Source organism: Streptomyces parvus (genome assembly GCF_032121415.1).
Classification (GTDB): Bacteria; Actinomycetota; Actinomycetes; order Streptomycetales; family Streptomycetaceae; genus Streptomyces; species Streptomyces globisporus_A.
Map to the genome: position 1 here is coordinate 57,672 of NZ_CP135078.1, position 57,671 is coordinate 115,342.

The 57,671-nt window shown below is 67.4% G+C and carries 38 protein-coding genes and 10 pseudogenes (2 of these 48 cut by a window edge); 18 read left to right on the forward strand and 30 right to left on the reverse strand.

The window, feature by feature from the left end; genetic code table 11:
• The gene (locus tag RNL97_RS00255; protein WP_374115206.1) for an IS5 family transposase occupies positions 1 to 320 on the reverse strand; it reaches 477 nt to the left of the window's first position. Within the gene, positions 1 to 320 belong to an annotated coding region that runs on past the window's edge; the region does not span the whole gene.
• A 56-nt stretch (positions 321 to 376) separates the two neighbouring features.
• A protein-coding gene (locus RNL97_RS00260; RefSeq protein WP_243316453.1) for an IS5 family transposase occupies positions 377 to 1,194 on the reverse strand; the annotation gives its coding sequence in 2 pieces (ribosomal slippage) (positions 377 to 852 and positions 852 to 1,194; 819 coding nt in all).
• A 221-nt stretch (positions 1,195 to 1,415) separates the two neighbouring features.
• On the opposite strand from RNL97_RS00260, the gene RNL97_RS00265 reads away from it, so the two are divergent.
• Both RNL97_RS00265 and RNL97_RS00270 read left to right on the forward strand, forming a co-directional pair.
• Positions 1,416 to 2,156, forward strand: a complete 741-nt coding sequence (locus tag RNL97_RS00265; protein ID WP_032766896.1) for a Type 1 glutamine amidotransferase-like domain-containing protein — start codon at positions 1,416 to 1,418, stop codon at positions 2,154 to 2,156.
• Positions 2,157 to 2,780: 624 nt separating this feature from the next.
• Positions 2,781 to 3,089: a hypothetical protein gene (locus RNL97_RS00270; RefSeq protein ID WP_234313559.1), complete on the forward strand. Its 309-nt coding sequence runs from the start codon at positions 2,781 to 2,783 to the stop codon at positions 3,087 to 3,089.
• Positions 3,090 to 3,323: 234 nt separating this feature from the next.
• Here RNL97_RS00270 and RNL97_RS00275 read toward each other — a convergent pair whose 3' ends face one another.
• From RNL97_RS00275 to RNL97_RS00300, 6 genes are all read right to left on the reverse strand, one after another.
• The gene (locus RNL97_RS00275) at positions 3,324 to 3,779 is read right to left on the reverse strand and encodes a hypothetical protein (RefSeq protein ID WP_243316585.1); all 456 of its coding nucleotides are present in this window, start codon (positions 3,777 to 3,779) and stop codon (positions 3,324 to 3,326) included.
• Positions 3,780 to 3,880: 101 nt separating this feature from the next.
• On the reverse strand, positions 3,881 to 6,289 hold the full coding sequence (locus RNL97_RS00280; protein ID WP_313750244.1) for a site-specific integrase: 2,409 nt from the start codon (positions 6,287 to 6,289) through the stop codon (positions 3,881 to 3,883).
• A complete protein-coding gene (locus RNL97_RS00285) occupies positions 6,286 to 6,780 on the reverse strand; it encodes a site-specific integrase (RefSeq protein ID WP_313750245.1) in 495 nt (164 codons plus the stop codon). Before RNL97_RS00285 ends, RNL97_RS00280 begins: the two co-directional genes overlap by 4 nt.
• A 112-nt stretch (positions 6,781 to 6,892) precedes the next feature.
• Positions 6,893 to 7,540, reverse strand: a complete 648-nt coding sequence (locus RNL97_RS00290; RefSeq protein WP_313750246.1) for a hypothetical protein — start codon at positions 7,538 to 7,540, stop codon at positions 6,893 to 6,895.
• Positions 7,541 to 7,650: 110 nt separating this feature from the next.
• The gene (locus RNL97_RS00295) at positions 7,651 to 9,876 is read right to left on the reverse strand and encodes a tyrosine-type recombinase/integrase (protein WP_313750247.1); all 2,226 of its coding nucleotides are present in this window, start codon (positions 9,874 to 9,876) and stop codon (positions 7,651 to 7,653) included.
• Between the two features lie 13 nt (positions 9,877 to 9,889).
• Complete coding sequence (locus RNL97_RS00300) at positions 9,890 to 11,035, reverse strand: tyrosine-type recombinase/integrase (RefSeq protein ID WP_313750248.1); 1,146 nt, start codon at positions 11,033 to 11,035, stop codon at positions 9,890 to 9,892.
• Positions 11,036 to 11,421: 386 nt separating this feature from the next.
• On the opposite strand from RNL97_RS00300, the gene RNL97_RS00305 reads away from it, so the two are divergent.
• A complete protein-coding gene (locus tag RNL97_RS00305) occupies positions 11,422 to 12,318 on the forward strand; it encodes a polysaccharide deacetylase family protein (RefSeq protein ID WP_030593671.1) in 897 nt (298 codons plus the stop codon).
• A 138-nt stretch (positions 12,319 to 12,456) separates the two neighbouring features.
• Here the strand turns inward: RNL97_RS00305 and RNL97_RS00310 are convergent, their stop codons facing one another.
• The gene (locus tag RNL97_RS00310) at positions 12,457 to 13,563 is read right to left on the reverse strand and encodes an alkene reductase (protein ID WP_313750249.1); all 1,107 of its coding nucleotides are present in this window, start codon (positions 13,561 to 13,563) and stop codon (positions 12,457 to 12,459) included.
• Between the two features lie 61 nt (positions 13,564 to 13,624).
• On the opposite strand from RNL97_RS00310, the gene RNL97_RS00315 reads away from it, so the two are divergent.
• Positions 13,625 to 14,050, forward strand: coding sequence for a MerR family transcriptional regulator (locus tag RNL97_RS00315; protein ID WP_243316589.1), 426 nt, complete (start codon positions 13,625 to 13,627; stop codon positions 14,048 to 14,050).
• 245 nt (positions 14,051 to 14,295) lie between these two features.
• Here the strand turns inward: RNL97_RS00315 and RNL97_RS00320 are convergent.
• Positions 14,296 to 15,023, reverse strand: a pseudogene (locus tag RNL97_RS00320) (IS5 family transposase); the annotation flags it as partial.
• Between the two features lie 54 nt (positions 15,024 to 15,077).
• Between RNL97_RS00320 and RNL97_RS00325 the strand changes: the two are divergent.
• Both RNL97_RS00325 and RNL97_RS00330 read left to right on the forward strand, forming a co-directional pair.
• On the forward strand, positions 15,078 to 15,329 hold the full coding sequence (locus RNL97_RS00325) for a nucleotidyl cyclase domain-containing protein (protein ID WP_308381919.1): 252 nt from the start codon (positions 15,078 to 15,080) through the stop codon (positions 15,327 to 15,329).
• The gene (locus RNL97_RS00330) at positions 15,326 to 15,769 is read left to right on the forward strand and encodes an ASCH domain-containing protein (RefSeq protein WP_243316590.1); all 444 of its coding nucleotides are present in this window, start codon (positions 15,326 to 15,328) and stop codon (positions 15,767 to 15,769) included. Before RNL97_RS00325 ends, RNL97_RS00330 begins: the two co-directional genes overlap by 4 nt.
• A 461-nt stretch (positions 15,770 to 16,230) precedes the next feature.
• On the opposite strand, the gene RNL97_RS00335 is transcribed toward RNL97_RS00330, so the two are convergent.
• The 3 genes and pseudogenes from RNL97_RS00335 to RNL97_RS00345 all read right to left on the reverse strand — a co-directional run bounded on the left by RNL97_RS00335 (position 16,231) and on the right by RNL97_RS00345 (position 18,124).
• On the reverse strand, positions 16,231 to 16,896 hold the full coding sequence (locus RNL97_RS00335; RefSeq protein ID WP_243316591.1) for an NAD-dependent epimerase/dehydratase family protein: 666 nt from the start codon (positions 16,894 to 16,896) through the stop codon (positions 16,231 to 16,233).
• A 71-nt stretch (positions 16,897 to 16,967) separates the two neighbouring features.
• A pseudogene (locus RNL97_RS00340) lies at positions 16,968 to 17,108 on the reverse strand (aldo/keto reductase); the annotation flags it as partial.
• Between the two features lie 89 nt (positions 17,109 to 17,197).
• Positions 17,198 to 18,124: an alpha/beta hydrolase gene (locus RNL97_RS00345; protein WP_313750250.1), complete on the reverse strand. Its 927-nt coding sequence runs from the start codon at positions 18,122 to 18,124 to the stop codon at positions 17,198 to 17,200.
• 130 nt (positions 18,125 to 18,254) lie between these two features.
• Here RNL97_RS00345 and RNL97_RS00350 point away from each other — a divergent pair, with 130 nt between their 5' ends.
• Positions 18,255 to 19,133: a helix-turn-helix domain-containing protein gene (locus RNL97_RS00350; RefSeq protein ID WP_243316593.1), complete on the forward strand. Its 879-nt coding sequence runs from the start codon at positions 18,255 to 18,257 to the stop codon at positions 19,131 to 19,133.
• Between the two features lie 198 nt (positions 19,134 to 19,331).
• Here RNL97_RS00350 and RNL97_RS00355 read toward each other — a convergent pair.
• The 3 genes and pseudogenes from RNL97_RS00355 to RNL97_RS00365 form a co-directional block, all read right to left on the reverse strand.
• A pseudogene (locus RNL97_RS00355) lies at positions 19,332 to 19,697 on the reverse strand (transposase family protein); the annotation flags it as partial.
• On the reverse strand, positions 19,697 to 20,110 hold the full coding sequence (locus RNL97_RS00360) for a hypothetical protein (protein ID WP_050500247.1): 414 nt from the start codon (positions 20,108 to 20,110) through the stop codon (positions 19,697 to 19,699). The gene RNL97_RS00360 and the pseudogene RNL97_RS00355, both read right to left, overlap by 1 nt.
• Positions 20,111 to 20,169: 59 nt before the next feature.
• Positions 20,170 to 20,904, reverse strand: coding sequence for a hypothetical protein (locus RNL97_RS00365; RefSeq protein ID WP_030593165.1), 735 nt, complete (start codon positions 20,902 to 20,904; stop codon positions 20,170 to 20,172).
• On the opposite strand from RNL97_RS00365, the pseudogene RNL97_RS33175 reads away from it, so the two are divergent.
• From RNL97_RS33175 to RNL97_RS00385, 4 genes and pseudogenes are all read left to right on the forward strand, one after another.
• Positions 20,903 to 21,553: pseudogene (locus RNL97_RS33175) on the forward strand (recombinase family protein); the annotation flags it as partial. The gene RNL97_RS00365 and the pseudogene RNL97_RS33175 sit on opposite strands and share 2 nt — an antisense overlap.
• A gap of 406 nt (positions 21,554 to 21,959) precedes the next feature.
• On the forward strand, positions 21,960 to 22,547 hold the full coding sequence (locus RNL97_RS00375) for a hypothetical protein (RefSeq protein ID WP_234313542.1): 588 nt from the start codon (positions 21,960 to 21,962) through the stop codon (positions 22,545 to 22,547).
• Positions 22,444 to 23,289, forward strand: a pseudogene (locus RNL97_RS00380) (Mu transposase domain-containing protein); the annotation flags it as partial. The gene RNL97_RS00375 and the pseudogene RNL97_RS00380, both read left to right, overlap by 104 nt.
• A complete protein-coding gene (locus tag RNL97_RS00385; RefSeq protein ID WP_313750251.1) occupies positions 23,286 to 24,119 on the forward strand; it encodes an ATP-binding protein in 834 nt (277 codons plus the stop codon). The pseudogene RNL97_RS00380 and the gene RNL97_RS00385, both read left to right, overlap by 4 nt.
• A gap of 167 nt (positions 24,120 to 24,286) precedes the next feature.
• Here the strand turns inward: RNL97_RS00385 and RNL97_RS00390 are convergent.
• The 4 genes and pseudogenes from RNL97_RS00390 to RNL97_RS00405 all read right to left on the reverse strand — a co-directional run bounded on the left by RNL97_RS00390 (position 24,287) and on the right by RNL97_RS00405 (position 27,302).
• Positions 24,287 to 25,274: pseudogene (locus tag RNL97_RS00390) on the reverse strand (tyrosine-type recombinase/integrase).
• Positions 25,271 to 26,209, reverse strand: coding sequence for a tyrosine-type recombinase/integrase (locus RNL97_RS00395; protein ID WP_030593155.1), 939 nt, complete (start codon positions 26,207 to 26,209; stop codon positions 25,271 to 25,273). The pseudogene RNL97_RS00390 and the gene RNL97_RS00395 overlap by 4 nt, the downstream one beginning before the upstream one ends.
• A complete protein-coding gene (locus tag RNL97_RS00400; RefSeq protein ID WP_106978485.1) occupies positions 26,206 to 26,679 on the reverse strand; it encodes a tyrosine-type recombinase/integrase in 474 nt (157 codons plus the stop codon). Before RNL97_RS00400 ends, RNL97_RS00395 begins: the two co-directional genes overlap by 4 nt.
• Positions 26,679 to 27,302 carry a site-specific integrase gene (locus tag RNL97_RS00405; RefSeq protein WP_158709185.1) on the reverse strand — a complete coding sequence of 208 codons (624 nt, stop codon included), beginning with the start codon at positions 27,300 to 27,302 and terminating at the stop codon, positions 26,679 to 26,681. Before RNL97_RS00405 ends, RNL97_RS00400 begins: the two co-directional genes overlap by 1 nt.
• A 278-nt stretch (positions 27,303 to 27,580) precedes the next feature.
• On the opposite strand from RNL97_RS00405, the pseudogene RNL97_RS00410 reads away from it, so the two are divergent.
• Positions 27,581 to 27,847 (forward strand): annotated as a pseudogene (locus RNL97_RS00410) (ATP-binding protein); the annotation flags it as partial.
• 878 nt (positions 27,848 to 28,725) lie between these two features.
• Here the strand turns inward: RNL97_RS00410 and RNL97_RS00415 are convergent.
• From RNL97_RS00415 to RNL97_RS00435, 5 genes are all read right to left on the reverse strand, one after another.
• On the reverse strand, positions 28,726 to 29,160 hold the full coding sequence (locus RNL97_RS00415; protein ID WP_030593146.1) for a hypothetical protein: 435 nt from the start codon (positions 29,158 to 29,160) through the stop codon (positions 28,726 to 28,728).
• A gap of 58 nt (positions 29,161 to 29,218) precedes the next feature.
• Positions 29,219 to 30,814, reverse strand: coding sequence for an ISL3 family transposase (locus RNL97_RS00420; protein WP_313750252.1), 1,596 nt, complete (start codon positions 30,812 to 30,814; stop codon positions 29,219 to 29,221).
• Between the two features lie 382 nt (positions 30,815 to 31,196).
• Positions 31,197 to 31,607: an SCO4402 family protein gene (locus RNL97_RS00425; RefSeq protein WP_415923329.1), complete on the reverse strand. Its 411-nt coding sequence runs from the start codon at positions 31,605 to 31,607 to the stop codon at positions 31,197 to 31,199.
• Positions 31,608 to 31,610: 3 nt separating this feature from the next.
• Positions 31,611 to 38,273 (reverse strand): RHS repeat-associated core domain-containing protein, encoded by a 6,663-nt coding sequence (locus tag RNL97_RS00430; protein WP_243316599.1) that lies wholly within the window; start codon positions 38,271 to 38,273, stop codon positions 31,611 to 31,613.
• A gap of 133 nt (positions 38,274 to 38,406) precedes the next feature.
• Positions 38,407 to 41,961, reverse strand: a complete 3,555-nt coding sequence (locus RNL97_RS00435; RefSeq protein ID WP_313750253.1) for a laminin G domain-containing protein — start codon at positions 41,959 to 41,961, stop codon at positions 38,407 to 38,409.
• 977 nt (positions 41,962 to 42,938) lie between these two features.
• Between RNL97_RS00435 and RNL97_RS00440 the strand changes: the two genes are divergently transcribed.
• The 3 genes from RNL97_RS00440 (at position 42,939) to RNL97_RS00450 (ending at position 47,418) form a co-directional block, all read left to right on the forward strand.
• On the forward strand, positions 42,939 to 44,021 hold the full coding sequence (locus RNL97_RS00440) for a barstar family protein (protein WP_313750254.1): 1,083 nt from the start codon (positions 42,939 to 42,941) through the stop codon (positions 44,019 to 44,021).
• A 613-nt stretch (positions 44,022 to 44,634) separates the two neighbouring features.
• Positions 44,635 to 47,076, forward strand: a complete 2,442-nt coding sequence (locus tag RNL97_RS00445; RefSeq protein ID WP_234313537.1) for a DNRLRE domain-containing protein — start codon at positions 44,635 to 44,637, stop codon at positions 47,074 to 47,076.
• Positions 47,077 to 47,085: 9 nt separating this feature from the next.
• On the forward strand, positions 47,086 to 47,418 hold the full coding sequence (locus tag RNL97_RS00450) for a hypothetical protein (protein ID WP_030593127.1): 333 nt from the start codon (positions 47,086 to 47,088) through the stop codon (positions 47,416 to 47,418).
• A 291-nt stretch (positions 47,419 to 47,709) separates the two neighbouring features.
• On the opposite strand, the gene RNL97_RS00455 is transcribed toward RNL97_RS00450, so the two are convergent.
• The 3 genes from RNL97_RS00455 to RNL97_RS00465 form a co-directional block, all read right to left on the reverse strand.
• Entirely contained in the window at positions 47,710 to 47,979 is a 270-nt protein-coding gene (locus RNL97_RS00455; protein WP_313750255.1) for a hypothetical protein, read from the reverse strand.
• 344 nt (positions 47,980 to 48,323) lie between these two features.
• Positions 48,324 to 48,533, reverse strand: a complete 210-nt coding sequence (locus RNL97_RS00460) for a hypothetical protein (RefSeq protein ID WP_313750256.1) — start codon at positions 48,531 to 48,533, stop codon at positions 48,324 to 48,326.
• Positions 48,534 to 48,915: 382 nt separating this feature from the next.
• Positions 48,916 to 49,335 (reverse strand): hypothetical protein, encoded by a 420-nt coding sequence (locus tag RNL97_RS00465; protein WP_313750257.1) that lies wholly within the window; start codon positions 49,333 to 49,335, stop codon positions 48,916 to 48,918.
• A gap of 1,107 nt (positions 49,336 to 50,442) precedes the next feature.
• On the opposite strand from RNL97_RS00465, the gene RNL97_RS00470 reads away from it, so the two are divergent.
• From RNL97_RS00470 to RNL97_RS33015, 3 genes and pseudogenes are all read left to right on the forward strand, one after another.
• On the forward strand, positions 50,443 to 51,687 hold the full coding sequence (locus RNL97_RS00470; protein WP_030593120.1) for a ParA family protein: 1,245 nt from the start codon (positions 50,443 to 50,445) through the stop codon (positions 51,685 to 51,687).
• Positions 51,684 to 52,796, forward strand: a complete 1,113-nt coding sequence (locus RNL97_RS00475; protein WP_030593117.1) for a ParB/RepB/Spo0J family partition protein — start codon at positions 51,684 to 51,686, stop codon at positions 52,794 to 52,796. Before RNL97_RS00470 ends, RNL97_RS00475 begins: the two co-directional genes overlap by 4 nt.
• Before the next feature lie 1,367 nt (positions 52,797 to 54,163).
• Positions 54,164 to 54,523 (forward strand): annotated as a pseudogene (locus RNL97_RS33015) (DUF2637 domain-containing protein); the annotation flags it as partial.
• Positions 54,524 to 56,157: 1,634 nt separating this feature from the next.
• Here RNL97_RS33015 and RNL97_RS00485 read toward each other — a convergent pair.
• Together RNL97_RS00485 and RNL97_RS00490 are read right to left on the reverse strand one after the other, a co-directional pair.
• Positions 56,158 to 56,541, reverse strand: a pseudogene (locus tag RNL97_RS00485) (hypothetical protein); the annotation flags it as partial.
• Positions 56,542 to 57,292: 751 nt separating this feature from the next.
• Positions 57,293 to 57,671 (reverse strand): annotated as a pseudogene (locus tag RNL97_RS00490) (type II toxin-antitoxin system death-on-curing family toxin) (its annotated part continues 5 nt past the right edge of the window); the annotation flags it as partial.

Genomic DNA, 57,671 nt, shown 5'->3' on the forward strand with positions numbered 1-57,671 from the left:
TTCACCGAATCGATCGCGCACCGCGACCAGTCCAAGTGCCCGCGGGCACCCAGCTCGTCTAGCACCAGGCGGTGGAGCTTGGCCCACACCCGGGCCTGGCTCCACTCCGTGAAGCGCCGGTACACCGTCGACCACGACGGACCGAACACCTCGGGGGTCTGCCGCCAGGTGCAGCCAGAGGTAGCCACGAACAGGACGGCAGCCAGTACCTCCCGGTCGCCGTAGCGCCGCCGTCCACCACCTTGCGGTCGCACAGGCGCCACTGGCACCACTCGGTGGAACAACTCCCACAACCCGTCCGGGACCAGACGCTCCACGATCGTCACGTCCGAACACTACTCAGCACGCCAAATGACACGCCGTCTAAGACCGTGTCCTACGTGGTGAGGCGGACGAGTCGCTTGTAGCAGCAGAGCGCTGCGGCGAGGCCGAGAAAGGCCAGGTAATTGCGGGGATTTCGTTCGTAGCGATGGTTGAGCCGGCGATAACCCGTGAGCCAGGACATGGTGCGCTCGATGACCCACCTTCGGCGGCCGAGTCGTTCGCTGGACTCGATGCCCTTGCGTGCGATGCGGACGCCGATGCGCTTGCCGCGTAGCCATCTGCGCAGGTGTGGAACGTCGTCAGCCTTGTCGGCGTGAAGACGCTGAGGCTTGAAGTACCGGCCGCAGTGTGGGTCGTGTCTCGTTTGGTGACCGGCGACCATGGGCTTCAGCGCGAGGCTGTCGTGGACGTTGGCTGCGGAGACACCGACGACCAGGGGCAGTCCGTTCGCATCCGACAGGACGTGCACCTTGGAGCCCGGCTTGCCCCGGTCCACGGGGCTCGGACCTGTGTGTTCGCCCCCCTTTTAGCGCGCACGTGGGCGGAGTCGAGGACTGCACGCGACAGGTCGAGCAGGCTGGCGTCGTAGAGCCGGTGCACGATCTCCTCGTGCAGTCGGCCCCACACGCCGGCCCGCGACCAGATCACGAACCTGCGATGGGCCGTCGACTTCGATATCCCGAAGCATGGCGGCAACGCGCGCCAGGCACAGCCGCTGACCAGCACGTAGATGATGGCCGCGAATACCGTCTCATGAGGCGTGTCCTGCGTGCCGCCACCCTGCGGCCGCACCTTCGACGGCGGGATCAACGGCTTTGCGATCTCCCACAGTCCGTCCGGAACAATCCAACTCCATGTACCCCGCCCCATGATCAGCCCAACGACCACCTCACCACGTAGGACACGGTCTAAGGAGTGGGCCGCGGACTGACCTGATTGCCGCCATTCGACGTCTGCGGTGGCCGTGGCTTGCCCCGGATGGATGGGGCCTCGGGCAGTCAGAGGGGCTATTCGATTGCGGACCGAGCCGATGGCTTGGCACGGTTCAGGGCATCATGCGCGTCTGAATCTTGATCTGAGGAGGCACCCTCGTGTCTGTCGTTCCGGAACGTCGTTTGGCTCTCCTTGGAGGCGGCTTCTCCACCGACGACGATGGGCTGCTGGATGACTGGGTGCTCGATCAGGTGCCCGTTCCTCGCCCCAGGGTGTGCTTCATTCCGACGGCCAGTGGCGATGCCCCCGCCTACATCGAGCAGTTCTTCGGGGCGTACCAGTCACGTTCCTGCGAGCCCAGCGTCTTGCATCTCTTTCGGCGGGAGTTCGATGACGACGCCCTGCGCACGTTCCTGCTCTCTCAAGACGTCGTGTATGTAGGTGGGGGTAACACCGCGAACATGCTGGCGGTCTGGCGCGCGCACGGCGTGGACCGGCTACTTCGCGAGGCCTTCGACCGGGGGACCTTGCTGTGCGGCATCAGCGCTGGTGCCAACTGCTGGGCCGAGGGCTCGCACACCGACTCTTTCGGGCCGCTGACTCACCTCTCGGACGGGCTGGGCCTGTTGTCCGGCTCGGTCTGCCCGCACTACGACAGTGAGCCCGGCCGGCGATTGTCCTATCAGGCAGCCGTGGCAGACCGCGCGCTTCCGGCCGGCTGGGCAGTCGAGGACGGTGTCGGCGCCCTCTTCACGGGCGGTCTGCTGACGGACTCCGTGACGCGTACGCCTCAGGCCTGTTTGTATCGGGTAGAGCCCGGCAAGGATGGCGGAGTCGACGAGCAGGCCATGCAATGTCGCCTGCTCGTCGCAGCACAACAGCCCACTTCAACCGCGTGAAGTGATGAGGGAGCGGCCCCGCCTGGTGCGGGGCCGACGGCCGCGTGGGTGCGGAAGCAATCAGCCTTGAGGCTCGTGTTCTGGTAGTCCCGGCGCAGGTGACGGTGCGTGGTCGGTGAGGACGGGCATGCCGAGGTCGACCAGCTGTGGCCGACCGTCGGCCCGAGTCCGGCTGAGGCTGTTGAGCTTGGCGGTGGCGGCGTCGAGGCTGACCTGGAGTCCTTCGACTTCTCCGAGCCAGCCGTGCCGCGGGCCTCGCGGATGCGGTCGCGGAGGTTCTGGGTGATCTCGATGATGCGGCCACGCTGGCGGGGGTCGATCTGGAGGACCGGGCAGCGGATGCAGGCTTATCCGAACTTGTCCAGCGGAGTCTTGTGGGTGGAGTTGTCGGCACCTTCTTCACTGTGAGTAGTGGTTGCGAAGGATTGCAGCGGGGGCGCGTGGGGCATCTTGTGCGCCGCTGATGAGATGTCAGGGCGTGTCCACAGGACCACGAGACCGGTCTATGGTCTGGTCGGACGGTGCCAGTTGGTGGGATGATGACCGGCATGACGATCATCAGAAAGGCCGATGCCGCGTAGACGGCCTGGCCGTGTCCGTGCCGAGCTTCCGCGCCGGCCCCGGATGCAGGACGACATCACGATCATCCATGGTCTGTCCTCGGCAGGTCTCGCTGAAGTTCGACGGATAGAACGTCAAAAGAAGCACCTGTGGCCGGGCTCGATCGGGTCGGCCATGGTGCGCTGGAGAAGCTTCGTCCACCAGCCGAACCGACGCCTGTGGGACGACGAGAGCGGCGGCTGCACGGAGTGGGCATGTTGCGGAGACCCGTGGCGGGCCCGCGAGTACCTCGAAGCGGTGATTCTGGCGATGTCCCGACGGCGGGCACGTGAACTCCGGTGCCTCGTCGAAGCTCTCGACGGACGCTACTGATGGCTGGCGGGACGGCCCATGTTCGTGTCGCGGGCGGCTTGGTGCTCAGGCATTTTCAAGCAGCGCTATGCGGGTGGGGCGTCCCGTGAATCTGGTGCAACCAATCGTTGAGAGCGACGTAGCGCGGGTCGGTGAGGCCGCGGCGGGGGTCGACACGATGGAGGAGGGAGCTCTTCGGGAGGCTGAGGTACTGGCCAGGACGAGAGGTCACACTCCGAGATGCTCCGGCCCTCGTTAGTCGTCGCCCAGGGCGAGGGGGATCACGAAGTGCTCTGCGGTGGTTCCGGCAACGACGACATCGATGCCGTGCCGGGTGACGGGCGTCCACGCGCGGCCGTTGCCCATGCCCTCCGTGTTCGTGACCCAGCTCGTGCCCCGACCGAGCAGCTTCGCCACTCGCGTGGCCGCCCGCTCCGCGTGATCGCGATCCCGGAGAAGGCTCCGAGAGTAGACGAGATCGAAGGCTGACAGGTTGGTCATCAACTCGATCGCTCCCTCCGCGTCCACGGGCCGAAACGCTGCCTCGATCTCGCGGGCAGACGCGGGACCGACCGCGCCCGCGACAGCCTGATGCGCCCAGTCGTCCTGCGCGACCATGACGAGGGCGAACACCTCCTCCGCGACGGTGGCCTTCGATATCGCGCCCCAACTGGCGTAGACATGACTCGATGCACCCAGCGAACGCAGCAACGGTGCGATTCCTCCAAGATCTGCATCCGGGCATCCTGCCAGGCCCCACTCCATGAGGGGACTGACATTTCGCTGGCTGACGATCGAGAGCGCGTCGGCGCTCAGTGCTCGGAGTTGGTGCTGCTTCGTCCGGCATCGCGGCGGATGTCGGGCATGCCGAGATGGACGGTGGACGGTTGTGCTGCACGGTCGCGCATGGCCTCCAGCTTCTGCGCGGCAGCGGCCAGGGTGGTCTCGATCGCGGCGACCTCACCGAGCCAGCCCTGGTCCTTGGCCTCCTGGAGCCGGTCGATGAGGTTGCCGTGGATCTCCTGGAGGCGTGGCATCTGGGCCGGGTCCACGAGAAGTAGGGGACACCTGACACAGGCGTTTTCATGCTGGCAGGGGGTCGCGTAGTCGCGGCCGCAGGTTCCCAGGGCGACCTTTCGGAGTTCGAAGTGCGAAAGGAACTCGTCCCACTCGGTGGCGGTGAGTTCGCGGTACTCCTCGCTGGGTCGCTCGGTTCTGCGGCGGGCGATGAAGGCCCGGTGATGGGAGATCACATCTTCCGGGTAGATCGCGGCATAGCCCATGGTCGTGTCCAGAGCGGCGTGGCCGCAGATCTTCGCGGCGATGTGCGGGGGCAGTCCGGAGCGGATGGCGTCGGTCACGAAGATCCTTCTGAAGTCGTGGGGGCGCCATTCGAGTGGATCGCCGGCCACAGTGATCTGAGCGGACTGCGAGGTCGCGACCAGGCACTCGCGGATGTAGCTGCGAGTCAGCGGCCGGTCCTCGGTGCCGTACCGGCGTTGGAACAGAAACGGCATGGGCGGGCTCCAGGTCTGCTCGAACACGTCGTATGCCGACACCAAAGGAAGGGCGGCGCTCCCGGCCCGAACCCGGAAGATGACCGCGGTCAGTACCTCAGCCAGCTCCGGGGAGACCAGCAGCAGGCGCTCCGCATCGGTCTTGGACGGGGCGACCTGCAGCATCGGCACCACCTCGCCGGTGGTGGGCAGTGTGTAGGCGATGAAGCTGTGGTGGGTGAGCTCCAGCATCTCCTCGATCCGGATACCGGTGTGCCGCAACACCTCCACCGTCGCCCAGGACCAGAAAGCCGCCTCCTCCTCGTGCGTCAGGTTCCGCCGCCTGTCGGTGGCCACCGCGGTGGCATAGACGCGGCCGGCCTGCCCGGACCGGGAGCGCTCGAACTCCTCCCCGGCAATGAGGAACCGTCCACCGGCCGACGTCGCGCGAGCCGCGGTGATGCGAGCCTCGGCGTCCTTGCGCTGCCGGTCGACGGCGCGAAGCAGGGCAGGCAGCAACGGCAGCTGGGTCCTGGTCCGCTGGTCCATCCGGGACTTCACCCGGGACCTGGACTTCTTCGTCGCGCACTCGCTCGCCTTGATCGGACACGGCGCCACCCAGGGCGCCCACCGCGCCGGATCGTCGGCTGCCCAGCGGGCGATGTCCTGGTAGAACGCCCGGACGAACACCAGCTCGCTGCGGAAGTTCACCCGCGGCCGCACCGGGTGGCCCTCGGCGTCACGAATGTGTGCCAGACGTTCCTTCCACGCCTGCGCGACCTCCGGCGCCAGTCGCAGCGAGTCGATGCCCGGATGGTGGATCTCCAGGTCGCGCCAGAACAACCGACACAGGTTGCGGGCGATGGAACGCAGCGAGACGTGGTCGAGCTCGGGAGCCCGCTCGGTGAAGTACTCGACCAGCAGATCGCGGACTGCCCGGCAATCGATGCCGTACCCGTCGACGATCTGCTCGACGCTGCGACGGCCCTCGATCCGAAGCACTCGCAGCCGCGGTGGTGCGCTGGCCGGGAGCACGCCGGTCTCCTTGAGTAGGGCGTAAAACAGCGGCCGGCCCGCGCTGCCGCGGAAGTGGTGTTCCTCCAGCGCGGCTGTCAGCTCGATGCAGTCGCCGACGGTGATGTCGCTGCCCCGGCCGCCCTTGCGGATCACGATCCAGGTGAGCTTGTTCAGGGCGTCGGACCTGGCCGAGGCTGTCGCGTGCTGAGCCAGTTGGTCGAGCCGCTGGAAGGCGTCGGGGTCGCTGGCGGCCCGGGTTTCGGTGAGCATCACCGTCAGGCGTTGCCGCAGCAACCACACGTAGCTGGGGCGGATCGCCTGCCCTGCGACCAGGAGAGCCAGTCCCGTGGCCAGTTCATCGCGCTGGTGGCGCTTGGTTGCACCGCGTCCCTTCAGGGGCAAAGCGGTCCACTCGAAGCCGGCGGCGTCCGCTCCGCTGGCCATCCAGCGGTCCTGCCAGGTCTCTCCGCGCTGACCTTCGAGCCAGTCCAGCGCCTTGCTCAGGCCCCGCCGCCGCGTCTTGTCGCGGGTGAGGCTGGCACTGGGGTCGGTGAACAATCCCAGCAGCCGTTCGACCAGGCTCTCCCGGCTCTGACGGGTCTGCCACCAGCTCGCTTCGCACACCCGCGGTTCCCACTCCAGCGGCTTGTCCTCCTCCGGCGACTCGACGGGCGTGGCGACAACGGCGGCCTGCGCGATCGGATTCACCGGCGATCCCCGTTGGCGGTCGACGTGCCGAACAATGCCGCCAGCACCTCGGGGCGGTAGCCGGGCGCCGGCGGGGCCGGCGGTTTGGCCAGCTCGGTGCGCTGCCGTTCATGGTGGGCCAGGACCTGGGCGACGACCTCGTCGGGAGTGGGAGCGATATAGATCTCCGTGGTGGTGATGTGGGCGTGACCAAGGACCCACTGCACGTCGGCGAGGGTCAGATTCGGATCACGGACCATCCTCTTGGCCGCGCTGTGCCTCAGGTCGTGCAGGGTCCAGTTCGCGCCGAGCAACTGGTTGGCGCGGGTGAAGACCATCCGGGCCGCGTCGTACTCCAGCGGGCGAAAAGGCCGGCGAAGTGTCCGCCACAACGGCTCCGACAGGCCCTTGGGGACCGTGCTGCGGAGTTCCTCCTGGTAAAGCCGCAACCACACGAACGCGTCCGCGGAGGCCGGAAGGTGCTGGAGGGTCTGGCTGCCCTTGCGGACCACGCCGATCGTCTGGTCCTCGGGCGCGACCAGCCCTGCTCGACGCCGAGCAGCTCAGAGGCGCGGGCGCCGGTGGAGATGTAGAACGCGATCAAGGCCCTGTCCCGGTTGCACTTCAACGCGGCGAACAGGTCGTTGAACGCCTGGTCAGGAATGGTCCGCGGAGTCGGCTTGGGTTCCTTGGGCTGATAGGTGCCCCGGCGGGCGGGCGACGGAAGGGCTGCATCGGGTTGTGATGCGCATTCGGACTGCTTTCCTCGGCGGCACCGCCCTGGGGGAACGGGTTGATCAGCGGTCGGCCGTGGGTCTCGCGGTGGTATTCGTAGAACGAGCGGATCACCGCGCGAGCGTGCCGCCTGGTCCGAGCGGCATAGTTCTCGCCGGGCGCGGCCTTCCCCGTGACCGGGTTTACCGAGCCCGGTGAGGGCGCGTCGGGACGGCGCTGGCGCGGTGGCTTCTTCGTGGTCTTCAGCCACAGTGCGAAGTCGCGGGCCTCGACCCGGCTCGCGAGATGCCAGGGCACCTCCACCGCGTGTAAGAACCGGACCCACGCCAACAGCTCGTAGGCGTAGGACCGCAGCGACGCTGGACTCGCGTCGTCAGCAAGCATGTGGTGCAGAAACTCACTGACGGCCGCCCCCTCGGAGCCGTCGGCGTCCATCAGCCGGAACGGTCGTAGCGGGTCACCGCTCTTCTCGACGCGGCCGACCCGCGCCACTTTCAGTGCCGCCACATCCCGGACCGTCGTGCTGTGCTCTGACATCCGTACCTCCACGGGTCGACCGACTCGACGACACGCGATAAGACCAGATCCGCCCGGACACACGCAGTCACCACGGAGCTCCAGAAGCAGCTACAACGTCCTTACGGTCACTATGCGTCGGCTTCAGCACGAGCCCAGGAAACGTCCAACTTAGTTCGGTCAACGGGACGTGCTCGTGGGCGCAGGGAGTTCCGTAGGGACGGCCGCAGGAACCGAGTTCGATGCGGCGCTTGTCGAAGTGCTCCTGGAAATCGGTCCACTCCTCCGGGGTGGGGTTCCGATACTCCTCCTTCGGTCGTTCGGCCCGGCGCCGGGCGAGGAATTGGTGGTAGTTGCCTGATCACGTCCTCGTCGAAGACCGCGACGTAGCCACGGGTGGTTCGGATATCGAGGTGGCCGAGCAGAGCGGCGCCGATGTGGATAGGCAGGCCGTTGTTGACCAGCTCGGTGGCGAAGAGCCTGCGGAAGTCGTGGGGCGCGAACCTGGTGTCCTTGAACTGCGGGTGTGTCAGTGCGAGGTCGTCGCAGGCTCTGCCGATCATGCGCCAGACGGTGATGTTGGCCATGCCGCGCTGGGTGCCGCCGTGGAAGTTCTGGAACAGGTAGGGCAGTGGTTCGCTCCAGGTCCTCTCGTGGCTGTCGTAGCGGACGCAGACCGGGACGGTGCCGTGCTCGTTGCGGTGGCGCCGGATGACCTGGGCGATGACGTGGAAGAGCTCGGCGGACATGGGGATGATCCGTTCGCGGTCGCTCTTGGAGGGAGTGACGACGAGCAGAGCCACGACCTCGCCGTTGGGCCGCTGGTACTGCCGGACGCTGAGATGCGTCAGCTCGATCAGTTCCTCGGCCCGCAGGCCCGCCAGCCGAAGCGTTTCGACGATGGCCCACTGCCAGAAGGCATAGCCCTCGTCCCTGGAGAGGTGTACCAGTTCACCGGTGGCGCGGTTGACCGCTCGGACCGGCGGGCGGTTGTGCCGCTGGTCCTTGGTGGAAACGCGGAGCCAGGCGGTGCCCTCGGCGGTGAACTCCTCGCCGATCTCGACCTTCAGGGCGGCGTCCAGCAGGGTGCGCAGGCGGTGCCATCTGTCGTTGACGTACTGGGAAAGGATCGGAAGGAGGGGTTGGCGGTCGCGGGTGCGGTTGGCCATGCGCTCTTGCAGCCGACGGCGGCGGACCTGGAACCATCGCAGGTCAGCGTCGCGGATCGGGCAGGGAGCGACCCACTTTGCCCAGCGTTCCGGCTCGGCGGCGGCCCAGCTTTGCAGGTCGAGGTAGAGCGCGCGGACGGCCATCAGCGGCCCGTCGACGTCAAGCCGTGGCTTGCCGTCGGGCAGGACCATCAGCCATTCCTTCCACTGTGTGAACGTCTCCTCCGACAGTTTCAGGTCCTTCTGGCCGGGGTTGATCTTCTCGATCTGCCTCCAGAAGGTTCTGACCAGGAGGTTCGTCAGCTGCCGCAGAGTCGAGTAGTCCAGGTTCGCCGAGCGGCGGCGGATGTACTCGACCAGCAGGTCGCGCATCTCACCGTTGTGGAGCTGGTGACGGTCGACGGCTTCCTCGACGGAGATCTGCCCGCGGGTAACGGCACCGCGCAGGCTACGGGGGGCGGACGCCGGGAAGTGGCCCATCTCGTGGAGGATCGGCCAGGCCAGGGTGCCGGCGAAGCTGGTCTTCTCTCCGGCCAGCTCGTGTCTGCGGGACTCGACTGCGTAGTGCAGCAGTGCCTCAGGGGTCAGGTCCTTCAGGTCGATACCGAAGACGGTCAGCGCGCAGCAGACGTCGAACTTTGTGCGGGTGCGGCGGGCCTGGCTCATGGGCAGCAGGTCGGCCCGCCGGCAGAACTCCTCCAGCAAGGGGTCCTGGGCGACACCGCGGAACCAGGGCGAGTAGTGGAAGAACCGGTTGCAGCGGAAGCCCAGCAAGGTGGGACGCACCAGCCGCAGGGCGAACGCCTGGCCTGTCGCGCAGTTCAGCTTCGTCCGCAGGGGCCGGTTGTCACCGGCGGCGTCCCCGACCGGCCGTCCCCCGTCGTGGCCGGAGGCTTCCCACCGCTCCTGCCACGTGTCTCCGGGAAAGGTGGAGAGGTGTCCGAGGAGGGCCCGCATGGAACCTCGTTGCTTCCGCTTCAGGGCCTCGGACTGGGAGAAGTGATCGGCCGTCACGCTGACGATGTCCTCCGCTGGCGCCGTGCTGAGGTCACCCAGCGAGCGCGGCGGCCGGGACGGCGGCGGAGGCGGAGCCGGGAGGATCGCGGTCGGCGCGTAGACGCCGCTCCGGGCGGGCTCCTCGGCCTCGTGGCGGCGGACCCGGTTGGTCGTCGGGCCCTTGATCCGCATGCTGTTTCCGACCTTACTGCCCGGCACCGAACACCGCCTCGATGTCGTCCGCGGCGTACTGGGTCGGCCACGACACCGGCTTAACCGGCCGGGCGTAGTAGGCCCCGAGCTTGTCCAGCAGGTCGTCCAGGCCGACGGCCGTGTAGAGCTCGGTGGTGCTGATATGAGCGTGGCGCAAGATCGTCTGTACTTCGTGCAGCTTCAGCTCCGGGTCCCGGGCCATCCGCTTCGCGGCCGTATGCCGCAGATCGTGCAGGGTCCAGTTCGCCCCAAGGACCTCGCAGGCCCGCTGGAAGACGCGGCGGGCCGCCCAGTAGGTCAGCGGGCGGGACTCGCCCCGGCGGGTCCGCCAGACGGGCATCCCCTCGGGCGGCAGTCCATCCTCCTCCAGATAGGCGGCCAGGTAGGCCAGTCCTTCCGGGGAGGTCGGGACCGGTTGCCGGGCCCGGGTGCCCTTGGAGATCACCCAGAGCTGGCCCTTGGTCCACTCGATGTCTCCGAGACCGATCCCCAGCAGCTCGGACGCCCGGGAGGCGGAGGCCAGGTAGTTCGACAACAGGGCCTTGTCCCGGGCGCACTTCATCTGCGCGAACAGCTCGTCCCACTGGTCGTCGGGGATGGACCGCGGATGTCGGATCGGCGCCTTCGGCCTCAGTCGGGCCCGCCGGTGCTGCCGGCGGACCTCCAGCGGCGAGCGGTGGGCCAGCGCGGCCCGGCGGGCCGCGCTCTCCGGGACCGGGTTCACCACCGGACCGCGGCCGAAGGGATGGTGGAAGGCGTAGAAGCCGTGGACGACCGTCAGATTGTGGGCGATCGTCGCCGGCGCATATCCGGGCCGCAGGGTGGGCTTGCCCGTCTTCGGGTTCACGGACCCGGCCGGGTAGCTGCCGGGGCGCCTCCGTTCGCGCTGGGGGTTGCGGGCGTGCCGAAGCCAGCCCACCAGGGCCGCGGTCTCCGCCTCGGTGACCTGCTCCCATCCCACGTCCAGGGCCCACAGCACCCGATGCCAGCGCAACAGGTCATAGCCGTAGCTCCGGCAGGTCGCCGTACTGGCGTCGCCGAGCATCCGGTCCCGCAGGTAGACGCTGACCGGCTCGATCTCACGGCCGGCGGCATCCGCCACCAGCCACGGCAGCGACGGCGTCGTACCCGCGACCACAGCCCCGACCCGCGGCAGCCGTACCCGCCCGTCAATCAGTTCTCGATGAAGCGAAGGATTCTCATGCACGCTCACATGATCAGAACTCATGGCCCCCGGACCCAACAGATCCCCGAGTTGGTGCAGTTAACAGACCCTGCGCTCCACCGCGCCATCGGGATCGGCGCGGCCGCCGTCACCACCTGGCTCACCACCCGCCCCGGAGCCCGCTGAAATGGCGAACGAGAAGGTGGCTTCGTTCACGTTCAGCAGCAGCGTTTGTTCACGGGTTGCGGCAGCAGTTGATGCTCGGCGGGCTCGTAGATGTTCACGAGAAATGACGGCGCTGTCGCTCCGTGTCGGCAAATTGCCGTGCGGAGGTCCCGGCCAGGTCTCACACTGCGGGCATGGATGAAGCCAGCGCTCCCGCGTCCGTCGTATCCTCGGAGCAGTCGAGCGAGTTACTGGGGTATCCCCCCGACGCTCGGTTGCTGATCGTCAACTGCGATGACTTCGGGATGTATCCAGCGATCAACGCCGCAGTGATCGAGTCGATCGAAGAGGGCATCGCCGGCTCGTGCAGCCTGATGGTCCCGTGTCCTGGGGCGCCGCAGGCCATGAGACTGCTCGGCAGGAAGCCGCAGATCCCGTTCGGTATCCACCTGACCCTGGTGTGCGAGATGCCCGGCATCCGGTGGGGTCCGCTGATCGCCAGAGAACGGGTTCCCTCACTGCTGGACCCCGCGGGGAAGCTGTTCTCTCCGACCCCTGGCGGCCGGGCGGCCTTGCTCGCCCAGGCTCGGCTCGATGAGATCGAACTCGAGTTCCGCGCCCAGATCGATGCCGTCGCCGGCACTGGGCTCACGCCGACGCATCTGGACTTTCATTGCCTGGCTGATGGGGGCCGCGACGACATCCTCGACCTGACCGTAGCTCTGGCAGCGGAGTACGGCCTCGCGGTCAGGGTCTGGCTCGAACCCGGGCGCCAAGCGATGCGGGAACGTGGCCTGCCGGTCACCGACAACGACTTCCTGGACAGTTTCTCCCTTGACATCGAGGGCAAGGCGGCCCGATACGCTCAGATGCTGCGTGACCTGCCTGCCGGGCTCAATGAATGGGCGGTCCATCCCAGTCTGGGCGACAAGGAGTCGCAGGCCGTCGACGACGGCTGGCTCGTGCGGCGGACGGACTACGACTTCCTGACATCGCCGCAGGCCCGTGAGGTTCTCCAGCAGGAAGACATAGCCGTGATCGACTACCGAACGATTCAGCGAGTCTGGTCCCAGAGCGTCCGCCCTCGATGAGTGCCTGTGTTCAAAGTCCCGATGGGAGTTCCCCAGCTCAGGATTCGAACAGGCTGGTCTACGAGACGTTCACCGAGGTGCCCGCCGCCCGGGGCTGGAGCGGTTCTTCGTCCTTGGCGTTCGCCGACCAGACCCAAGTCAGTCGTGGGTGTGCATGGTGCGGTAGTCGGTGTAGCCGGTGGGCCCGCCGGTGTACATCGCGTACTTGGCGCGGACGGTGTTGATCGGGGCTCCGGTGCGGATGCGCTGGACGAGGTCGGGGTTGGCGAGGAACGGGCGGCCCAGTGCGATGAGGTCGGCGCCTGCGACCAGGAGGCGTTCGGCTGCTTCGCGTCCGCCGTCTGCGGGGATCTGGTCGGCGGGCAGGACCGGGTTGGCGATCAGAGTGCCGGTCCAGAGTTCACGCAGCCGGGCGAAGAGCGGCTGCGCGGGATCGGCGAAGGCGACGTGCAGGTAGGCCAGCCCCTTGCCCGCGTTGGCCTTCAGTAGGGCGGGGTAGAGGTCGTCGGCGTCGGTGTCGGTGATGCCGTTGACGGTGTTCCCGGGGGAGATGCGCAGGCCGGTGCGATCCGCGCCGATCGCGTCGGCAACGGCGTCGACGACTTCGGTGGTGAAGCGGATGCGGTTGTCGATGCTGCCACCGTAGGCGTCGGTGCGCTGGTTGGTGTTGGGCGCGAGGAACTGGTGGAGCAGGTAGCCGTTGGCGCTGTGGACCTCGACCCCGGCGAAGCCCGCGTCGACGGCGCGGCGGGCTGCGGCGGCGAAGTCGGCGATGGTCTGCCGGATGTCGTCGGACGTCATTTCGCGCGGGGTGACCGCTTCCTGGAAGCCGGAAGGGGTGTAGATGGGGTCGGGCAGCGCGATCGGCGAGGGCGCGATCGGGGTGAGGCCGCTGTTGTCGGGGTGGCCGACGCGTCCGCCGTGCTGGATCTGCAGGAACATCGGACCGCCGCCAGCGGCCTGGACGGCCTTGGTGACCTGACGCCATCCGGCGGTGTGGGCTTCGGTGTGCAGCGCGGTGATATTCGGATAGGTCTGGCCGACCGTGTTCGGGGTGGACGCTTCCGCGATGATCGCCCCGGCCGAGGCGCGCTGACTGTAGTACTCGGCCATCAGCGGGGTGGGTGTGCCGTCGCTCTCGGCGCGGTTGCGGGTCATGGGGGCGATGACCAGGCGGTTCGCCAGCTCGTGGCGGCCGAGGAGGGCAGGGGCCAGGAGGGGGGAGGTCGTCGTTTCGTGCGTCATGTGTTTACCGTAGAAGTTGACACCAATGTGAGAATCAAGCGGAAATGATGTGATCTACGTCATGCGAATCGGGCAGCTGGCCCGGCGTACGGGCGTCAGTGAGCGCTCGTTGCGCTACTACGAGCAGGAGGGCCTGCTGTCAGCCCAGCGCACCCCGGGCGGACACCGGGAGTACGCCGAGGCGGCGGTGGCCCGGGTGCAGCGAATCCAGGAACTGTACGCCGCCGGCCTGTGCAGCTCGAAGATCTCCAAGCTGCTGCCCTGCATGCGCGACAGCGACGGCTGGCCGGCCGAGACGGCCGACGAGTTCCTCGTGAGCGAGCTGACAGTGGAGCGGGCTCGCATCGACCGGATGATCGAGGACCTGCAGCGCTCCCGCAGCCTGCTGGACACCGTCATCGACAGCGCCGCCGCGCCGCGCCAGGAGAAGCAGCAGGAGACGGGCCCGGCCCCGCAGTCCGGCCTCCGACCTGCGGCATGGCAATAGGCTGAGTGCCTGCTTTCAATCCTGAGCTGCGCGTTTGCCCAGCTCAGGATTCGAACAGAGGCGGCTTGGGTTGCTCCGGTGACGACATCAGCAATTCCGCTGACGGCCCCCGGTGGCGATGAGCGGATTCGCCCAGGCCCGAAGAATCGGGCGGCTCTGGGTGGCGGTGGTGACCGTCACCGCCATTTCGATCAGTCCCGTTGCGCTTCGCGAGAGTCCGGTTGTCCGCTTCTGCGCGAGCTCCTGCGGGTGATTCGCCTGGTCATGAGCGTGATCGCGGCCCAGGTGATGAGCGATTCCGAGTGTTGGATGAGCCGTTCGTAGTCCCGCGCGTGTCTGCGGGCGTGCATGATCCAGGCGTGTAGGGCTCGCCGACCCAGCGCCGGGGCAGAACGACGAACCCGGGGACGTTCTTCGGTCGGCTGACGGTCTTGATCGTCAGGTCCAGGTAAGTCTTGGCCCAGGTCACGAGCTGTCCGGCATAGGCGGAGTCGGCCCAGACGATAGTGATCTCGGGGTGCATCAGCCGCAGCCGGAACAGCACTTCCTTGGCTGCGTTGCGGTCGGTCATGTCGGCCGGGGTGACCATGACGAACAGCGGCAGGCCCTTGGTGTCCACGACCAGGTGCCGCTTGCGGCCGTTGATTTTCTTGCCGGCGTCGTAGCCGCGGGAGTCCTTGCCGACGGTGTCGGCGGCCTTGATCGACTGAGAGTCGATGACGGTGGCGACCGCTCCGGGAGCCCGGCCCATCTCGCGGCGGATCCGCTTGCGGAGCTGGTCACGGATCTGACCGACGACCCCACAAGCGGCCCAGCGGGCCATGAACCCGTAACACGTGCGCCACGGCGGGAAGTCCCTTGGCAGGGCCCGCCACTTGCAGCCGGTGTCCACGACATAGCGGATCGCGTCCACGATCTCCCGGCGGGGATGCTTCTCGGGACTGCCGCCTGCCTTCGTTTCGCAGGCCGGTGGGTCCTGGACCTGGCCGCAGACCGCCGCCAAGCCCGCCTGGAGCAGCTGGTCCGAATGCTGCACACCCTGGTCGTCCTGAACGACGGCCGCACGGTCGACGTCGCCGCGTCGGTCGGCGCAGCGGCTCCGGACGGGCTGAGCACCCGGGACCTGACCGCGTTGCAGAGGGCGGCCGACGCCGCTCTCTACGACGGCAAGCACTCCGGCAGGGCCGTCGTCGCCACGGCCGCGCACGCGACCACGCCGTCCATCAACGGCCGCCGGGCCGGCCGCCTGGGCACCACCGTGTGGGGGCGAGCCGCATGAGCGTCGCACCCCTGCCCGAGGGCGACTGGATCCGCGGCATCAGCATCAAGCAGCCCTGGACGGCGGCGATCCTGACCGGCGCGAAGCTGGTTGAGAACCGCCCGCGGCGCTGGTCCTGGCGCGGGTGGGTGCTCCTGCACGCGGGCCAGCAGATCGACCGCCCCGCCCTGCGCATGCCGCTGGTCGCCCGAACGATCCGCGACCGCGAACTGGTCACCGGCGCGGTTATCGGCATCGCCCGGATCACCGACTGCCACCAGGACCCCGACGGCGCGCGGCTCTGCTCCCCCTGGGCTCACACCGAGGCCTGGCACCTCGAGCTCGCCGACGTCCAAGAGCTGCCCCTGCCCGTCCCCGCACGCGGGCAGCCCGACCCGTGGAAGCCGACCGACGACTTGGTCGACCAGGTCCTCCAGCAGCTGCCCGCCTTCCGGCCGTGACCCGCACCCGAGGTAAGAAGCCGTCGGTGGAGCCGGGCTTGATCCCGGCCCCCGGCGGCCTCCTCGACTGGCGCAACGCTCAGCATTTCGACCGCTGGCAGAACCGCTCCTGCGCCCTGTGCGAGCGGCCCACACCGATGCGCTCCCACGCAGGCGAGCCGGTCCATAAGAGCTGCGCCGAAACGTGGATCGCGGCCAACCCAACTGGCGCCGTGTGCTGGACATCGCCGAGTCCCTCGCTGACCGCGGGCACCTGAGCGGTGACGAGGCATCCGATCGTGCCGACCTGCCCAACCCGCCTGAACTGGACCCGTCCCACAGCTGATGGCCGGAGTCCGGCACACGCTCATCACCCGAGCCGCAGAACATCACCTCCACCTTCAAGAAACGAAGGGCATTTTGAAGATCGCAGGGTTCCCCTCTCTGCCGCGTCGCGGCCGTGGTCGTTACGGTACCGGCCATCAGGAGGCGGCGAGTTGGTTGATGTGGGCTGTGGCCAGCACTCGGCGGGACACGCCGCCGCGTGCGGTCCGGATCATGGCCTGGCCCAGTTGCAGGCTCGTGGTGACGTAGCGCGGCGCGATGCGCCGCAGCACCGGGTAGAGCGGGCCGATCACCTTGTACAGCAGGACGTAGGACGCAGTCTTCGCCGTGGTGCCGGGGAGAGGAAGGATGAACGCGGGGCGGAACATGTGTGCCCGCGGTGACAGCTCCAGCAGGGCGTTCTCCGTTTCGCCCTTGACGCGTGCCCACATCATGCGGGTCTTGCCGGTGCCGTCGGTACCGACGCCGGAGACGTAGGTGAAGACGAGGCCGGGGCTGGCGGTCAGCAGGGCGCGGGCGGCGGCCAGGGGGAAGTCGTAGGAGACCAGACGGTAGTCTGCCTCGTTCATGCCGACGGCGGAGGTGCCCAGGCAGTAGAAGCAGGCGTCGAAACCGGCCAGATGGTCCTGGACCGCGGTGAAGTCGGTGAAGTCCTCGTGGTGGAGTTCGCGGAGCTTGAGGTGGGCACGACCAGTGGATGTACGGCCTATGGCGAGGACGTCGGTGACCTCCTCGTCGCGCAGGCAGGCTTCCAGCACTCCCTGCCCAACCATGCCGGTGGCTCCGAAGATGACAATGCGCACAGTGATCCTTTTTCTGCCGTACGGGGTGGTCGGCCGGATTGCCTTGGATGGGTCAGACGGGGAAGCGGACGGTAATCGGTCAGGACCGCCTCGGAGGTCTCGACACTCGACCCCCAGCCGTGGTCCTCGCCGAACGTCATGGTGCCCAGCCCCAGGGGGCTGACCCGAAGCCCGGAACGGCCGAGCGTGATGTAGGAGTCCAAGGACCTCAAGAGGTTTCCCCTTCATGGCGAACGGGAGCGGTTGCGTGGCCGCGAATGTCGCCCGGGCCACGCGACCGCTTCCGCCGGGGGTGGGGGTGTCAGACCGTCGCGTGCGCGGTCTGCGCCGCGAGGTTCTGGGTGAAGAACGGGAGGAGTTCGGTGGTGACCTGGGGTACGTAGCGGTCGTAGAGGTCGACGTGACTGGCTCCTTCGATCCAGTGCAGCCGCTTGGGCTCGTTGGCCTTCTTGACCGCTTCCTCGGACATCCAGGCGGTGGCCGCTTCGTTGCCGGCGACCATCAGGAGCGGTCGCGGGGCGAGCAGACCGATGAGGTGGAAGGCGTCGAAGTTCATGATCTTGTCGACGCTGGAGAAGGTGAACTCGTCGGCCTGGCGCGGGTGCCGGCCGCGGTCGGTGCTGTAGTACTCCCAGGCTTCGTAGGAGTAGCGGCCGCCGGCGCGTGCCTCTTCCTCAGTCGGGCGCACGGACATCGTCGGGAGCGGCTCGCCGGCCGCCTCGGTGGTGCGTGCCGCGGCCGCCGCGTCGAGCAGCGCCTGGAGGGCGGCGGGGTCCTGGGTGCCGTCGGGGCCGACCCGGAAGTACAGTCCGAGGTCGACGGCGCCGGCCGTCGCGACCGCGCGGATGCGGTGGTCGGTGACCGCGGCGGGAATGACGTAGCCGCCGGAGGCGCAGATGCCCAGGGCGCCGATCCGGTCGGAGCCGATCTCCGGGCGGGTGGTGAGGTAGGAGACGGCGTTCTTGATGTCCTCGACACGCTGGGCGGGGTCCTCGGTGCCGCGGGGGGTGCCGCCGCTCTCGCCCTGATAGGCGGCGTCGTAGGTGAGCGCGACGAATCCGGCGTCGGCAAGTCGCTGGGCGTAGGCGTCGGCGGTCTGCTCCTTGACGCCGGCGCCGGGATGAGCGACGACCACGGCGGCGAGCGGGCCGTCGGCAGCGGTGTCGGGGGTGTACAGGTGGCCGGCGAGGGTGATCCCGGCGCTGGTGAAGGTCACATCGGTTCGCATGACCCCACCGTGCTCGCTGTGACCCGTGTTCGGGAGAGGAAGGTTCCTGCCTGGGGAAAGGCGTGCCGGGGAAGATTCTTTCCCCCCTTGACGGCCCGAGTCCGCGGCACGGTGGAAGCATAGTGGTGTCATGTCCGATTCGCGTTCATCCCGATCCGAGTTCGGTGCTTTCCTCAAGGCTCGCCGGGCCGAGCTGACGCCCGCGCAGGTGGGTCTCGTCGATGACGGGACCCTGCGGCGTGTCCCGGGGCTGCGCCGCGACGAGGTCGCCCGCCTTGCCACGATGAGCACCGATTACTACACCCGCATCGAGCAGGGGCGCGTGCGGGCCTCCGCGACCGTCCTTGCCTCCCTGGTGCGGGCGCTGCGGCTCGACGAGGCACAGCAGGCTTACCTGTACGAGCTGGCGGGCAAGACCCCCGCCCCGCGCCGCCGCGCTGGGCAGCGGGTGCGGCCGTCGGTGCAGTGGATGCTCGACGCCCTCGGCCACTTGCCGGCGATGGTGCTGGGCCGCTACAACGACATCCTCGCCTGGAACACGGCCGCAGCGGCCCTCTACCAGGACTTCGGCAAGCTGACGCCATCCGAGCGCAACTACACCAGACTGCTGTTCCTCGACCCGGCCATGCGCAGCCTCTTCACCGACTGGGAGGACGCGGGCCGGCTCAGCGCGGCACTGCTGCGGATGGAGACGGCCAGCAACCCCGACGACCCGCGCCTGGCCACACTGGTCGGCGAGCTGTCGGTACGCAGCCCCGAATTCCGCGAGTGGTGGAACGGACGGATCGTCTCCCACACCACCTACGGCCCCAAACGCTTCCGACACCCCCTCGTCGGCTCCCTCACCCTCGACTGCGACACCTGGGCCAGTCCGAACGACCCCGACGTCATGTTCATGGTCCTCACCGCCGAACCTGGCACCCCTGAGGAGCACGCACTGCGGATCCTCAGCTCCTGGCAGACCATCCCCGCCCCGACTACACATCCGGCCGACACCCCCCACGACTGATCCGGCGGTCCGACGCGTCCGGATCCGCCACCCCATCGCCTTGGCGCTCAGGCACGCGGGACAGGTGGCCCCCAAAACGACCCTTTCTCGGAGCAAGATCAAGAACAGTCGACGGAAGCGGTCCGGGTCGCGGATTCACTGTCACAACTCGTTCTCACTCAAAAGTGGAACCAGGCATGTTCTGGGAAATGGGCGTTCTCAGCGTTGCCTCTCCAGGGTGAGGATGGCTCTGGCGATGACGGTCATGCGGGTGGGGCTGATGCGGGATCTGCGGAAGATCTGCCAGGACTTCAGTCGTGCCATGCCTCGTTCGACGGGTGCACGGGCTGCGGACAGAGCCCGGTTCGCGGTCTGTTCGGTGGTGGTGAGTTCGCCGCCTGGCGGGCGGCGCTTGGCGGTGGTGACCCAGCCGCCGGCACCGATGTAGGCCATGTCGGCCAGGATCGGGACGCCCTGGCGTACGCAGATCCGAAGGAGCTTGTGGGTGCGGGCGGCCGTCAGGTCGTGGGTTCGGCCCGGCAGCGCCGGCGACAGCCACAGAATCTCCCCGACCGGGTCCGTTCTCAATTGAGGTTGGGCTCCGCTGCCGTCTCAGCTGCGGTGCTGGGACCGGTCCCTGCAAGTCCTGTGCAGAGAAGAACATATGCGGTCAGAGCCAGGATCGGTATCTGGCCGCCCGTGCGGTCGATGTCGTCGATGAAGTACCCCGAGAGCCCTACCCAGAACAGCCCACCGGTGGCCAGCATCACTGTGTTGCCGACCTCCCCCATCGCCCGCATGCCAGCCCACAGCACAAGGGGCATCAGAGCCCAGGAGGCGGCCGTCGTGACCAGGAATTCGAACGCACCGGAGAACACCGTGTCGCCTGCGGCTGCGCTGTCGCGGGCCCACGTGTAGCCGGAAGCCATGAGGGTGTGACTGGCCGCTGTGGCGGCGGTGACGGTCAGGGCCCCTTTGGCATGTCGTGCGTATCGCATGGCGGTGATCCTCGCTCTTCCTCGGCTGTGGGCCCGGCACGCATGCGCCAGGCATCCGCTCAATGCGGTGGAGGCAGCGGGTGCAGGGCGTTGCCGACTGTGCAACCGCCCTCTCCGGGCATCCGCTGGATACGGGGCGGCATCCATACTTCGGTAGTGCCCGGTTCTACGCGGGCGAGGAGGCAGTCCTGCGGGTCGAAGTGGTTACCTTGGACTGACAGGAGAACGCCGACCCGCCCGCCGTACGCCTTCACCTCGGTACGGATCGCAGGATCCAGGTCGAGGGCGGCGAGCGTACGGCGCACCCTGGCCTCGTCCACCTGGCTGCCCGCCGCCACCCGGGGAAGTGACGCGCGGAGCTCCTTGAAAGGCAGCCGGGGCGGTTCGGGTGGCGGAGCGAAAGACAGCGGAGGGCCATCCGGGCAGTCCACGTCGCGGGGGGCCTCCCCCCACCGCGACTTGGGAGACACTCGTACGGCGAAGCAGCGACGTACGACGATCTCCTGGACGTCGAACCATTCGTTGTACGCCGATCCGGGCGTACGGACAATCACATCGACGCCGTCCCCGTCGTGTGTCGAAGTACCCGTCACCCGCAGTACCTCCACACCGTCGATACCCGTGGCGGAGCGTCCGACCTCTTCCGCCGTGCGGGGGCGCTGGCTGCGCAGCAACTTACCCGCCCTCGTGGCCACCTCCCGCGCAACGTCCGTCGCCTCGACCTCGCTGGACTGCACCACGCCGCAGCCGGCAGTGAGCAGCAACAGCGGGGCTAGCAGCAGTAGTCGGCGCATGACCCCACCCTTCCGGCGCCGCGCGCGACGGGCAGCCGCTCACATACTCAGACCGGTGTGGGTGATCGTACTCAGCCAGTGGGCGATCAGCCGCGGACGCCGGCTTCATGAGGTCGAGGACGCGGGAGGCACACCATCCCGGGTCCCACGCCACGGCCTCAACTCGGCCAGGGTCACTCGATCAGCCGACCGCAGCCCCGGCCAGCCGTGGCGGCCCGGTACCCCGGCGCCCGCGCCTGTCGATCACGACACCCCGACCGCGGACCTCCGCATCGGGTACGCGCGGTGCTCCAACCTCACCCAGGAACTCCAGTCGCAGCTTGACGCGCTCGCCGGACACGGCATCCCACGGGACAAGATCTTCGCCGAAAAGATCAGCACCCGGATGCGGGTTCGCCCGCAGTTCGAGGCCGCGCTCGCAGCCTCGATGGAGATCAAGGCCCACGCCCCGCACTGCCGCGTCATCTTCACGGTGAACGAGATGAAGCGTCTGGGACGCGACGCCGCGGAGCTGACAGCGCTCGCTGATCACCTCACCGCCCACGGCCTGGTCCTGGAGATGCTCGCCGGCCCTCTCCAGGGGATGTACGACCCCAGTGGACCGGGGCGCCTGCTGTTCGGGTTCTTCGCAGCAATGGCGGAGACGGAACGGGAGAACATCCGGGAGTCCACCCTCGAAGGGCTGAACGCCGCGGCCCGCAAGGGCAACCACGGCGGCCGACCGCCGGTCATCACCGACGACATGCTGCACACCGTGCTCCGCCGCCGCGCGAACGGCGAGACCGTCGAGGACATCCAGCCCGACCTCCCCATCCCCGCTGGCCGCCGCAAGGGACAGAGCCCCAGCCTCTCCAGCATCTACCGGGCGCTGGCCGAGCACGAGAAGACCCAGGCGTACCCGGAGGCCGTCGAAACGGCACACGCCGACTTCACCGCCCTCCAGCAGCGCGACCGCGGCGCGAGGTCGTTGTCGAGCACCTGCACGTCCACCTGCCGCGCGTCCTCAAGACGCCCACCAGCCCCCACACCGCCCACGCTGAGCAGGAGACCGCCCGATGATCCGCCGCTTCCGCCGTTGCGGCCACGCCCCCGGCGCAATAACCGCCGAGGACCAGCCCGTCGTCGACCAGTTCCAGGCGATGCTCACCGCCCTGCGCAACCCCGAGCCCTGGACACCAGACACAGGCAGCGCCCGGGACATCGCCGTGCGCGTCGGCCCGTTCGTGGAACGCGCGCAAACCCGCCCCGGCGACGACCACGGTCCCGACCTGATCGCCGTCACCCTGGTCCACCCCGACACCTCGCACGCCAACGCCTACCTCCGCGGCCGCCAGCTCGGCTACACCGAACGCGGCTGGCTGCGCTGCCCCACCACCGCGATCCTCGGCTTCTGGCAGCCCGGCTACGCGATGCTCACCCACGCCGCCAAGGGCCTGCCCCTGCCCGACGACATCGGCATGGCCCCCGCCCACTACGCCCTCTACATCGAGGCCCGCAAGCGCGACGACAGTCTCGACGGCTACACCCTGCTCCGGCTCGGTCCCGGAAGTCGACTCCCTCGCCGAGCTCAACGAGATGGTCGATCAGTGGGACCTGCGCGACGGGCACCGCCGGATCGGCTCGCGGCCGCGGACCGTGGATGAGTACTTCGCCGTCGAACAGCCGCTGCTGATGCCGCTGCCTCAGGAGCCTTTCGAGACGGGCCGGCTGTTCACGCCACGGGTCGACCGCTACAGCCAGATCAACGTCCGAACCAACCGCTACTCGGTCCCGACCCGTTTCATCGGCAAGCGGGTGCGCGTCGTCCTGCACGCCTCTCACCTGGTGGTCTACGACAGGAACGTCGAGGTGGCCCGGCACGAGAGGCTGATCGCGAAGGGCGGCTTGCGCCTGGACCTGGACCACTACCTCGAAGCCCTCATTCGCAAGCCCGGCGCTTTCCCCGGCGCGACGGCCCTGGAACAGGCCCGGTCCGCAGGCAAGTTCACCCCGGTCCACGACGCCTGGTGGGGCCCAGGCCCGCAAGGTCCACGGCGAGCGGGACGGCACCCGGGCGCTGATCGAGGTCCTACTGCTGAACCGTCACCTCGCCCACGAGCATGTCGTCGCGGGCCTGGCCACCGCGCTGCGGGCCGGCGCCCTGACCGCCGACGCTGTTGCCCTGGAGGCTCGCAAGGCCGCACAGGCGGAAGACGAGCCGATCATCGGCACATCCATTCCGCAGATGCCCGGCAGGCGCCGGCGACCGTCACGCCGCTGCACGAGTGGCGCCTGGCACACCTTCCCCCGGACACCCGGCCGCTGCCGTCAGTGACCCCCTACGACCAACTGCTACGACGCCGCCGCACCAGCGGCAGCGACCACCATGAGGGAGAAGCCCAGTGACCCTGCCCCGCCAGCGAGGCTTGACCGAGCAGGCCGCCGACGCGGCGATCGACACCGCCTGCCGCCTGCTGCGGCTTCCGTCGATCCGCAACGAGTTCAACGAGATCGTCGATCGGGCGATCAAGGACCAGATGACCTACCGCGGCTTCCTCGCCGAGCTGCTGATGACCGAGTGCGACGACCGCGCCAGGCGCCGTTCGGAACGACAGATCAAAGCAGCGGGCTTCCCACGGGAGAAGTCCCTGCGCGCCTTCGACTTCGACGCCAACCCGAACATCGACGCCGCCACCGTCCACACCCTCGCCAGCTGTGAATGGATCAAGAAGAGCCAGCTGCTCTGCCTGATCGGTGACTCCGGCACAGGCAAGTCCCACATGCTCATCGCCCTGGGCACCGAGGCCGCCATGAAGGGCTACCGCGTCCGCTACACGCTCGCCACGAAACTGGTGAACGAGCTGGTCGAGGCCGCTGACGAGAAGCAGCTGAACAAGACCATTGCCCGCTACGGCCGCGTGGACCTCCTCTGCATCGACCTATGCCGAGACCGCGACTATGCCGACAATCCGCTGGCGACGGTTGCATCCTCGCCTGTCTGGTCTGCGTTTGAGACGTCGAGATGGAAGGGTGATCCGTTGGCGAATGGCGTCCATCCCTGCGTGAGGGCGGTCCGGATGGCCTGGGCGACATCAGCGGGAACGACCGGCCTGGTCGTCAGACCGAACCAGTTCTCGGGGTGGTGCGAGCCGGTCTCGACGACGAGAACGGTTCCCGGGACGGTGGCGTCCTCGACCGCGAACGTCAGCGGACCCCAGCCGTTTGACTGGCAGTAGGTCGGCTTGTGGCGGACGCGCCAGCGGTAGGTGACGCCGTCCACGACGATGCGCCGGGAACCCTTCTTGACCAGCGCCACCGTCTGCTCCTTCGACTGCCCGTATGTCGCTCCGACACTCCCAGCCCGGCCTCGGGGAAGCAAACCATTTGAGTTTCCTCGGCATAGTCACAAGCGGTGGAGGAAGGCCAAGACTTTGTCGGTGGGCCGGTAGCGGCCCGGCCGGGCGGTGACGGGCGCAGTCAGCGCGAGCGCCTTCTCCTTGATGGTCATGTCGGCGTGGACGTAGGCGTCGGTGGAGCGGACGCCGGCATGGCCGAGCCAGAGCGCGATGACCGTGGTGTCCACTCCGGCCTGCAACAACGACATCGCGCAACTGTGCTGCAGGACGTGCGGGTGGATGCTCTTGTCCAGCAGAGACGGACAGGTTCGCGCCGCGGTCTTGGCGTGGGTGCTCAAGCGTTGCGCGACGGCGTCGCGACTGAGGCGCCGGCCGGTGCGGGTGCAGAACAGGGGGTCGCCACTGCGGCCGGCGCGTTCGTTGAGCCAGGAGCCCAGCAGGTTCTGGACGGGACGGTCGAGCGGGACGCTGCGCTCCTTTCGTCCCTTCCCCTCGCAGCGGACGGCGGCGCCGTCGCCCAGAGTGATGTCGCCGCAGTTCAAGCTGGTGAGCTCGGAGACGCGCAGGCCGGTCTGGACAGCCAGTGCCAGCATGGCTTTGTCCCGTCGTCCTTCCCATCGTTTCGGATCCGGCGCGGTCAGCAGCGCGTCGACCTCTGGGCTGGTCAGGAACGTGACGGTCCTCTTGTCGTACCGCTTCGGCGGGATGTCCAGGACCCGCTGGATGAGCAGAGCGTGTTCGGGATGTTGGAGGGCAGCGTAGGAGAACAGGGAGCGGATCGCGGTCAGGCGGACGTTGCGCGTTCTCGTGCTGTTGCCGCGCTCGTCCTCCAGGTGATTCAGGAACGTGGAGGACGAGCGCGTTCAGGTCGTTCCAGTCCAGCTTCGCCGGAGCAATTCCGGTCCGCTGCTGGACGAAGCCGAGCAGGAGGCGGAGTGCGTCGCGGTAGGCGGCGATGGTACGCGGGCTGGCCTGGCGCTGGCGGGCAAGCCGGTCGATGAAGAATGACTGCAAGGTGGGTGCGATCAGAGTCATGAGCGGGCCGCCTTCCGGACGCCGTCGCGGCGTGCGGCGGCCAGAGCGAGCAGTTCCGGTGCCGCCGACAAGTACCAGTAGGTGCAGGCCGGTTCGCGGTGTCCCATATAGGTCGACAGCGACGGGATCCGCGCCTGGACGTTGTCCTCGGTGCGATACCAGTGCAGCAGAGTGCGAACGGCGAAGGTGTGTCGCAGCTCGTGCAGTCGCGGTCTGTGCGGGGCATCGCGGCCGACGCCGGCGGCGTCGACCAGGGCCCGAAAGACCGGATGAACGCAGGCGTAGATGAGCCGCTTGGCAGTGAGGGAGATGAAGAACGCGGGGTCCTTGGGCCTGGGCATCAGATCCTTGCGAAGCCTGTCGTACTCGCGCAGCGCGTTCGTGGCGCTGCCCTGCAGCGGGACCAGCCGGGACTTGCCGAACTTGGACTCGCGGATGTGCAGCACGCCCTGGGGCCAGTCAATGTCGTCGCGGTCCAGCTTGATGGCCTCGCCGATGCGCAGGCCGGACGCGGCCAGCAGCCCGATCAGCGTGTAATAAGTCGCCGCCCGCAATGGCTGAGGGATGGTGTCTTCGGTCGCGGCCATGATCGCTGCGATGTCGGCGTCGGAGTAGAGGAAGATCTGACCCCGGCGCCGGTTGTAGGGCACCAGCCCCAGTGGAGGCACCTCGGTCGCCGGGTCGGTTCCGCTCAGATAGCGGGCGAACCCGCGGACCGCGGTGATCCGTCGAGGGCTGACCGTCGTGACCACCTCGGGCTCGCGGGTCTTCATCCAGTCCAGCGCGACGGCCACGGCCACGGTCACGGTCTGTTCGCCACGGTTGTCCATGAAGCTCACGAAGTCCGGCAGCAGATACGCCGCTTCGGCCATCTGGTGCCCCAGCGAACGGCGAAGCCGCAGGTAGTCAGCAAGCGCCTGGTGGAGATCGGTCATGCCGCCTCCGTCCCGGGCCAGGGCTGTGCGACCGCGCGCAGCGCGATGAAGTCGACCTTCGCGTAGAGCGCGGTCGTGGCCAGGTCCTGATGCCGGAGAACCTGGCCGATCGCCGTGAGACCGGCGCCGTTGCGGAGCATGTCGGCGGCCAGGGCATGGCGCAGCCGGTGCGGCCCGACCTTGGGCGAACCGGCCCGCAGACAGGCTCGTTCCACGACGTCGCCGACCAGGTCCGCCCGGATCGGACCATGCGGAGCCCTGCAGGTCAGGAACACGTGACGGGCATCCAGGCGGGGCCTTGCACCGGACAAGTACGCGACCAAGGCTTCGCCGACGTCAGCCGGAAGGGGGAGCCGGTCCTCACGGCGTCCCTTGCCGCGGACAACGATCTCGCCGCAACGCCAGTCCACGTCGTTCAGCAATAGCCGGGCTACCTCGATCGAGCGCAGCCCGAGCCTGGCGACCAGCATCAGGATCGCGTAGTCGCGGACGCCGACCCCTGGCGCGGAGTGTGGTCCAACAACCGCTGAACATCACCGGTCGCCATCGTCGGCGGCACGGAGGCGAAGCGCCACCCACCCACTGGAGGCACCGCGCCGCCGAGCTTCATCGGGATGACGCCGTGCAGGTGCAGGAACCGCATCAGGGACCGCAGTTCGGCCACCCGTCCCTTCGCCGAGCCCGCCGAGACCCTGGAACACTCCCGCAGCAGGAACGCGTTCAGGTCCGCCCCGGTCAGACCGTACGGCGCGAACTCCCCGTCGGCCATCGCTTGTTCGGTCAGGAAGCGCCGGGCGGTGTTCCCGTAGCGCAGCATCGTCGACGCCGACAGGCCACGCTCGGATTCCATCCACCACCTGTACCGCTCCAGCAGATCCTCCGCCGGCGACGGTGTCACCCGCGGCACTGGCACCACTCCGGCCTCACGCAAGAACGTCAGCAGCGGGACCATGCCGCGCGGCCCAGCCACCCGGCAACGACCCGACTTCCGCAGGTCGGAAAGGTGTTGCTTCAGCCGACCCTCGTCCAGATCAGCAGCATCGAGGCCCTGCTCCGAAAGCCACAGTCCCACCTGCCCCAGATCCTTGAGCATGTTCCTGGAGGTCTGGGCCGTGTACCCGCGCTCCGCCAACCATGCCCGGTAGCCCTCGACCTGTGCGGTCAGGACACCCGCCTTCCGACGCGTACTTCCGAACGGCATCGCCACCCCCTCGCGGGAGCACCCTGCCCCCTCGCTCACGGAGGCTGCCCGGCACGGAAACTATGCAGAGCCATGCACAGCCGAAACCCCACGAAGGAGCGGAACAACGCACACGGCTCCAGCATAGTCGCGGTCTCGGCATAGGTCCAGCTATGCGGATATCCGCATAGCTGGACGAGCTCGGCTACATGGAACTCGACCGCCACGGCGCAGAACTCCTCTTCCAGGTCCTGACCGAACGCGAGGAGAAGAACAGCGTCGCCATAGCCTCCAACGAGTCCTTCGGCGGCTGGATCAAGACCTTCACTGACCCCCGCCTCTGCGCGGCCATCGTCGACCGCCTCACCTTCAACGGCACCATCATCGAGACCGGCACCGACTCCTACCGCCTCGCCAGCACCCGAGCCCGAGCCGAAGAACCAGCCAAGGCCGGCTGACCACCGCAGGCTCTTACCCGACGGCCCTCCGCCCCCCGGCGCGGAGGGCTGGTACGCACTTCCTGCGCTCGTGAGTACCGGTCAGTCCTGGGTTCTTTGCCTCTACCAGGCATTCCAGAGCACACCATGACGGTGGCGGACCGGCGGTATATCTGCGTCGTCAAGGTCGTGGCCAGCGCGGTGCAGCCCGCGGATCCGCTGGGCCTCGAGGCGCCCCTGGAGCCGGTCGCGGCCCTCAGCCGAAGCGATCTCGCCGGAGAACGATCCCTTCCTGCAGTACAGCACCATCCATTGCCAAGAGGTGATCCGCCGCAGCGTCTTCGCCGGGGCAGGGCGACGGCCTTCACGGGCTGCTTGGGCCAGTTCAGCGTTCGCGTAGCGCAGGTCATACAGGAACGTGGACTCCGACGCGCCCTCTCGGACGCGGAGCTGACTGGGAGTCGTGCGGACAGTTCGGGACATCAGGAGCCTCCGTAAGGCCCTCTGGGCTTTCCAGAGGCGCCTACGGCGGGTGCGTAGTGGTCAGCACAACCCAGCTCCCTTCGTCGGGCGGGACGATCTACCAGCGGCACAGTAGTCGCGCGGAGATGTGGAAGCCGAGGTTTTCCGCTCGCTCCTACTGCCGGGGCAAGCCGCTCCAAGCCCCTTCACGGAACTGCGGTCAGGCCCACTGTTGGATGACGTCATCTCTCGTGAACATCCACGGCACTCAAGATCGTCAACTGCTGCCCGAAGTGCTGACCAATCGCTGATACTTCATGGGCTCTGGCTCAATTTCCGTGATCGTGTAGCCGTGAGTGACACCGGCTGGACAGGGCGAGGATCGATCTGAGTACGCGTGCTGCCCGCACGTCGACCCAGCTGATGACGAACGAGTCTCAGTCGCCAAGGTCTCTCGCTTCGTAGCTGGCCAGCCCTATGGCGAGCAGGGGCGGTACCAGTGCGTTCAGATACCACGCCATGTCGGTCAGGGCTGGCGCTCCGGAGAGCCTTCGCCGGTCGATCGTCGGGATGAAGGAACAGTGCGATCGGCCAGCATGAAAAAGTAGCTGACCACCGGTTGCCGCGGTTGAGTGATAGATGCAGACGCCGACGAGGTAGTCAATGTTGTCCGGTGAGTCCACCACGGTCAGGACCTCAGCTGCCTGGTCAGTTGAAGCCGACTGCCAGTCGAACAGGCCGTCGTTGTTGACCATGTGGGAGATACCAAGGGGTTCCTGCAGCGACCACCCCTCACCGGCCAAGGCTCGCACCACGGCGTCCACTGTGACGGCACGTGCGAACACGAGATCGATGTCGGTGGTCCTGGACATTCGCGGCTCCTGCAGTGGGGTTGATCGATGTCGGAAGCGTTTCACGTGTGGTCATCAGTCAGGGAGCGAGGAGTACTCGTTTCCTCAGGAGTGCGAAGCCGGCTCGGCCGAACATCTGGCGTTTGAGCATCTTGATGCGGTTGACGTGCCCTTCCACGACGCCCGAGTTCCAGGGCAGCGTGAGCCCGGCGATGACCGCGGCCCGGTCGCGATCGATGCCGGCGGCGAGGGTATGGAGACCGGGCAGGTCGTCCTGGCGGACCGCGTCGAGCCACTCGGGCAGCCGTTGCCCCTGTCGCTCGGTGAGGATCTGGGCGAAGGAGCGGACATGTCGGGTGAGGGCTTCCAGTTCGGGGCAGTGGGCCAGGACGGCCTTGAGCTGGAGCTGTTCGACCTCGGAGACGGAGTCGGGGTGGCGCAGGATCCAGACGGCGACGGTGCGGGGTGAGGGCGGGGGTGCGGTGCCCGGATCGGCCGAAAGGCGTTTGGTGCGGAAGTAGGCGCGAACTCGCTGGTAGCTGCCTTTGTAGCCGAGTGGCACGATCTCCTCCCATACCTTCCATGTGTTGGTGCAGCCCTGGTTCCAGCGGTCGTCCAGGTAGGGCTTGTACTCGTCGAGAACGGAGGGGCGGCCCTGCCACTGGCCGTGGAAGAGGTCTTCCGGGGTGGTGGCGTCGGCGAGGAGCTTGACCGTGCGGTAGGTCATCCCGAGCTGGCGTTGGATCGCGCGGCGGCTGTGGCCGGCCGCCAGCAGGGCGTGGACGGCGGCATGGTTGGACCGGGTCCTGTCGGCGAACCGGTGGCCGGTGGGCCACGGCGAGCCAGTTGGGTCAGCTGGTTCTTCTGATTTCCTGACCTGTCGAGATGGCTCGGGTGCGGTGCCTCGCAGGCAGCCCCGATGGTCGGCGACGCACCGTTCGGCGGCTTCGCTGAGGTTGTGCCACAGATGCCAGCGGTCCGCGACCTGCACTGCCTGCGGTGCCCCGACGGTGGCGCCTTCGGCGAAGAAGGGAGCCCGATCCCGGCAGACAACCTCGATCCTTGGCCTCTTGGCCAGCCATGCGGCCAGGCTCGATGCCTCTCGGTCTGGCAACAGGTCCACCGGCCGTCGCGTTTCGACGTCGACCAGCACCGTGCCGTAGTGCCGGCCTTTGCGCGTCGCGTACTCATCGACGCCGACCACTCTCGGGGCGGGCAGATCCGGCTCGGGCAGAGCCTCGACGAGCCGCAGCACCGTACTGCGGCTGACGGACACCCCAAAGACGCCGGCCATCCGAGCTCCCGCCCGGCCAGCCAGGGCGAGGCCGACCGCCGCCAGCGTCGAACGCAGACGCTCGGTCCACCGGCCGTACTTCCGGGTCAATCCAGGCACCTGCTCAACGAACGTCCGCCGCCCGCACGCAGCGACCGGGCAGGCGAAGCGGCGGACCCGCAGACAGAGCACCACCCGGCGTCCCGCGCTGGGAACATCCGCAGGAAACCGCAGGTAGGAGCTATGAACCCGGATCGACCAGTTCCCGCAGCCCGAACACGCCGAACCGGTCGTTGTGCTGCGGGCCTCGACTCGTATCGTCTCGTTGCTCACGTCCACCGACACCACCGACACGTCCGCGATCGACGGGAACAGCAACTCCTCCAGCCGGAGGACTTCCACGATCCCGAACTGTCAGGTACCCGAGGTCACCACGGATCACTTTTAGGCGACTTCCAGGAGCCCAACACCACCACGAACCGTGACTCAGCGTGCGCAGGTCACGGAACTTGAGCCAGAACCACTTCATGTGAACGAAGCCACGACGGAAAGCACAACGGCCGCGCCGTCTTTGCGACGGCTGCGCACACGACCACGCCGTCCATCAACGGCCGCCGAGCTGGCCGCCCGGGTACCGCGACGTGGGGGCGAGCCGCATAACTGCCACGGCGGCGCGGACTCCAGCAGCTGCCCGGCTCCCGGCCCGCACCCGCACCCGCACCCGCACCCGCACCAAGATCCGCCTCGGACGTGGATGGCGAGTTAAGCACACCTCCCTCTCGATTTAAGAAGGACTCGTGCCTTCATCCGGACTCGGATTGTCACCCCCGAATCCACGTGCGGACAGCACGTCTACGACAGTTGCCGCTTCATCTCCGATCAAATCCCACAGGGGATCAGTTCCTGGGCTCTCGCCGGAGAGCCCTCCCTCCTCGATGGCGGTCTCGAAGGCATCCCTGAGGCGCTGAACTGCCTCCACTTCATCGAGGCCGCCCAAAGTAAAGCCAAGCGCCCCACGAGGATCATTCAATAGACCACTCGTGTCGTAGAGGAAATTCACTAGGTCGTCGAAATCGAGTTCCGCCGAATTATCCTCTTTCAGGTTCGATGCACGCCAAGCAGGGTCGGCCAACCTCGTGAGGTGCTCCAATATCAGCGCCCTCATCTCGGGATATTGCACACATGTATCAGGCATGGCTCACTCCGGGGAGTCCCACTTCTTCCAATTGATCCACTCGCTGTATGGTATGTGGCCTGCCGCATGTCCGCTCTTCAACGTCCCACCCTGAACCTGAGGCAGCGGCTTGCCGTCGCGACCGATGATGGCGCCACCGCTGTTAATCACCACATGGTCCACCTTTTGAGAATCAGCACCGTTCGGATCACCTCTGTCTATTCGAATGCTGGCCTGCTTGGGTCCTCTCCAGACGAACCCATATTTGATCGACCCGCCCTTCTTTACCGAGGCCCTCATGCTCCGAGTCATCTCAGGACCGGTCCAACCAGACGCACGCGGGACCTTCCCGGCTGCGCCCTCAGGGAACCATCCGACGCCGTAGGACTTGGGGAGGCCTGATCCACCACCCTTCCCGCCGGGTCGGCGCGCGGCACCGCCCATACCGAACATGGCCGCCAAAGCACCTGGAACCAGGTAGCTATCAGACTGCGTATCCATCCCTTGTTCGGCAGCCCAAGCATCATATTGGGCACCGAGATCACACCCTCCAGCCTCCTGATTGTCACCCCAGCAGTCCAGATTGAACGGGGTGTACAGAAGTTCCGCCCCGTAGGCAGCATTTCTCAGCAAGCCGAGCAGAGACTCTCCGACAGGGTCAGGCTTTTGCAGAGAGACGCAGCCGAGGTTACTGCAGACCATCCCGTTGGGCCCGACAACAAAAGTGGTGACTCCTCCGCCGCCCCCGCTCCCGCCCCCACTGCCGTTGGTGCCACCAGAGCCGCCGCTGGGCGACGTGCCGTTGTAACCCGGGCCGCCGTCTCCGGGAGGTGAGCTGCTGTTGGTCGGGAACGCTGGGTCGGGTTTGCCGCTGTTGTCCCCCGGCTGGCATCTGCCGTTACCCGGGTCCAGGCAGGTTCCGGTCGGGTCGGAGTTCGTGGCCGGGGACTGGCCGGCGTAGCTGTAGCCGTTGAGCGTCTGGTGCTTGTCGATTTCGAGCAGCGGGTCGACGCTGATGAACTGGCCGATGCCCGGGTCGTACGCGCGAGCGCCGATGTGGGTCAGTCCCGTCGCGGAGTCCGTCGGCTTGCCCAGGAACGTCTTGTCGTCTGGCCAGGAAGTCGGTTTGGGCCCGCGCGGAGCGCCGAACGGTGTGCTGTAGCGCTTGGTGGCGGCTTGTGTGGTGGCGTCGGTGGCGATGCTGCTTGTGCCGTGGTGGTCGGCGGCCAGGAAGCTGAGCTTGGTGCCGCCCGTGCCCGACGTGGCCGTGCGGACGGCAAGCGTCTGACCTGCGGCGCTGTAGTAGCGGGTGCCGGTGACCGTCTTCGCGGCGCCCTTTACGGTGAGGCGCACCTCGGTCGAGCCGAGGTAGAGGACCGTGTCTCCGTCGCCGGTCGCGCGGCGGATCAGCAGTTCCCCGTCCGCGTCGTACAGGTAGCCGGTGCCCAGCGCGGGCTTGGTCCCGGCCGCCGGTTCGGTGGTGGAGGCCAGTTCGCCCTCGGAGTTCCACGCCAGGGTCTGGTTGGCCTGGGTGCCGGGGCGGGTGGTCGTGTTGCCCGCCAGGTCGTAGCTGTACGTGGCGGCCTTGGCCCCGGTGGTCTTCACCAGGGGGTGGGGCTGGCCGGTCGGCGTCTTGTACTCGTAGTTGGTGGTCGCGTCGCCGGTCGCGGTGTGGGTGGTCTCGGTGCTGCGCTGGCCCGCGCTGTTGTACGTGTAGCTCGTCCAGTACGGCGCAGCGCCGTCGAGGTTGGCCGTGGTGCGGCCGGACGTCGCGCAGTCGGCGGACTTCGGGGTCCAGGCCTCGGTCATGCGACGGTGTGCGTCGTAGGCGAAGCACTGGTTGTCGGCCTCGGCGGTGCCGCCGAGCGTCGTGGGGTCGAGGATCGACAGTACGTTGCCGGCTTCGTCTCGGGCGAAGTTGAGGTCCTGGAGCATGTACGGGTGGGTCTGGTCCGTGACATGGCTGCGGGTGAGCCGGCCGGTCCCCGGCTCGTACTTGTTGGTGATGTAGGTGCTCTTCGCGCCCGCTCCCAGCGAGAGCTGTTCGACCTGGCCGATGGCGGAGTACGTGACGCCAAGCAGGTAGGTGCTGGTGCCCGAGAGCTCCGTCACCAGACCGGTGGAGTTGTACTTGGGCGAGACGATCTCAGCGGTGAGGCCGCCGGCTCCCGGCTCCTTGGTGTTGGCGACGCTCCCGTCCGGGAGGTACGCCGTTCCGAACGTGAGGGTGGAGGTGACGGCCCCGGAGGTGACCAGCGGGTCATCGGCCGGCAGCACGACGTCGGTGCTGGTGGCGCGGCCGAGCGTGTCGTATGCGGTGACCTGCTTCTTGTACTTCTTGCCTGCGGCTCCGCCCACGTAGCGGGTGGAGGCGTCGGGCTGGCCCTTCAGGAGCGTGTCGTAGGTCCAATCGGCGAGCTTGTTCGCGTCCGACTTTTCGGACTGCCACAGGCCGGTCTTGCGGCCCAGTTCGTCGTACCCGTACAGCAGCTTCGCGTTGCGCGCGTCCTTGGTGAGGGCGACCTGGTCCAGGTCGGTGTACTCGGTGCTGGTGCTGCCCTTGTCCGGGTCGGTCGCGGTGACTTCGCGGCCGAACAGGTCGTAGGTGTAGCTCCACTTGGCGTCGTCGACGCCGGTGATCACGGACGGTTTGCCGTCCCGGGTGTAGTCGTACTTCACCCGGGTGTACGGGGTGCCGGTCGCGGCCCCGTACGCCGTGTCCGTCGGGGTGATGCCCCCGTAGGTGCGGGTCTCCGTGGTGCGGCCCAGCGCGTCAGTGATGGTGCGCGAGGCGTTTCCGCCCTGGGGGGCGGTGGTGGCGGTCGAGTCGCCCGTGTAGCTGGTGGTGGTCGACCAGCGGTCCACTCCGAACACGGTGAGCGTGGTCTTCGTGGGCCGGGCAGCCGCGTCAAAGGTTGTCCGGGTCAGCGCCGGGGTGTGGGCGTAGGAAGCGCGGGCGTAGGTGCCGTTCGGGGCCTTGAGGTTGTCGTAGATGTCCGCGTAGGTCTCGTAGGCGAGTCCGCGGGAGTCATAGCTGGTGTCGGTGAGAATCCGGCCGCCGAGGGGGGATTCGGTCTGGGTCTGGAGCGGACGCAGCAGGGCGTCGGCGATGGCGTAACTGGTCTGGTAGGTCTGGCCGTCGGCCCTGAGAGTGCTGACGGAGGTCCAGGGCTGGCTGTCACGCGCGAAGTTGTAGTTGTACTTCGCCGAGGGCGTGTCGATGCCCTTCGTCCGGTTCGGCGCCCAGGTGGCGGTGAGGCGGCCCAGCGCGTCGTAGGTGCTCTCGGTCTTCTTGAGGTTGGCGTCGAGTGTGCTGGTTACCGATCCGCGTGCCGGGTCCAGGTAGGAGTACGACTTGTGGATCTGGCCGTTGGAGGAGACGAGTTTGGGAGACGAGACAATGGTCGAGGTCAGCGGGCCGGCCGCTGCGGGGTAATACGCAGTAGAGGCGAGTTGACCCTTGGCGTCCACAACAGTGAGCGGGCGGCCAAGAGAGTCGTATGAAGTCTTGCCGATAGCCTGCCAACCACCGTTGGCGGCAGGGTGACGGTCGGTGGTTCCTGCGGCAGCCGGATACGCCTTGACTCTTCCTGCCCAGGTGGCGAGCCCGCGGGTCGGGGTCTGGGAAGCGGTCCAGCCGGTTGCGGAGGGGTTGTCGTAGACGGCCGCGGTGTCGGAAAGGACGTTTCCGCGGCTCGCGGAGTTCGCCGGGAGGTTCAGTTTGTCGTCGGTGATGGTCGCCCCGGCGGAGTCCATGCACGCGGAGCCGACGACGCGCGTACGGGAGACGAGGTTGGTCAGCCCCTCGGAGGGATTACGCGCGTACCACGTGCGGCTACAGGTTTCGTCGCCTGACTTGGCCATGTCCCCATTCGACTCGGTCCGGGTGACCATGCCGTAGGTGGTGTCGTACGTGTACGTGGTGCTGGTGCGCCGCCAGGTGTTGCTGACGGGCAGGTAGGTGTTCTGGTACGTGCGCGCGGTGCGGACGAAGTTCGCCTTGGTGTTGGCGTATGAACGCTGCTGGCTTGCGGTCTCGTGGTACCAGATGTTGTTGAAGGAGACGGAGACAGGCTCCGCGGCGTTGTAGGTGATCTCCTGGCGCAGGAACCCGGAGTAGACGTCCAGGTCGGTGGCGTCGGATGCGTTCAGGCCCGCGACGTCGATCCCCAGGACCTGGGCGCTGCGGGTCGTGCCGTCGAGGCGCTTGTCCCCGTGCATGCCCTGCATGTAAAGGCGCACCGTCTTGGACTGTGGGTGGTCGGTGTCCCCGGTGTACGTGGTGACCTTCTGGTATCCGCGCCAGCTGGACCAGGTCCGCTCGTCCTGGGGGGTAAAGGGGTCGTTGTTGTAGTGCCAGCCGGGGTTCTCGTAGGTGTACGAGTTCTCCACCGCGGGGTTCTGGCCCGCGGGGTCGGAGGTGGTGACGGCGAGGACGTTGTACTTGTGGAACCAGTCCAGTATCGGTTCGCCGCCGTTGGCCGGCCAGTAGACCGGATAGCACGAGAGGTTGTTGTCGTCCTCCGCCTTGGGCATCTTGCTGCCCCGGACGCACTGCGGGTCGGAGAGGGTGACCGTGGTGATCGCGCCGGTCTCCGTGGTGACCGTGTTGACGCGGGGGCGGGTCAGCGGGCGGATGTTGTCCGTGGCGTCGACCCGGTTGGGCCGCATGTGGTAGCCGAATTCCACCGGCGGTACGGTGACGGATCCGCCGTTCTTACCGGTCCGCTGGAGCGACTTGAGGACGAGCGTCTTGTCCGAGGGGTTGCCGATGTCCCCGCCGTCCAGGAACTGGTACGCGAGCGCGTAGCTGTCCACCGGCTTGTACGCGTCGGGCTCGGCGGCCGTGGACCACACCTGCGTATCGATGGAGGTGAGCATTTTGCGCGTGAAGAAGGACGGCCCTGTGGCGCGACAGTCGGTCTCACTGGCCGCGCAAATGGCATCGAAGGGGACGTCCGGCCACCGCTTCGCTGTGTCCTCGGTCAGTGAGGAGCAGTCGTCGGCGGTGCAGCGCTCGCTGTAGTCGAAGGACACCTTCCCGGACGCGTTGCCAGTGAACAAGGTGTCGGAACGCTGACCGTACTTGATCTCTTGGAGGTAGCCGCCGCGGGTGTACTCGGCGAGCTTGTCCTTGTCGCCGTTCTTGGCGTAGTGGTTCGTGTCCGCCTTATACCAGTACGTGGAGGCGTTACCGTGGATGTCGGTGACGAGGTCGAGGTTCCAACGCCACGCCTGGACCTTGGCACGGCCTGAGAAGCTGGTGCCGGAGGAGTATCCGGGCTCGCCGGAGTCGTCGCCGAAGACGGGGACGGTCCAGACGGAGTTGGTCCGCTCCGTGCCCGCGCCGGGCAGCTTGTTCAGACCGAAGGTATAGACCGTGCCGTCGCCGGTGGTGACCTTCCAGTACTCGCCCTTACCGTCGCCCTTGCCACCAGCGATGTCGTCGCCATCGTCGTCGTTGGCGGCGCCGGTCTCATGGGTGACCTGGGAGGCGTCGTCGTTCTTCAGACGCCAGACGCCCGAGGCATCGTCCTTGACGAGTTCCGTCGCCTTGCCGTTCAGAACGAGGGAGGCATTCTCGTACTTCCAGCACTGGTCGACCTTGTCGTCCTGGCCGTCGTCCTCACACGAACCGTACTTGCGCTCGATGTACGAAGAAGTGAGATCGAACCCTTCGCCCAGCATGGAGCCCTGGTTGTTAGTGTTCGACGTCCGGCCGTCGACACTGCCCGTGTCGTAGGAGACCGACAGCGAGGGCGCCGGTCCTGCGGCCGCGGGCGGCACGCTGAGGGGGTAGGACCAGGTGAACGATCCCGACGAGCCGCCGGCCTCCCAGCTGGAGGACGCGGCCAGTGGCGTCGCCTTGTAGTCGCCCGCGCCGGACGCCGGGGTGGCGGACGCCGTCACGGCGAAGACGGCCGCCGAGGACGTGCCGCTCCTGGCGGCGGCAGCCCGGGGTACGACCACCTGTGCGGAGAGGGTCTGCGCGACGGTGTCGTTCCGGGACGGCACGGCGGTCTGTGTACGGCACTCCCGCTTCTGCGGGCTGGTCAGCGCACAGGCGGGCAGTGACACTAGACCGAGGCGCGAGCCCCAGTTTCCGCCGATCGCGTCGGCGAAGGAGGAGTAGTCGACGGTCAGCCCGGCCTTGCCCGGCGAGTCGACCGCGGCGGTGAACACCACACCGGTGACGCCCGCGCCGCGAGCGGTCTTCTGGTCGAGGACGTTCACGCTGGCGGTGCCGGCGGCTGCCGGTGCGGGCTTCGCGGCACGGGAGGAGGCCTTCGAAGGGCGAGGCGCGAACAGGGACACGGGTCCGGCGCCCGCCGTTCCCCGCTTCCCGGATATCTCCTGGTCGCTCCGTGACGGCTTGGGCCAGCGGGACGCGTGCTCGCTGCGGGCCTGTGCCGCCTGCCGGGCGTTAAGGGCCTTGTTCTTCGCCGCCCGCTCGCGCGCCTTGCTCGTCCCCAGGGCCGGGACGGCCTTGACTTTGCTGATCCGGGGCGCCGGAACGTCGGGACGTCCCAGGGGGTCCGCGGCCATCGCCATCGGGGCGAGGCCGGCGGGTACGGAGAGGGCGAGCGCCAATGCCCCGACCAGGGGCACGCGGAACCGCCGAGTGCCTCCGGAGCCGAAGCGGCCTGGCGTGGTGCGCCTCAGGAAGGCGGGAAGAGATCGGGACACGGACACGTCTTCTCTCCGGGAGCGGCAGCCGAACCGCTCGCGGGCGGGACAGCAGGGTGGAGTGCGGGGGTGCGGGCGTGACCGGCGCGTACGGAGCCGGTCACGCCCGAGAGTGCGGGGTGCGCGGTGGAGCTCAGGTTCCGACGACGTCGGAGACCTGCTCGCTGTCGCTCAGCGCTCCCGCCCAGAGGCGGATGTCGTTGAGCCGGCCGGGGAGGAAGTTGCCCCAGGATCCGAGATAGCCCTTGCCGGCCGCGAGTTCTCCGGTTCCGGCCTGTGCGGAGTAGGCGACGCCGTCGCTGGTCTGCTGGTCGGACGTGAGATACAGCTGGATCGTCCGGTCCTGCGCGTTGTAGACGCCGGTGAGGCGGGTCTCCGAATCCACCAGGGCTTCTTCCATGCTCTGCACGGATGTGCCGCTGCCGTCCGCGGTCAGGCGTCCGAAGTTCCAGCGGCCGACGGGAACGGTGACGGTCTTGAAGTTGCCGTTCTCGTCGACGACCGGATCGCCGTTCTCGTCGTATTCCGGTTCCTGTCTCGTGCCGGTCTTCTCGAACCACAGGCTCCATGAGGAGCCGGTCGCGGTGCGCTGGCCCAGAACCTGTGCCTTGTAGCCGTTCGGCTTCGTCAGGATCTTCGCCCCGTCGACCACGGCCTGTGCGGTGACGGTGAAGGACCCCGAGTCGTCCACCACCGGGCCGGCTGTCGTACCCGCTCCGGCGGTGCCATCGAGCTCCAGTCCCTCATCAGTCAGCGAAGCGCCCGAGGAGAGGGCCAGGGCACGGCCGTAGCCCGAGACACCGTCCTTCAGGGACGTCCCCTGCGCTCCGGCAGGTTCCCACGCGGCGACGAGTTCGACCGAGGCCTTGCCGTCGGCGGCCACCAGGGCGCTCTCCTGCGCCACCTGCGGCCCGGTCAGGGCCTCCTGCCATACGGCTGCCTCGTCGATCACTCCGGGGAAATAGTCGCTGTACACGCTCGACCAGTGAACCCGGCCTATCTGCAGAGCCCCTGTGGCGGCCCAAGCCGTCGTGAACGGCGTGGTGCCCTGCAACTCCCCGTTCACGTAGAGGCTGATCGTGTTGTCGGCGGCGTTGAACACTCCGGCCAGGTGCGTCCATACCAGCGGCACCGCAGGGTTCTTCGACTCGACTCTCTGATAGGAGAACGGCGTGCCGACGGCGGCATCGCTGTTCACCTCACGGAAGGACCACTTCTTGCTGGTGTGCTCGTACCCCAGATAGAAGGGGCTGCGGTTGACGCCGTCCTGGCCGAATACCGTGGCGTTGCGCGTCGGGGTGTCCATGCGCACCCATGCGGCGACGGTGTACGAGGCCCTGGTGTCGATGACAGGCCCGTTGGTGGCCGCGTAGGACGTGGTGCCGTTCAGCTTGAGGCCGCTGTCGGTTGTCTTGACGGCAGGCGCGGTCTCGGTCGCGGGGGTGACGGTGACCTCGCCCCGGCGTCCTTGGTCGGTGCGGGTCGCTCCACCGGTCAGGTTCGCGTCGTCGCGCAGGCTCGGATCAGCGGTGGAGGTGTCCAGGGCTGCGCCGGACGCTTCGGCGAAGTTCCAGCGGGCGACAGGGCCGTCGCCTTCCTTGACCACGAAGTCGACGGAGTTGCCGGCACCGGGGTAGTAGTTGTCCTTCGCTTCGGCATGCAGGGTCATCGTGCCGGAGACAGGAGGTACGGGGAAGATCTTCGCGGTGGCTCCCGGCACGTAGGAGGACCAACCTGAGCTGTAGGACCCGCTGGTCAGCTTGTAGCGATAGCCGATGTTCACGTCGCCGGGCGCCGGGCCGAGCGTGAAGGAGCCCGCCTTGCCCGGTTTGCCGTGCGGGACGCAGTCGTTCGGCGTGCAGGGAGTGTAGGAGTCCGCCCCGGTGCTGTTGAATGTGATGGTCGGCGGCTTCGGCGCCTGACTATCGATCTTGAAGTAGCACCATCCCGTGGTGGAGCCGTTGGACGGTCCGGCCAGCCATTCGGAGGCGTAGTGGGACCGTGTCCATGCGCGCATACGTAGGAGCGTGTTCTCCGGCAGGGTTGGGGTGGTGTAGGTGACCTTCACGTTGTCGCCGACGTATCCGCTGCTGGGACGGACGGCCTCGCTCATCGCGTTGACCCAGGTGCCGTCGCTCTGCTTCTTGTCCACATCCATGGCCACGCGGAGCTTCGCGCCGGACTCGCCGCCGGAAGCCGTCTGAGGTGTCGCGGTCAGTTGGGGGGTGGCGTCGGTGACGATCGCCGGTGCGGATTCGACCGTGTTGCAGTCGTGGGATGTGCCCACCACGGGACCGATGTTGCTGGGCTTGGCCGGCTTGCCCACGTAGTCGACGCTCAGGACGGCGTCGTCGTCGAACCGTTTCCATGCGATCGTGTCGGACTCGTCCTTGGCCATCAGCATGAGCGTCAGCCGGGGGATCTTCCCGTCGGCGAAGCTGCGGACGGTCGGGGTGAGGTTCTCGTCGGGCTCCGGCGCGTAGTCGTGGAACTCGATGGGTGCGCGCGGCTGGGACGGCGTGCAGTGGGTGCCACGACCGGCCGAAACGTTGCGGTCGCCCATCTGGTCGAGCTTCTTGGGGCCGGGCCACCTCGATGACGAGGAGATGTTGTTCGTACGCTCCAGGTCGACCCAGCGCGCGTCGCACGAGAACGACCACGTCTCCGTGACGGCGAAGGTGGCGTCCAGGACGTGCTTGCCCTTGAGCTTTCCGGGGTCGAACTCGAAGTACATGCGGTTCACGTAGCCGTTGCCGCAGTAGTACGAGACGCCTCCGATGACCGCCGAACCGCACTTGCCGACGCTCATGCCGTTGTCGCCACCGGAGAAGTTCCAGAACACATCGCCGTCCGACGAGAGCACCGTGCGCTCGGAGTCGTTAAGTTCGACCGGCGGGTCGATGTAGAGCGGGAAGTCCCTCTCATCGGTGCTGGACAGCATCTCGGCGTCGGGCTCGACCGTCATCGTCGAGTCCGTGAAGCGAAGATCCATCACCGAGGACGCATCACCCGGGCCCGGGCCGGCCAGTCGGTCTGTCTCCTCCACGGGGCCGACCGGTACGGGCTCACCCGCAGGAGGCCCGACGGGAGAGGCGCGCTGGAGCGACCTCTGGGCAGAAGCGGCGGCAGTGCCGTCGCCGGCGGAGTCCCACATCCGGGCGGCGGGCGAGCGGAAGACCGGTCGGCCGTTGCCGTCCAACGCTTCCGCTCCCCCGCCGGCGCCAGCGCGAATCGTCAGCCCGTTCGCGCCGAATCGGTACTCGATCGCCTTGAGCGCCGGGTTCGCTGCCGCTTCGGGCGTCTCCACCTCCAGCACCTGCCGGAAGCCCTCGACAGTCGCGGTGAGGATCAGATTCACGTCCGGCAGGACGTCCTCGTAGACCGCGTGTTCTCCGTCGAGACGTGGCGCGGGCAGTGCACCAGGCCAGCCGAGCGATACGGAGTGCCTGCCCTCGGCGATGGTGACGAGGTCCGCTCCATCACCCCCGCCGGAGAACGAGAGGTCCACAGCGGCCGCGGCAGGACCGACCGACCCGTCTGTATGGCGCACCAGAGTCGGGTCGGGTTCCACCCACTTCCCCTGAAGAGCCACACGGACCGGAGCGATGGATTTCTCCATCGTGAACGTCGTCCCGTCCGGGTTGGCGAAGACCGTTTCCCGCTCGGAGCGCTCCTCCACAACTTCCACACGTTCGCCCGCCGCCACGGCCGCGGCCGAAGCCCGGAGCTCCGGCGAACCCAAGTCGGCCGGACGGGAAGGCAACGCCGCTGCCTGCGAGTTCAACGCAGGAACCACGCTCAACATGGCGGACAGAACGGCCGTCACACACACACCGTGACGCGCTCGACGCCACACCCCACCAGTCACAGACCCGCCCCGTTTTCCACATGGCCTTCACAAAAGTCAGCCAAATATCGAGGCACCCAAGGGGGGCGTCAAGAGTGATCTAGAGCACACACGCGGAAGGTGGCGATCGCGAATCCGGGAGTTTCAACCTGAAGCGGGCTAACGGCACCCACCACGGAAACAGACCCCTTGTCCGGAAAGATTGTGCAACTGCGCTGTAACTAGGCAAGGTTGGAGCATCACTAGCGACTGCTGAGCGCCGAGCGCCTAAAGCCACCTCATGCCACCCGATTTCACAAGGTAAACAGCCCCGAAGCGCTCACCCCGACTGGTGAGATCGTCGTCATGCGGGCACGGCACGGCGACGCCACACCCCTGGGCGCCTTAAACGCCGATGCCGGACGTCGCAGAGCGTAGCCAACGCCACGCTCTACGACGGCAAGCACTCCGGCCAAATCATGACCACCTCAACTCTGCCCGACGGTGAGGAGACTTTGCCGGAGTGGTGCGGAAACTGGCGAGGCATCCATAACCGGCTGCAAATGTGGGCCATCGACGGCACATAGAAGTGAGTCTTCCTGCGTTGGTCGCGCAGGCCGGCGTCACGGGCGGCCTCACTGGGTTTCTCAGTCGACTCCACCATTGGCCCGCTCACCAGCACGCGGCAGGGGGCTCACAGAAGCCGCCCCAGTTGGCAACGTGCTCGCCGTCGTTGACCGGCCCGTGCACGCAGCATCGCTCGTGCACGGGCCGGTCGACGACCAACTGTCTTGAGGCACTGCCCAGGAAGTGCCTCGCCGTGGAAATCTGGTCCCGGCATGATTCCCACCGTGCATGAAGACAAGAGCCATCGCAGGCGCGTGCGATACACGCTGGCTGATGAGGAACACGGGCATGTTTGGGGCGTCTGCGCCGAGGTGGAAGGGCTGTTCGGGGAACCGCAGCGGGGGACGTACGAGCTGTTCGGCTGGGTTGCGCAGGCTGAAGCGCGTGGTTGGCTCGGGAACCGAGTGTGGCTGGTGCCGGACGATGAGACGCTGGACCCCTGGTTGCTGGAGGATGCGGAGAGCATAGGCCAGCCCCTGAAGACAGACAGTCTCGTCATCACTGGCTTGGACGACTACGAAGGCCCACCCGAAGGACACAGGGGCCGAGTACGCATACACGACGGGCGCTGCTGGCTGGGCTCCTGTCGAGAATTCGCCCGCGTTCTGCCGCCCGAGCAGTTGCAGACCCCGCTTGTCCTGCGGGGACTCGCCCTGGGTGAACAACTGCGAGCAAGGCTGATGAAGGGCACCCGGAGGGCGCTGGACCTGGAGCTGGCCACCCTGCTGATACAGGACGACCGAGGCGTGCCGCTGACCGAACGCCGGCTCTGGGCCAGAGCCAGCGCGTGGCGCCCATCCTCCTCCGGGACGGACCGGATCGACCTGGAGCTCGACGGAGAGCTCTTCACCCCGGTTCCCGAATACGCCCGGCCCATCTGGGAGCGGTGGTTCACCGGTCCGCCGAGTACAAAGGGCGCATGGGCCAACCTCGACACCAGGCGCCGCGGGGCCTGGCTCGAGCTTGTCCGGGAGCATGCCCGCCGTGATCGGCCGGCCGGTCATGCCTACGAACTCGACGGCCGACACGTCACTGACGAACCGGGTCTCTACCTGGCGCTCGGTGAGGCAGTGAACGGGGCGGGGGGCTACTTCGGCGGCGGTCTCGGTGCAGTGGATGACTGCCTGGGTGGCACTTTCGGCTACACCGCCCCGGCAACGCTGCTCCGGCGGGACGCTGCGACCGCCCGCAACCACCTGTCCCAGACCCTGACACCTGACAGCGAGCTCTACGACCTGTTCGGTGTGATCCTCGAGATCTTGGCCGAGGGCGGCATGCACGTCACCTTGGCTTGATCGACGATCGGCGGACTGGGCCACCCCGCTACCAGAGCGACGGCAGCCGTCCCTAGCCCCGTGACGTGCGTGCACGACCTGGGCGCCCGTACTTCTACGGCGGGCCCGGGGGAGCTTCGGGGGTGTGGACTTGACCTTGTCGGTGGCCTACTGATGCCCGAGCCAGTAGAAGCTATCCGAGCAAGAGCCAACTAGATACTCAATACGGACAGTTGCCCTCTTAGGGCTCTATGCCTCAGATGGTCACCTGAGGCTATATAGGGCATATAAGTATGAACATGTTAAGTTCCTCCCTGATCATGAGACCGCACGGTCACCGAGGCGTCCGCGCCTGACCGTGATGATGGGGAGTACATAAGTGAAGACCTCTTGGCGCACGGGGACCGTCGCCATCGCGACGGCTGGCGCAGTTCTGCTGTCCACGCCGTACCTGGCCTCTGCGGATGAGCGCGGTAACGCCTCCGACAGCGCGACCGAGCAAGCCGAGCAAGCTGTCTCGGACCTGCTCGAGACCGTTCAGGCTCTCGAAAAGCACCCGATATCCGAGGCGGAGACCCCCGAAGCCGCTCTGACTGCCGCCAAGGTGCAGGACCGCCGGGTAGAAGTTCTCCAGATGCGCACCGAGACCGACACGGTCTACGCCAACGCGGACGGAACGTTCACACGCATCTCCGCAGCCGGCCCCGTGCGCATGATCAAGGACGGGCGCTGGGTCGATGTCGATCTCGACCTGAAGCGCTCCGCCGACGGAAACGTCACCGCCGCCGCGCACCCCGAAGGCCTGCGCATGGCCGGCGAGGGCGGGAGCATGGCACGGTCGCTGAGGGCCGCCGCCTCCGCACCCGACGACGCCGCCCGCGACCTGGTCACCCTCGGCAGCGGTGACCAGAAGGTCGCGCTGCAGTGGAAGGGCGGACTGCCCACCCCTCAGCTCACCGACAACGTGGCCACCTACCCCGAGGCAGTGCCCGGGGGCGACCTCGTGGTGGAGGCCACCCGGACCGGCTTCGAGCAGTACCTGAAACTGCGAAAGCAGCCCAAGGACGGGGCCCCGCTGGTCATGCCGCTGGTTCTCCCCGACGGCATGAAGGCCGAACAGGGTGCCGGCGGAGGCGTCGACTTCCGCACCGCGTCCGGTGAGGTGGTGGCGACGATGCCCGCTCCGACGATGTGGGACAGCCAGATCGACGCTCGCTCGCTGGAGCACACCAACCGCAAGAAGGTCGCCATGACGGTGACCCAGAGCGGCAACACCGCAGAGCTCTCCCTGCGGCCCGACACGGGGTGGCTGACCGACGAGCACACCCAGTACCCGGTCACGATCGACCCTTCCACCGACGCTCTCGATGTCCTCTTCGATACGTTCGTCCAGGGCGGCGACACCACTGACCAGTCGGTGAATACCGATCTGAAGGTCGGCTGGCCCGGTGACTACGAAGGAAGCACCAAGCGCGTCGCCCGTTCCTTCCTCACCTTCCGGACCTCGAATTTCGCCGACGCTTTGGTGTCGAAGGCCAGCCTGAAGATGTGGAACTACCACTCCTGGTCGTGCGAGAAGCGCGACTGGGAGGTGTGGGCCTCGGGTGCCGCTGACAAGAACACCCGCTGGACGAAGCAGCCGACACGCACCGACAAGATCGTTTCTTCATCGGAGACGAAGTCGGCGGCCTGCAAGACCGAGGGCTGGGCCACCGCCGACGTCACCTCACTCGCCAAGACCTGGTCCTCTGCCAAGGCGGAGACGGGCAGCATCGCCCTCAAGGCCGCCAACGAGGACGACGTCTACGCCTGGAAGCGCTTCTACTCCGCCGACGTCGCCGATCAGACGAAGATCCCCACCCTGGAGGTGACGTACAACTACCGCCCCTACAACGGCACCAACCTGCAGGCAGGCGCACCGTTCATCTCCACCGGTGGCATCTTCAAGGTCAACTCCACAACCCCGACGCTGAGGTTCTCCACCGAGGACACCAACGGCGACGACACCATCGTGGGCACCTACGAGATCACCGACACGGCGACCGGGAAGGTCGTGACCACTCTCAACGCCTCCCCCGCGGCCGCCAACAGCACTTCGCAGGTCAAGGTCCCCGCAGGCAAGCTGACCAATGGCAAGACCTACAGCTTCCGCACCACCACCTTCGACGGAGAGCACTACGCGAACGGCTGGTCTGCCCCGGTCCGCTTCACCGTCGATACCGCATGGAAGCCCACGGCGGCGGAGAGCACCCTGGGACTGGCAAACACCTACTCCGACGCTGCGGACATCACCGCAGCGACGTCCTCGGACTCCACCTACGCCTCCATCGCTGTGACTGAGGACAACATCGTCTCCATCCCCTGGGACGGCAAGAACAAGTCCATCAGCATCAAGAACGACATCATGCCCAACCAGCTTTCCATCCCGGAGGCCGGTGCCAAGGGCACGCAGGTCGGCGGCAACGTCGTCTACAACACCTCCGGTCCTGTGGACACCGTGGTCCAGCCCACCGCTGACGGCGGGTCGCGCACTCTGAACATTCTGAAGAACAGCGCGGCGCCCAAGACCTACGAGACCAGCTTCCAGATTCCCGCGGGCATGAGCGTAGTGAGGCACGACGACGGTTCCGTCTCCCTCTACTCGGCGGGCGACACCAACCCCGACGTTGCACCGGCCAGGGAAGCCGCAGCCTTCTTCGACGCCCCCTGGGCGAAGGACGCCAACGGCCGCGACATCCCCACCAGCTACAAGGTCGTCGGCAACAAGATCGTCCAGAGCGTGGAGTTCGACGCCTCCAGCGCCTTCCCGATCGTCATCGACCCCGGCTTCTGGTCGACCACCTGGAAGATCACCAAGTGCGCGGCGACCGTGGCGAGCGTCGTCTTCGCCCTGACCCCCGCCGGTTCCTCCACCAAGGTCTGGACGGCAGTCCGCCTGGTGAAGCGCATCGGCGTGAAGAAGACCGCCAACCTCATCCGCACCTACGCCAAGCGACGGAAGATGACCTCGGCGCACCGCAAGGCCGTCGCAGCTCTGCTCGGGATCACCGCGGTCAAGAACGCCTGCAAGTTCTAGGAGCACTCCATGCTGATCGCCCTTGCGGCACTGCTCGCGCAGTTCGCGGTGATTCTCACCCATCGCCGGGTCAACAAGGTCCGCACCCGCTCTGACCCTCCCGTGCTGTACACCGTGCTCAGCCTGTTCGGGATCGTAGCCGGCTGGCTCAGCATCGGGCGCCCGGAAATCACCTGGTCCACAAGCGTGCTCGTGCTCCTCAGCGGCCTGCTCATCACAGCCGAAGCAGCTGACGCCACAGCGAAGCTTGGAGCCCCCCGCTGGGTACCGAACGCTGTATGCGTCCTGTGCGGAGCAGCCTCCACCACCTGGCTGCTCTCAGAGCCACTTCCCTACCTCTGACCACTCCCCCGGCCCGCCGCACATGCGGCGGGCCAGCTTCATTTGCGGCGGGCGGAAGCATCCTCCAGTTCGAGCCGTGCTAATGCGAGCGGAGTCCTAGGCGGGTTTTCAAATGATCTTGCCTGGTGGAACATTTGAAGTCACCGTCGGGGCAGGCCTGCTGCCTGGGCGAGGAAGAGGACAACGCCGAACTGCCGAAAGCAGTCTGGCACCGGTCTCCGTGCACGTTCCGGTTTCCGTGCAGCCGAGCTGTGAGCGCCCGGCACGGCTCCGCGTCTCAGCTGTCCCCTGTCAGAGGGCTGTGGACCACCGTTCCATCGCGTGCTCGGCGAGGAACCGGACCGTGCGGAGATCAGCAGCAAGGTCCCTTGCTTCCCGGCTGTAGGGCGCGAGGAGCGGCAGCCCCTTCGGGCCACCGCCTTCCTTCATATGAACGATCCTGTTCCTGATGCCGTACAAGCGTGGGGAGACATCGCTGCGGTAGTCATGACCAGCGAGGAGTCCGCCGGACGCATCGCTTGCAAGCGCCTGGACGTGCTGGATGACCTGAGTGCTGCTCATCGTCGCGAAGAGGTCGCTGTAAGACAAGAGATGTGCGAGTTGCTGCGGTGTCACGACGGAGTCGATGACGGTGTCCAGGACATGAGGACTGCGGCGGGATCACGGTACGAGTCGTCGAGGCCGAGGATGGAACCCTCACGCTCTTGAAGGCACCGGACTGGGGCGGTTCCGTGAGCGTCACCTTCGACCTCACCTGAGGTCAGCTCACCGGGCGAGGGCGTACAGCACCAGGGCCTGCTTGGTCATGAAGCATTACTGCACCAGCGCCGAAGAGACGTCGGCCCTGGCGGCGACCGCCCTCACGCCGTTCGACGACTTCTGCGCGAGGGCGAGTCGTGTCCAGACTATGTACTGTCAGCTGGCTGGTCGTCCTGCCATACCCATCGACCCGCGGTATCGGGGGCGTAGATGCTGCTACCGCCAGGATATGCGCAGCCGTCATTCGGTATAGCGGTCCAGGGGTCCTCCTCTGTGAGGGTGACCGCGGTGGCCTTCCCGTCGAGCGGTCCGCCGTGCAGTTCGACTGTGATCGTCACGATGTTGTCGTCGCTCATACTGCTCACCTTCCCCGATAGGTACAGACCAATGAGGATGGCTTGCCGATCCGCTGGGTGGCCGCCTGACGCAGACGGCTCGTCATTTTGACTGCCAGCCCGACGTGAGCACTAACGTGACCCGAAAGTTGTTCATGCTTGAACTTCTAGTCGGCCGCAGTGAGCTAAGCGGGCATATTCCCCAAAACAGGAAGAAAGCGACGCCCTCTAAGGGCCCTTACGCGGCCGACGACGGAGGGCCCGGTGTCTTCGGATGTCCGTCGAGGAGTGAGGCCGCCAGAGCGGCGTACAGGCGTTTTTGCTCCCCGTGGTGGCGAATCATGCGCCCGACTGATCCGTCTCGCTGAAGGTGAACCATGTCGGGGCCGTGAGCAGCGATGGTTCAGATGGAGCGACACGAGGTGCGGCTGGCGTCCCGCTTAATCTGAGTTCCGAGCGCCCGGACGTGCCTCGCGTTCGGCGGCGAACTCGTCGAGAAGCTGGAACAGGACCTCGATCGCGCGCATTCGTCCCCGGGTAGCAGGTCGGTGATGTTGTTCCAGCCCTCCGGGAGCGCGATGTGCAGGACCTGTCCTAGCCAGGCCTGGTCGCAGTTGCGGCCGCGGCGGGTGACGAGCCACTCGTGCCAGCCAGTGAGCCCCTGTCCGCCGTGGCGTATCGCGTGCTGGTCGTAGCCGGTGAGGAAGGCGGTCAGCTGGTGGAATGACGAGACTGTGCTGACGAACATGCCGGGGCGCTTGCCGACGCAGGCGAAGTACTCGCGCTCGCTCATTATGTAGGGGGCGGTGAGCACGATGGCCACGTGGAGGTCTGTGACTGTGCAGTCAGCCCAGCCTTGTCCGTCGAGGCGCCAGTCAAGGCGCAGACCGATCGTCACGATGAATTCCCGTCCAGCTGAACTCCGGCAGCGCGGATGCCCGGGCAACGGAGAGTCACGCTGCTGTCTTCGATGCCGTCGAGGTGGGTCAAGCTAGGTCAAGGCCAAGGCTGCCGTCACCACGATTCCCCGGTGCTGCCGCCACCTCGACGGTGTGCGCGATCATGCGGAGCTGTGGATGAACCACGGCACTCACGCAGACGGCGCGGACTCCACCACCGCCTGCTGCATCCTGCCCCACTCCCCCGGCCATCCGAGCACTGTCTGGACACGCATGATCTGGTTCTCACGTGCACCACGGAGTACCTCGCGGCCGCCGAACTCCTACTGCACCAGGCTAGGCTCGGCGGCCTTCTCCGTAGCAGCGATACCGTCACCGAACCGGTCCCCCGGCGCTCCCCCGGGCGTATACGTCGAGACCCTCGACATCCTCGACGCCGCTCCGCTGTCTCATGTGCGGCGCGTTGAGCGTACGGCACATGCGTCATGGCCTTCGACGCCGCCTCAACGAGATCTCCTTGTGCACCAACGCCAACCGCTGGGTCGGCGAAGCCACCATCCCAGCGCCATCGAACACAACATCCGCGCCCGCGAGAACACCAACCAGCCGTGCTCCATCTAGCCGCAGCGAAGCCGGGCCCCGCTCCGTTGGGGATGCAGGGGCCCATCGTCCTCTGGTGGAACAGCCAGCTTCCTTCGGCCTGACAGCCCACGTGTCTGAGGGCTCCCGAGTATCGATCGCCCAGCGTGCTCTTGCCATTCGTCACACGTTCACTGTCCCTGGAGGGGGGCCTGTGGGAGGAAGGGGCTTATGGAGAAGGGGTTCTCGCGGTGAACTCGGGAGGTGTGTTCGGACGCGTGTCAGTCGAGGCCGTCAGCGGGCGCACTGCCGCTTTCGTTGACGGGGTGCCGGGTCGTCTTGCATGTGGGGCCTCGGTATTACGCCGTAATACTGGCCCGCTGACGGGCTCTCAGAGTATTAGCTAACGTGTCCTTGATGAACATGATCTCTGTCGTTAGTAAGGTATGCGCATGACTTCACCTGACGCAGCCGACCGCGAGAAGGTCGTTTCCAAGCTGCCCCCCGCGCTCCAGCAAGCCCTGAAGGTCCGCGCAGCCCAACACGGCACTGACATCCAGCATGCCGTCGAAGCGGGAATCACCGCATGGCGCCGACTCGGAGCCAACCTCCCCGCCGCCGACACCGGAGGCGCCAAACCGTTCGCCACCTTCCTCCCGACAGGCCAGTGGGACGAGTTCCGTGAGGCCTGCGCCTCCCGAGGAGTCTCACTCATCCAGGGACTCACGCAGTCCGTACTGTTCTGGCTCGACACCAACCCAGCCCCCGGTGTCGTCCGCCCCGAGCACCCCAAGCGCATCATCATCTGCAACCAAAAGGGCGGCGTAGGCAAGACCGCGCTCGCCGCCGGCGTCGGTGAAGCCTTCGCTGAGGACAGCGACCAGCTGCACCCCGTACGCATCTCCAAGCACTTCGCCGCAGCGCTCCTCGAGCCCGACACGGAACCGGCTTCTCCCCTCGACTACGAGGACCTCCCCGGGCTCGGACTCCGCGTGCTCCTCGTCGACTTCGACCCGCAGTGCCACCTCACCAACCAGCTCGGGCACGAGCCGCTGCCCATCGAGGGAGACTCCCTCACCAAGCACATGGCAGGTGAGGCGAAGGGCGAACTCAAGGACCTCATCGTCCCCATCGAGGACTCACGCTTCGGCGACCGGCTGCACCTGCTGCCGGCGTGCACCGACGCCTTCCTCCTCGATGTGAAGCTCTCCAGCGTCCGCGCCCGCGAAGCAGCCCTCGAACGCGTCCTGGGAACGGTCGAAGGCGACTACGACGTCGTCATCATCGACTGCCCCCCGAGCCTCGGCCTCAGCATGGACGCCGCCGCCTACTACGGACGGCGCCGCGACGGCGAAGCCCCCGGAAACTCCGGCATCCTCATCATCGTCCAGGCCGAGGACAGCTCCGCCGACGCCTACGGGCTCCTCACCAACCAGATCGAGGACCTCCGCGGCGACATGCACCTCGAACTCGACTACCTCGGCATCGTCGTCAACCACTACGACGCACGCCGCGGCTACATCGCCACCTCCTCCCTCCAATCATGGATCGACATAAAGGACCCTCGAGTCGTCGGTGTCATCGGAGACCTCAAGGAGCAGAAGGAAGCCGTCCGTCTCAAGCGGCCCCTCCTCGCCTACGCCCCCCGCTGCGACCAGGCCGTCGGCATGCGCGCACTCACCAGGGAGATCTCATGAGCAAGGCAGACACCCTGCGCGCGAGTGCGTCCTTCGGACAAGCCAGGGGAGGCATTAGCGCCCGTCGCGCCGCGATCGAAGCCGCCGCCGCCGCCCCCACCGACGGCGCTCCCCCGCCCCTCAAGCTGCCTGTGGACGTCATCAGCCTCAACCCGGCCAACCCCCGGGAAGAACTGGGCGACCTGACCGACCTCGGAGCGAGCCTCCGCGACCACGGGCAGAAGACCGCCATCAGCATCATGAGCCGGTTCGCCTACCTGGAGGGCAACCCCGACCGGAAAGATGACCTTGAGGAGGGGACCAAGTACGTCGTCATCGACGGCAACACTCGCCTCGCCGCCGCCCGCGAAGCAGGCCTCACCGAGATCAAGGTGATGCTGGACGACGAACTCGGCAGCAACCCGGACGAGATCCTTGAATCCGCATTCGTCGCGAACATCCACCGCCAAGACCTCGACCCCCTCGACGAAGCAAGGGTCCTCAAGCAACTCCTTGAGATCCACAAGACACAAGAGGCGCTCGCCGCCCGCCTTCACCGATCGCAAGGGTGGGTGTCACAGCGCCTGGCACTCCTGAGCTTGACGCCGGAGCTGAAGGAGAAGCTCCAGTCCGGTGAGGAGTCCGCAGCGCTGCTGCGGCGTGTAGGGAAGAAGAAGCCCGAGGAACAGGAGGAGCACCTTCGCCAGCTCAAAGCGAAGGAACAGAGGGCTCCACGGAGGAACGCAGCACCGAAGCCCTCGGCGATCCCGGCTCCCGCTCCCCCAGCCCGGGATCATTACGCCGTAATGACGCCCGCCTCCGAGAGTGATGACAATGTGGGCGCCGGAAACCTCGCAGACGAACCCTCAGACGCGAAGCAGGGGCCCCGCGACAGCGAAGAAGCATCTCCTCCCGGGCAGTCCCGGCTGCAGGGAGAAGCCCTCATGGACGCTGCGTTCGACAAACTCGACGCCGAGCAGCGAAGTGCATTCATCCTCCGCTACTTCCAGCGCAGCGCTGGGGTCGAGGCCGTTACTGCAGACATGCGAGGCAACCTCCCTACTGAGGCGCGAAGCTCACTCGCAGACATCCTCCAGCAGGTTGCGACAGGCCTGCGCGCGGACAGGTAGCTCGGCGGGACGGGCAAAGCGCTCAGAGGGTCCGAGATGGCGGGCTCCACCGGCATGGGGCCCGCCATCGGTGTGTCAGACCAGCGGGGGACTGCTCACCGAGGGCCCTTCCACCCGATCCTTGGCCGCCCGGCCCGCCTCCATAGAGCGGAATTATTACGCCGTAATGACGTGCACCGTGCCAGCTGCCACGTGCAGGAGGGGGGTGGACGACGTCACCTGCGCCGCCGCTCTCACCCACGCCGCCGTCACCTTCGCCGCGGTCATCACCATCACCGCCACTGTGGCCAGCGCCTTCGCCACCCTCCTGACCTGACCGTCATGCAATCGCAGGCTATCGACCCGACTGCGCTCAACTACTTGCCAGATACGCCTGAAGCTCGCAGACCTGAGCTGACCTGCACTGGGGGACCAGGAGTACCGAGCGGCTCGTGGTCCTGGAAGTCGAGGGGGAGTTGGTGGACGGTGTCCTCGGCGGGCGGGAGGCGTTCCGCGCGCAGGGCGAGGGTGCGTACGCGGGCGCGCTGGAGGCCGAGGCCGGTGAGGAGGGCCCTGCTGGCCGACCTTGCGGCACATGCCCGCCAAGCCCGGAGACACGATGTGCTGAGCAGAGCGGCATACCGAGCGCATGCCGCCGCCGGTCGGTACCCGGGGCATGCTCGGCACCCACCGTCGCGGACTGCGCGGGCCGGGCGGGGCCGCCCGGCCCGCCCTCATAGAGCGGAAGTATTACGCCGTAATGACGTGCACCGTGTCAGCAGCCACGTGCAGAGAGGGAGTGCCAAGCCCGAAGGGTCCAGAAGGGGCACGATGCCGGAGGCGGGGTGGTGACGAGAAGGGCCTCCGGCACCGGTGACGAGAAGTGCGCCGCGCCCCGAAGAGGCACGGCCCAGAGCGGCCGCGATCCTGCGCCTACGCCCCACGCCTTTGGTCCGGATCCACTGGCACCCCTAGGTGGCCCACCCTGGTCCTGCCCCGGGCCCAGCAGTCCCCCGGGTGGATCTCGGTGGCGGGGCCCCGGCTGCCATCGCCGCGTACGTCATCGATCCGGGCTGTAGCCGGTGAGCCAAGATTTCGGAGTCGGGCTGCAAGACGCGGGTTCGCAGGAAGAGGGCGACGCTCTCGGGGTCGCGGGCCCTCACCGAGCTGGAGACCCTGCGCGGTCCGGACGGCCGCGCCATCGAGGGCGACCCCGGCCCCGTGCGTCCGGTGCCGTGTCGAGACCACCTACCAGTCCACCGACGGTGCCAGGCCCTGCCCGGCAAAGGAGGCGTACGTCGCGAGCACTAGCATCGGCCCGCCGCCAGCCCATAGGGCGAGCTGGGTTCCCTGGGGCTGCCGGGGACAGGAGCAGGATCTGGATGTAGCTGACACGCACGCACCGCATACTCATCGGGGTCGTCGTCGCGGGTGCGGTGGTCATCGCCGCGATCGGGTTCGCGGGTTCCTACGCCGCCGTGCGCGAACTCGCGGAGGAGAAGGGCTTCGAGTCGTTCTCCCTGGTCTTCCCGATCGGCATCGACGCGGGCATCTGCGTCCTGCTCGCCCTGGACCTCCTGCTGACCTGGATGCGGATCCCGTTCCCGATGCTGCGCCAGACGGCGTGGCTGCTGACGGCCGCGACGATCGCGTTCAACGGCGCCGCCTCCTGGCCCGATCCGCTGGGCACCGCGATGCACGCGGTCATCCCGGTGCTGTTCGTCGTCTCCGTCGAGGAGATCGGGCACCAGCGGACGGGGGAGTGGGAGGCGGAAGCTGAGCGCCCGGTCGCGGTGCACGAGGTCTCAGCGGGCGGGCTCGGCGGCACCGTTCAGCAGGCCGCGCCGGCGGGACCGGAGTCGTCCTCCCTGCCGTGGACTACGCGGCGGCCGCCGAGGGGTACGTCGCTCAGTGCGGGCATTTCCCGACGTCGAGCAGTTCGGGCCCTCCTCGCTCAGTACGACGTCGTCGAGCCCTCGACACGCGAGCCGCTGTTTGGAGTGCTGCTGGACCCCGCACTCGACAAGCTCTGGATCAAGCCCCACGAGAGCTTCATCCCCAGCGACCAGGCCGCCACGAGCGGAGACGACGATCCCCACCGGGCCCGAGTCCGACGCCGAGGTGCTGTTCGTACCGGGCGGCGGGACCAGCGCCTAGTTCGACTGCGAACTCAAGGCGCCCGTGGAAGGCGCGGCGCAGGCCAAGCCGGGAGAGTCGGAATCCTGGAAGGGAGCGTCTGGGGACACTGCACCCGATGGCGGACGATCCCGACGGCTGGCCGGGCGGGGGAGAGGCACCGCGTCGTACAGATGCGGATCCCCGAGGGTGAAGAGTCCGACGAGGCGTCGCCCCTCAACGGCCGCCGCGAGTAGGCACAGCCCACTCCGGGAACCGCTGGCCGGGGGAGCAGTGTGAGAGATTGCGATGAGCACCTCGTTGGGGGGAGGCATGGGGCGGGCCCCGAGGCACCGGGGCCAACTGCGACCACCAGCGGGCCGGGGAGCAGCTCGGGGGACGGAAGACCGCAGGCGCTCTTGTCGGCACCCCTCTGGGCCCGCAGGCGTGCCGCTCGGCGTCATCCCTGCCTTCGGGTCAGCTGCTCCACGGCCGCGGCGAACTCGCTACGCTCGTCAACCTCCTCGACGTCCATCAGCTGCTAGAACATGGCCTTGACGGTGACCGTCGGGTCGCTGATCGAGGCCTCGATCAGCGGTCTGTTCAACGTTTCGTAGCCGGTGGCGAAGCCACCGTGGTAACGGCAGAGCTGACGGAACTCGGCGCAGGCCAGGCAGCTGCCCCAGTCACCTGCCTCGTACGGCTATATCTCCGTGGTCATACCCGAGGTCGCGACCAGCTCCAGAGCGGCCTGCAGCCGGGCGACGCCGAGGAGACGCTGGGACCAGTCCTCAGGCAGAGCGCATCTGCAGGGCGAATGCGGCCGCGACGGCGGGCAGGTGCGCGATTGGTCGCTTCCACAGGTCGTTCGCGACCTTGAGGGGGTCGTTGTTCTGCGTCACCATGCCACCTCCTTCTGCGGCGTGATGAGAAGGCCGTTCGTGCGTGTCTCGATGCGATCGATGTACTCGTCCAGGTCGAAGTCCGCGTCCGCGCGGAGGTCCTTGGCCGGGCGAATCCAGTCGGTCAGGTCGGCCACCTCGCGGGCTGCCCGGAGGGCATCGTCCTCGGACGGGAAGGCGGCCAGAGCCATGCCTGAGTGGTGGCCGAGCCGCCAGGGGCTGGCCATCCCGTCACCCTCCTCGCGGTGCTGAACTGGCAGTTCGTAGACGTGCAGGCCGGGCACCGGCTCCACCGCCGGAAGCGAGAGCGTGCCACCGGTCCCGGTCAGCGCGATCTCGTACGGGGCGACCGGCAGCAGGACGGGGTCCGGGTCGACAGCGGGGCGGGTGAAGCGGACCGGCTTGCCCAGCACGCGGGCGTAGCGGATCTCGGAGCAGGTGGAGTCCCCGACGTAGTCGCCGACGACCAGGACCTCGTCGGCCAGGCGGATCCTCGCGCGGTGTAGTTCGCCCAGCTCGGCCTTGAGGCGCTCGGCCCGGGCGGGGTCCGCCCACAGCGGGTGGGGCTGCTTCAGGTCGCACCCGGGCCTGACGACGATCCGCCCGGCCGCGGACTCCTGGACCTCCGCCTCGGTCATCTCCGCCATGAAGCGCATGGAGCCGCAGATGGCGACCACGACCGGGAGCCCGAGGTCCCGCTTCGCAGCGGCAAGCCGGGACTCACGGGTGCGTAACTGCTCAGTGAGCATGCGGAGTTCTCCCTACTGGGTGGGTGAGATCGGGGGGGGAATCGGGGCTCGGCAGGTCGGGCAGGGGTTCTCAGGAGCTGGTCAGCCGGTTCAGGGGCCACTCAGGCACCGCGCGCGCGATGGTCAGCGTAGGTGTTGGTCTGCTGACTGTGCTCGGGGCCAACGCTGACGCTGCCGACGGCGCCCGAGGTCGTCCAGGAGCTTGCAGGCCTCGCGGGAAGGTGGTGAAACGCTGCTCGCGTGCGACGTACCGTCCGACCTTTCCGTCAGGGCCGCCGGTCCGGAAGGCGTTCTCGGTGGCGTAGGAGCCGCGCTTGGCGTTGCGCGGGATACGGGTGGTTACGGCTACCGGCCTTCCTCGTCCTGGTCGTGTTGGCTCGATGTGAACTGTCGCCCAGGTCAACGCGTTTCACGTCGCCGAGGTAGTTCTCCACGGCCGGCAATAGGGGATGGTCTGTGGTCCGGGTCCGCAAAGGATACGTCCCGCTCAATCCATTCAGACAGCAGTTCGCAGGGGCCACCCTGCCTGACCGCGCTGATGGCCAGCCCCGTCAGCCCCGTCAGCCCCAGTCAATCCCATACCCAGCGGGGCGGAGGGCGGCGGGACGGGGTGAGGCTCATCATGAGCTGTCGCCGACCAGCTCGATGCGCTGAGGGGTGTCTTCAGGCACGGCGTGGATGTCCGTAGACGTCCAGCGCCCGACGTGGTCGTCGTGGAAGCATCCGGGCGGCTGGCCTCTGGTCCTTGTGCGGGGAACCATGCTTCGAGGCGCTTGGCGATGGTGGGGACGTCGAGGAGGTCCTGGGCGACGTCCTCGACGAAGGGGCCGGCGATCGAAGCAGGCGGCGGGAGTGTGCTGGGGCTGAGGCCGTTGAAGCGAAGGAATGTGCGGGTTGCGAGCCAAGCGGTGGGCTTGTTGCCATCGATCAGCGCGTGATTACGGGCCACCGCGTGAAGTAGCGCGGCTGCCTTCCTGTGGAGTGTGGGATACAGCTCGGCCCCGAACATGTGGGTTCGGGGCCGTCCAATTGCTGAGACCGGTAGGCCCATGTCGCGCACGCTGTGATCGGTTCCGTTGACAGCACGGCTGATGGCCAGGATCTCGTCGATGTGCAGGTAGCGCACCTCG

Bases quoted from the DNA above. Each gene is read 5' to 3' on its own strand.
- RNL97_RS00270 (WP_234313559.1), top strand. From the start codon at position 2,781: ATGCAGGACGACATCACGATCATCCATGGTCTGTCCTCGGCAGGTCTC.
- RNL97_RS00290 (WP_313750246.1), bottom strand. From the start codon at position 7,540: ATGTCAGAGCACAGCACGACGGTCCGGGATGTGGCGGCACTGAAAGTG.
- RNL97_RS00295 (WP_313750247.1), bottom strand. From the start codon at position 9,876: ATGCGGATCAAGGGCCCGACGACCAACCGGGTCCGCCGCCACGAGGCC.
- RNL97_RS00305 (WP_030593671.1), top strand. From the start codon at position 11,422: ATGGATGAAGCCAGCGCTCCCGCGTCCGTCGTATCCTCGGAGCAGTCG.
- RNL97_RS00310 (WP_313750249.1), bottom strand. From the start codon at position 13,563: ATGACGCACGAAACGACGACCTCCCCCCTCCTGGCCCCTGCCCTCCTC.
- RNL97_RS00315 (WP_243316589.1), top strand. From the start codon at position 13,625: ATGCGAATCGGGCAGCTGGCCCGGCGTACGGGCGTCAGTGAGCGCTCG.
- RNL97_RS00325 (WP_308381919.1), top strand. From the start codon at position 15,078: ATGCTGCACACCCTGGTCGTCCTGAACGACGGCCGCACGGTCGACGTC.
- RNL97_RS00330 (WP_243316590.1), top strand. From the start codon at position 15,326: ATGAGCGTCGCACCCCTGCCCGAGGGCGACTGGATCCGCGGCATCAGC.
- RNL97_RS00345 (WP_313750250.1), bottom strand. From the start codon at position 18,124: ATGCGAACCGATGTGACCTTCACCAGCGCCGGGATCACCCTCGCCGGC.
- RNL97_RS00350 (WP_243316593.1), top strand. From the start codon at position 18,255: ATGTCCGATTCGCGTTCATCCCGATCCGAGTTCGGTGCTTTCCTCAAG.
- RNL97_RS00360 (WP_050500247.1), bottom strand. From the start codon at position 20,110: ATGCGATACGCACGACATGCCAAAGGGGCCCTGACCGTCACCGCCGCC.
- RNL97_RS00365 (WP_030593165.1), bottom strand. From the start codon at position 20,904: ATGCGCCGACTACTGCTGCTAGCCCCGCTGTTGCTGCTCACTGCCGGC.
- RNL97_RS00375 (WP_234313542.1), top strand. From the start codon at position 21,960: ATGATCCGCCGCTTCCGCCGTTGCGGCCACGCCCCCGGCGCAATAACC.
- RNL97_RS00395 (WP_030593155.1), bottom strand. From the start codon at position 26,209: ATGACCGATCTCCACCAGGCGCTTGCTGACTACCTGCGGCTTCGCCGT.
- RNL97_RS00400 (WP_106978485.1), bottom strand. From the start codon at position 26,679: ATGCTGGTCGCCAGGCTCGGGCTGCGCTCGATCGAGGTAGCCCGGCTA.
- RNL97_RS00405 (WP_158709185.1), bottom strand. From the start codon at position 27,302: ATGCTCAAGGATCTGGGGCAGGTGGGACTGTGGCTTTCGGAGCAGGGC.
- RNL97_RS00415 (WP_030593146.1), bottom strand. From the start codon at position 29,160: ATGTCCAGGACCACCGACATCGATCTCGTGTTCGCACGTGCCGTCACA.
- RNL97_RS00425 (WP_415923329.1), bottom strand. From the start codon at position 31,607: ATGCCTGATACATGTGTGCAATATCCCGAGATGAGGGCGCTGATATTG.
- RNL97_RS00440 (WP_313750254.1), top strand. From the start codon at position 42,939: ATGATTCCCACCGTGCATGAAGACAAGAGCCATCGCAGGCGCGTGCGA.
- RNL97_RS00445 (WP_234313537.1), top strand. From the start codon at position 44,635: ATGCGCACCGAGACCGACACGGTCTACGCCAACGCGGACGGAACGTTC.
- RNL97_RS00450 (WP_030593127.1), top strand. From the start codon at position 47,086: ATGCTGATCGCCCTTGCGGCACTGCTCGCGCAGTTCGCGGTGATTCTC.
- RNL97_RS00455 (WP_313750255.1), bottom strand. From the start codon at position 47,979: ATGAGCAGCACTCAGGTCATCCAGCACGTCCAGGCGCTTGCAAGCGAT.
- RNL97_RS00460 (WP_313750256.1), bottom strand. From the start codon at position 48,533: ATGAGCGACGACAACATCGTGACGATCACAGTCGAACTGCACGGCGGA.
- RNL97_RS00470 (WP_030593120.1), top strand. From the start codon at position 50,443: ATGACTTCACCTGACGCAGCCGACCGCGAGAAGGTCGTTTCCAAGCTG.
- RNL97_RS00475 (WP_030593117.1), top strand. From the start codon at position 51,684: ATGAGCAAGGCAGACACCCTGCGCGCGAGTGCGTCCTTCGGACAAGCC.